The organism is Limnohabitans sp., from assembly GCF_040400975.1.
GTDB lineage: Bacteria > Pseudomonadota > Gammaproteobacteria > Burkholderiales > Burkholderiaceae_C > Limnohabitans_A.
Window position 1 is genome coordinate 1 of sequence record NZ_JBBAPF010000011.1, and the last position, 57,031, is coordinate 57,031.

The 57,031-nt window shown below is 60.4% G+C and carries 50 protein-coding genes and 1 pseudogene (1 of these 51 cut by a window edge); 22 read left to right on the top strand and 29 right to left on the bottom strand.

Annotation, left to right across the window (positions count from 1 at the left end):
• Positions 1 to 109: 109 nt before the first annotated feature.
• The 10 genes from ccmI to ABWQ00_RS08295 all read right to left on the bottom strand — a co-directional run bounded on the left by ccmI (position 110) and on the right by ABWQ00_RS08295 (position 7,883).
• Positions 110 to 1,345, bottom strand: coding sequence for a c-type cytochrome biogenesis protein CcmI (gene ccmI, locus ABWQ00_RS08250; protein WP_353238193.1), 1,236 nt, complete (start codon positions 1,343 to 1,345; stop codon positions 110 to 112).
• Positions 1,345 to 1,869, bottom strand: a complete 525-nt coding sequence (locus ABWQ00_RS08255) for a cytochrome c-type biogenesis protein (protein ID WP_353238194.1) — start codon at positions 1,867 to 1,869, stop codon at positions 1,345 to 1,347. Before ABWQ00_RS08255 ends, ccmI begins: the two co-directional genes overlap by 1 nt.
• Before the next feature lie 32 nt (positions 1,870 to 1,901).
• Positions 1,902 to 2,516 carry a redoxin family protein gene (locus tag ABWQ00_RS08260; protein WP_353238195.1) on the bottom strand — a complete coding sequence of 205 codons (615 nt, stop codon included), beginning with the start codon at positions 2,514 to 2,516 and terminating at the stop codon, positions 1,902 to 1,904.
• A complete protein-coding gene (locus ABWQ00_RS08265) occupies positions 2,513 to 4,525 on the bottom strand; it encodes a heme lyase CcmF/NrfE family subunit (protein ID WP_353238196.1) in 2,013 nt (670 codons plus the stop codon). The genes ABWQ00_RS08260 and ABWQ00_RS08265 overlap by 4 nt, the downstream gene beginning before the upstream one ends.
• Before the next feature lie 27 nt (positions 4,526 to 4,552).
• Entirely contained in the window at positions 4,553 to 4,999 is a 447-nt protein-coding gene (gene ccmE, locus ABWQ00_RS08270; protein WP_353238197.1) for a cytochrome c maturation protein CcmE, read from the bottom strand.
• Positions 4,996 to 5,241: a heme exporter protein CcmD gene (gene ccmD, locus ABWQ00_RS08275; protein WP_353238198.1), complete on the bottom strand. Its 246-nt coding sequence runs from the start codon at positions 5,239 to 5,241 to the stop codon at positions 4,996 to 4,998. The genes ccmE and ccmD overlap by 4 nt, the downstream gene beginning before the upstream one ends.
• Positions 5,238 to 6,098, bottom strand: coding sequence for a heme ABC transporter permease CcmC (ccmC, locus tag ABWQ00_RS08280; protein WP_502908102.1), 861 nt, complete (start codon positions 6,096 to 6,098; stop codon positions 5,238 to 5,240). The genes ccmD and ccmC overlap by 4 nt, the downstream gene beginning before the upstream one ends.
• Positions 6,010 to 6,702, bottom strand: coding sequence for a heme exporter protein CcmB (ccmB, locus tag ABWQ00_RS08285; RefSeq protein WP_353238200.1), 693 nt, complete (start codon positions 6,700 to 6,702; stop codon positions 6,010 to 6,012). The genes ccmC and ccmB overlap by 89 nt, the downstream gene beginning before the upstream one ends.
• Positions 6,699 to 7,364 (bottom strand): cytochrome c biogenesis heme-transporting ATPase CcmA, encoded by a 666-nt coding sequence (gene ccmA, locus ABWQ00_RS08290; protein ID WP_353238201.1) that lies wholly within the window; start codon positions 7,362 to 7,364, stop codon positions 6,699 to 6,701. The genes ccmB and ccmA overlap by 4 nt, the downstream gene beginning before the upstream one ends.
• Positions 7,365 to 7,556: 192 nt before the next feature.
• A complete protein-coding gene (locus tag ABWQ00_RS08295) occupies positions 7,557 to 7,883 on the bottom strand; it encodes a high-potential iron-sulfur protein (protein WP_353238202.1) in 327 nt (108 codons plus the stop codon).
• Positions 7,884 to 8,077: 194 nt separating this feature from the next.
• Between ABWQ00_RS08295 and ABWQ00_RS08300 the strand changes: the two genes are divergently transcribed.
• The 6 genes and pseudogenes from ABWQ00_RS08300 to ABWQ00_RS08325 all read left to right on the top strand — a co-directional run bounded on the left by ABWQ00_RS08300 (position 8,078) and on the right by ABWQ00_RS08325 (position 14,121).
• Positions 8,078 to 8,671, top strand: a complete 594-nt coding sequence (locus tag ABWQ00_RS08300; RefSeq protein ID WP_353238203.1) for an NnrU family protein — start codon at positions 8,078 to 8,080, stop codon at positions 8,669 to 8,671.
• Between the two features lie 127 nt (positions 8,672 to 8,798).
• Positions 8,799 to 9,824: a magnesium chelatase ATPase subunit I gene (gene bchI / locus ABWQ00_RS08305; protein ID WP_353238204.1), complete on the top strand. Its 1,026-nt coding sequence runs from the start codon at positions 8,799 to 8,801 to the stop codon at positions 9,822 to 9,824.
• Positions 9,825 to 9,837: 13 nt separating this feature from the next.
• Positions 9,838 to 11,694, top strand: coding sequence for a magnesium chelatase subunit D (locus ABWQ00_RS08310; protein ID WP_353238205.1), 1,857 nt, complete (start codon positions 9,838 to 9,840; stop codon positions 11,692 to 11,694).
• Between the two features lie 6 nt (positions 11,695 to 11,700).
• Complete coding sequence (gene bchO / locus ABWQ00_RS08315; RefSeq protein WP_353238206.1) at positions 11,701 to 12,597, top strand: alpha/beta fold hydrolase BchO; 897 nt, start codon at positions 11,701 to 11,703, stop codon at positions 12,595 to 12,597.
• Between the two features lie 45 nt (positions 12,598 to 12,642).
• Positions 12,643 to 13,824 (top strand): annotated as a pseudogene (locus ABWQ00_RS08320) (potassium/proton antiporter); the annotation flags it as partial.
• 84 nt (positions 13,825 to 13,908) lie between these two features.
• The gene (locus ABWQ00_RS08325; RefSeq protein WP_353238277.1) at positions 13,909 to 14,121 is read left to right on the top strand and encodes an HlyC/CorC family transporter associated domain-containing protein; all 213 of its coding nucleotides are present in this window, start codon (positions 13,909 to 13,911) and stop codon (positions 14,119 to 14,121) included.
• Between the two features lie 6 nt (positions 14,122 to 14,127).
• On the opposite strand, the gene ABWQ00_RS08330 is transcribed toward ABWQ00_RS08325, so the two are convergent.
• The 7 genes from ABWQ00_RS08330 to ABWQ00_RS08360 form a co-directional block, all read right to left on the bottom strand.
• On the bottom strand, positions 14,128 to 15,042 hold the full coding sequence (locus tag ABWQ00_RS08330; RefSeq protein ID WP_353238207.1) for an alpha/beta fold hydrolase: 915 nt from the start codon (positions 15,040 to 15,042) through the stop codon (positions 14,128 to 14,130).
• 33 nt (positions 15,043 to 15,075) lie between these two features.
• Positions 15,076 to 15,615 carry a TspO/MBR family protein gene (locus ABWQ00_RS08335; protein WP_353238208.1) on the bottom strand — a complete coding sequence of 180 codons (540 nt, stop codon included), beginning with the start codon at positions 15,613 to 15,615 and terminating at the stop codon, positions 15,076 to 15,078.
• 7 nt (positions 15,616 to 15,622) lie between these two features.
• Positions 15,623 to 16,831 (bottom strand): geranylgeranyl diphosphate reductase, encoded by a 1,209-nt coding sequence (locus ABWQ00_RS08340; protein ID WP_353238209.1) that lies wholly within the window; start codon positions 16,829 to 16,831, stop codon positions 15,623 to 15,625.
• On the bottom strand, positions 16,828 to 18,207 hold the full coding sequence (locus ABWQ00_RS08345) for a BCD family MFS transporter (protein ID WP_353238210.1): 1,380 nt from the start codon (positions 18,205 to 18,207) through the stop codon (positions 16,828 to 16,830). Before ABWQ00_RS08345 ends, ABWQ00_RS08340 begins: the two co-directional genes overlap by 4 nt.
• A complete protein-coding gene (chlG, locus tag ABWQ00_RS08350; protein ID WP_353238211.1) occupies positions 18,204 to 19,187 on the bottom strand; it encodes a chlorophyll synthase ChlG in 984 nt (327 codons plus the stop codon). Before chlG ends, ABWQ00_RS08345 begins: the two co-directional genes overlap by 4 nt.
• A 73-nt stretch (positions 19,188 to 19,260) precedes the next feature.
• A complete protein-coding gene (ppsR, locus tag ABWQ00_RS08355) occupies positions 19,261 to 20,649 on the bottom strand; it encodes a transcriptional regulator PpsR (protein WP_353238212.1) in 1,389 nt (462 codons plus the stop codon).
• A 131-nt stretch (positions 20,650 to 20,780) separates the two neighbouring features.
• Positions 20,781 to 21,584: a cobalamin B12-binding domain-containing protein gene (locus tag ABWQ00_RS08360; RefSeq protein WP_353238213.1), complete on the bottom strand. Its 804-nt coding sequence runs from the start codon at positions 21,582 to 21,584 to the stop codon at positions 20,781 to 20,783.
• A gap of 244 nt (positions 21,585 to 21,828) precedes the next feature.
• Here ABWQ00_RS08360 and bchF point away from each other — a divergent pair, with 244 nt between their 5' ends.
• Genes bchF through ABWQ00_RS08435 form a run of 15 tightly spaced genes read left to right on the top strand, consistent with a single transcriptional unit; the run spans position 21,829 to position 39,133 of the window.
• The gene (gene bchF / locus ABWQ00_RS08365) at positions 21,829 to 22,332 is read left to right on the top strand and encodes a 2-vinyl bacteriochlorophyllide hydratase (RefSeq protein WP_353238214.1); all 504 of its coding nucleotides are present in this window, start codon (positions 21,829 to 21,831) and stop codon (positions 22,330 to 22,332) included.
• Positions 22,329 to 23,621, top strand: coding sequence for a ferredoxin:protochlorophyllide reductase (ATP-dependent) subunit N (locus ABWQ00_RS08370; protein WP_353238215.1), 1,293 nt, complete (start codon positions 22,329 to 22,331; stop codon positions 23,619 to 23,621). The genes bchF and ABWQ00_RS08370 overlap by 4 nt, the downstream gene beginning before the upstream one ends.
• 17 nt (positions 23,622 to 23,638) lie before the next feature.
• Positions 23,639 to 25,300 (top strand): ferredoxin:protochlorophyllide reductase (ATP-dependent) subunit B, encoded by a 1,662-nt coding sequence (bchB, locus tag ABWQ00_RS08375; RefSeq protein ID WP_353238216.1) that lies wholly within the window; start codon positions 23,639 to 23,641, stop codon positions 25,298 to 25,300.
• Positions 25,275 to 29,105, top strand: coding sequence for a magnesium chelatase subunit H (locus tag ABWQ00_RS08380; RefSeq protein WP_353238217.1), 3,831 nt, complete (start codon positions 25,275 to 25,277; stop codon positions 29,103 to 29,105). The genes bchB and ABWQ00_RS08380 overlap by 26 nt, the downstream gene beginning before the upstream one ends.
• Positions 29,102 to 30,013 carry a ferredoxin:protochlorophyllide reductase (ATP-dependent) iron-sulfur ATP-binding protein gene (bchL, locus tag ABWQ00_RS08385; RefSeq protein ID WP_019425988.1) on the top strand — a complete coding sequence of 304 codons (912 nt, stop codon included), beginning with the start codon at positions 29,102 to 29,104 and terminating at the stop codon, positions 30,011 to 30,013. Before ABWQ00_RS08380 ends, bchL begins: the two co-directional genes overlap by 4 nt.
• Before the next feature lie 34 nt (positions 30,014 to 30,047).
• A complete protein-coding gene (gene bchM / locus ABWQ00_RS08390) occupies positions 30,048 to 30,755 on the top strand; it encodes a magnesium protoporphyrin IX methyltransferase (RefSeq protein ID WP_353238218.1) in 708 nt (235 codons plus the stop codon).
• A complete protein-coding gene (locus ABWQ00_RS08395; RefSeq protein ID WP_353238219.1) occupies positions 30,752 to 32,209 on the top strand; it encodes a BCD family MFS transporter in 1,458 nt (485 codons plus the stop codon). Before bchM ends, ABWQ00_RS08395 begins: the two co-directional genes overlap by 4 nt.
• A 28-nt stretch (positions 32,210 to 32,237) precedes the next feature.
• Entirely contained in the window at positions 32,238 to 33,002 is a 765-nt protein-coding gene (puhA, locus tag ABWQ00_RS08400; RefSeq protein ID WP_353238220.1) for a photosynthetic reaction center subunit H, read from the top strand.
• Positions 32,999 to 33,655 carry a photosynthetic complex putative assembly protein PuhB gene (gene puhB / locus ABWQ00_RS08405; RefSeq protein WP_353238221.1) on the top strand — a complete coding sequence of 219 codons (657 nt, stop codon included), beginning with the start codon at positions 32,999 to 33,001 and terminating at the stop codon, positions 33,653 to 33,655. Before puhA ends, puhB begins: the two co-directional genes overlap by 4 nt.
• Positions 33,652 to 34,113 (top strand): photosynthetic complex assembly protein PuhC, encoded by a 462-nt coding sequence (gene puhC, locus ABWQ00_RS08410; RefSeq protein WP_353238222.1) that lies wholly within the window; start codon positions 33,652 to 33,654, stop codon positions 34,111 to 34,113. The genes puhB and puhC overlap by 4 nt, the downstream gene beginning before the upstream one ends.
• 30 nt (positions 34,114 to 34,143) lie before the next feature.
• Positions 34,144 to 35,226 (top strand): magnesium-protoporphyrin IX monomethyl ester (oxidative) cyclase, encoded by a 1,083-nt coding sequence (acsF, locus tag ABWQ00_RS08415; protein WP_353238223.1) that lies wholly within the window; start codon positions 34,144 to 34,146, stop codon positions 35,224 to 35,226.
• Positions 35,220 to 36,005, top strand: coding sequence for a putative photosynthetic complex assembly protein PuhE (gene puhE / locus ABWQ00_RS08420; protein ID WP_353238224.1), 786 nt, complete (start codon positions 35,220 to 35,222; stop codon positions 36,003 to 36,005). The genes acsF and puhE overlap by 7 nt, the downstream gene beginning before the upstream one ends.
• Before the next feature lie 7 nt (positions 36,006 to 36,012).
• On the top strand, positions 36,013 to 37,584 hold the full coding sequence (locus ABWQ00_RS08425) for a phytoene desaturase (RefSeq protein WP_353238225.1): 1,572 nt from the start codon (positions 36,013 to 36,015) through the stop codon (positions 37,582 to 37,584).
• Complete coding sequence (locus tag ABWQ00_RS08430; RefSeq protein ID WP_353238226.1) at positions 37,571 to 38,665, top strand: phytoene/squalene synthase family protein; 1,095 nt, start codon at positions 37,571 to 37,573, stop codon at positions 38,663 to 38,665. Before ABWQ00_RS08425 ends, ABWQ00_RS08430 begins: the two co-directional genes overlap by 14 nt.
• Before the next feature lie 24 nt (positions 38,666 to 38,689).
• Positions 38,690 to 39,133, top strand: a complete 444-nt coding sequence (locus ABWQ00_RS08435) for a BLUF domain-containing protein (RefSeq protein ID WP_353238227.1) — start codon at positions 38,690 to 38,692, stop codon at positions 39,131 to 39,133.
• A 24-nt stretch (positions 39,134 to 39,157) separates the two neighbouring features.
• Here ABWQ00_RS08435 and ABWQ00_RS08440 read toward each other — a convergent pair whose 3' ends face one another.
• The 11 genes from ABWQ00_RS08440 to ABWQ00_RS08490 form a co-directional block, all read right to left on the bottom strand.
• Complete coding sequence (locus tag ABWQ00_RS08440) at positions 39,158 to 42,235, bottom strand: type III restriction-modification system endonuclease (RefSeq protein ID WP_353238228.1); 3,078 nt, start codon at positions 42,233 to 42,235, stop codon at positions 39,158 to 39,160.
• Complete coding sequence (gene darG, locus ABWQ00_RS08445) at positions 42,232 to 43,284, bottom strand: type II toxin-antitoxin system antitoxin DNA ADP-ribosyl glycohydrolase DarG (protein ID WP_353238229.1); 1,053 nt, start codon at positions 43,282 to 43,284, stop codon at positions 42,232 to 42,234. The genes ABWQ00_RS08440 and darG overlap by 4 nt, the downstream gene beginning before the upstream one ends.
• A gap of 12 nt (positions 43,285 to 43,296) precedes the next feature.
• Entirely contained in the window at positions 43,297 to 43,950 is a 654-nt protein-coding gene (darT, locus tag ABWQ00_RS08450; protein ID WP_353238230.1) for a type II toxin-antitoxin system toxin DNA ADP-ribosyl transferase DarT, read from the bottom strand.
• 113 nt (positions 43,951 to 44,063) lie between these two features.
• Positions 44,064 to 45,956, bottom strand: a complete 1,893-nt coding sequence (locus tag ABWQ00_RS08455; RefSeq protein ID WP_353238231.1) for a site-specific DNA-methyltransferase — start codon at positions 45,954 to 45,956, stop codon at positions 44,064 to 44,066.
• A gap of 5 nt (positions 45,957 to 45,961) precedes the next feature.
• Positions 45,962 to 47,623 carry an AIPR family protein gene (locus tag ABWQ00_RS08460; protein WP_353238232.1) on the bottom strand — a complete coding sequence of 554 codons (1,662 nt, stop codon included), beginning with the start codon at positions 47,621 to 47,623 and terminating at the stop codon, positions 45,962 to 45,964.
• Positions 47,620 to 48,423, bottom strand: coding sequence for a DUF4391 domain-containing protein (locus ABWQ00_RS08465; RefSeq protein WP_353238233.1), 804 nt, complete (start codon positions 48,421 to 48,423; stop codon positions 47,620 to 47,622). Before ABWQ00_RS08465 ends, ABWQ00_RS08460 begins: the two co-directional genes overlap by 4 nt.
• Positions 48,420 to 51,653: a helicase-related protein gene (locus tag ABWQ00_RS08470; RefSeq protein ID WP_353238234.1), complete on the bottom strand. Its 3,234-nt coding sequence runs from the start codon at positions 51,651 to 51,653 to the stop codon at positions 48,420 to 48,422. Before ABWQ00_RS08470 ends, ABWQ00_RS08465 begins: the two co-directional genes overlap by 4 nt.
• Positions 51,654 to 52,031: 378 nt before the next feature.
• Positions 52,032 to 52,673, bottom strand: a complete 642-nt coding sequence (locus ABWQ00_RS08475) for a flavin reductase family protein (protein ID WP_353238235.1) — start codon at positions 52,671 to 52,673, stop codon at positions 52,032 to 52,034.
• A gap of 116 nt (positions 52,674 to 52,789) precedes the next feature.
• The gene (locus ABWQ00_RS08480; RefSeq protein WP_353238236.1) at positions 52,790 to 53,770 is read right to left on the bottom strand and encodes a Bug family tripartite tricarboxylate transporter substrate binding protein; all 981 of its coding nucleotides are present in this window, start codon (positions 53,768 to 53,770) and stop codon (positions 52,790 to 52,792) included.
• 307 nt (positions 53,771 to 54,077) lie between these two features.
• Positions 54,078 to 55,340 (bottom strand): Zn-dependent hydrolase, encoded by a 1,263-nt coding sequence (locus tag ABWQ00_RS08485; RefSeq protein WP_353238278.1) that lies wholly within the window; start codon positions 55,338 to 55,340, stop codon positions 54,078 to 54,080.
• Between the two features lie 20 nt (positions 55,341 to 55,360).
• Positions 55,361 to 56,167 carry a GntR family transcriptional regulator gene (locus ABWQ00_RS08490; RefSeq protein ID WP_353238237.1) on the bottom strand — a complete coding sequence of 269 codons (807 nt, stop codon included), beginning with the start codon at positions 56,165 to 56,167 and terminating at the stop codon, positions 55,361 to 55,363.
• A 28-nt stretch (positions 56,168 to 56,195) separates the two neighbouring features.
• Here ABWQ00_RS08490 and ABWQ00_RS08495 point away from each other — a divergent pair, with 28 nt between their 5' ends.
• On the top strand, positions 56,196 to 56,705 hold the full coding sequence (locus ABWQ00_RS08495) for an ureidoglycolate lyase (protein WP_353238238.1): 510 nt from the start codon (positions 56,196 to 56,198) through the stop codon (positions 56,703 to 56,705).
• Between the two features lie 30 nt (positions 56,706 to 56,735).
• On the opposite strand, the gene ABWQ00_RS08500 is transcribed toward ABWQ00_RS08495, so the two are convergent.
• Positions 56,736 to 57,031: the 3' end of an amidase gene (locus ABWQ00_RS08500; RefSeq protein WP_353238239.1), read on the bottom strand. The gene runs 907 nt beyond the window's last position; 296 of the gene's 1,203 nt are visible here — the last part of the coding sequence; the start codon falls outside the window, past its right edge — the gene reads right to left on this strand; its stop codon occupies positions 56,736 to 56,738.

Below are 57,031 nucleotides of genomic sequence, written 5' to 3' on the forward strand. Positions count from 1 at the left end.
CGAGCATGTGACGGCGCTGGTCGAAGCGGTGCACAGCCATTCACGCCATTTGCGCCAAGGCTGACAAAGCGGCTGCAGGCAAGCCTTGCAAGTGATCTGCAGCAACTTGTCAACGACCCGAGATCTGAAGCACCACGCCTTGCACGCCCGTCTTCACACCGGACAGTTCGACCTGAAAATCGCCCTCTTGTTTTTGCGCAGATCCCGTTTTGGAGATGCGGGCCACCAGGCGCACTTGGGCCAACGATGACAACAAGGGCGGTGCGCCCATGCCCATGCTGTCGCTCAAGCCAAAATGCACGGGCCAGGCAGCAGGCGTGCCGCGCCAGATGGCCACGGGGCGACGCGAGCCGTCCTCGGCCAAGGCATAGACAAACAAAGTGGCTCCTGCGCCGATTTGGCTTTGAACATCAGAAGAAACACGAACTTCGCCTTGAATGAGAGGCCGCGCATCGACCGAACTGGCTGCAGCCTTCACATCGGGGCCTTGCGCCTGCACCTGGGGTGCGATCTGGGCCAAGGCTTGCTGCAGACCTTGCGCCGCTTCGCTGTCGGCAGGTACCAAAGCCAAGGCACGCTGCCAATAGCCTTGCGCAGCCCCGTAGCGTTTTTCAGACAAGGCCGCACTGCCCGCCAGCACCAAGGCGTTCAGGTGCTGGGGCTGCGTGCGCAACACGTCCTGAATCCATTGCCAAGGCTCTCCGGCATACACACCGCCCCCACTCAAGGCTTTCATTTGTGCGCGCTCAATCCACAGGTCGGGCTCTGGCGCCAAGCTGAGCACCTGAGCCAAGGCTTGCTCGGCCAAGGCGTGTGCGTTTTGGGCGGCATGCAAGCGCGCCAGGGTCAGCCAAGCCTCGGCATCCTTGGGGCTTTTTTGTGTGGTCTGCAGCCACTGCCGGGTCTGCTCGGCCAATTGTTCAGGTGTGGTGGCGCTGATCTTGACCCGTTGACTCAAAGGCACTGTCCACCACGCCTGTGGCGCACCCAATTGCACATAGCTCAGGCCGCTGAGCAAGACCAAGCCCACCACGATCCAACGCCAGGCCACGGGCAGACTCGCGTTCGAGCGGCTGATTTTGGCCTGCGCATCATCGTCCAGCACGTGACGCAATAACTCATCGCGCGCCGATTGGTGTTGCTCCGCATTCAAGCGGCCCTCGCTCAAGGCACGGTCCAAATCGGCCAAATGTTGCTGGTGAATTTGACGGTTCACCTGAGACTGCAGATCGCCGTTCACAACAGGCACCTTTTGCTTCAAGCCCCGCTGCACGACCCAAGCAGCCAAGCCACCCAAGCACAGGAGCACGCACAACAAACCCATCCAAGGCGGCAAAAAGGACATCAGGACTCCAGCATTCGGCGAACGCGTTCGCGCTCGCTGTCGGTCAAAGGCGCTGGCGCAACAGGCGTGCGGCGCATCAGGCGCAGCGCCACCGCCAGCGCCATCAGCAACAAGGCAAAGGGGCCAAACCACAGCAGCCAAGTCACGGGCTTGACTTCGGGCTTGTAGAGCACAAAGTCGCCATAGCGTTTGACCAAAAAACTGCGGATATCGGCGTCGCTTTGGCCTTGCTCGATCAAGTTGCGCACCTCACGGCGCAAGTCCACCGCCAACTCGGCATTCGAGGAGGCCAAAGATTCGTTTTGGCACACCAAGCAGCGCAGCTCGGCCGCAATGTGGTCCCAGCGCGCTTGAATCGGGGCAGACATGGGCGAATCACCCTGCGCCAAAACGGTGGCGCCCACGCCCGGCAAGACCGCTTGAACACTCGGCGCAGTCGAGACCATTGGGGCCAGCGGCGCACTCGGCGCTTGGGCACCCACCGAAGAGACCCACCACAACGCACTGGTCAAAAGACCATGCATGGCGAGTCGCCGAATGGCGAACACCAAGCGCTTCACTGCAAACTCCGCAACAAGGGCAGCAGTTTTTGCTGCAAAACCTCGGGCGTCAAGGCCCCAGCGTGCTTGAAACGCACCACACCTTGGCGGTCTACCAGATATGTTTCGGGCAATCCATAGACACCAAAATCCATGCCTACCCGACCATCCAAATCGAGCAGGTTCACGCCAAAAGCTTGGCCTTGCTTTTGCAACCAGGCTTGGCTGCGGGCTGTGGCTTTTTGATGGGCTTCAGGGCTCAAAGGGTCTTGGCCCGCCAACTCCGAGGCTTGCAGCTCTTTGTAATTGATGCCCACCATTTGCAAGCCCGGCTGACGGGCCAGGGCCATCAAAATCGGGTGCTCTTCTTTGCAACCCGCGCACCAGGTGGCCCACAGATTGACCAACGACACTTGCCCTTGGAATTGCTCGGCACCAAACACCCCAGCCCCGCCCACCAAAGGCAACTTGAAAGCAGGCGCAGGCTGGCCGATGAGTGGCGAGGGGATTTCTTGCGGGTTGCGCGTAAGACCTACTGCCAAAAACACCGCCATGCCCAAAAACAGCGCCAAAGGCACAAACACCCAGCGCGGCATGCGTCGGCTTGTCTCGGGTACGCTCATCGCGCTCATGCGGCGGTCCCCAGCGTGCCCGAGGCCACGACCGCTGCACTCGCACCGGACTTCACAGGTGCCTGCCGGTAGCGCCTGTCAAAAGCGGCCAAGCCCCCGCCCAAAACCATGAACACCGCGCCCAGCCAAATCCACGACACATAAGGCTTGTGGTAAACCCGAAAGCTCCACTGCGGTGGCTCACCCGCCAAGGGCTCGCCCAAAGACACATAGCGGTCACGCCAAAGGTTACGGTCAATCCCCGCTTCGGTCATGGGCATGGCACTCGAGACGTAGCGGCGTTTTTCGGGCAGCAATGTGCCCACCTGCCGCTCACGGCCCGGCTCACCTTCAAACAAGTGCACTTCTGCGCGCAAGGCCAAATAGTTCGGTCCCAAATGGTTGCCCACACCGATCAGTTGGTAGCGCACACCCGCAACACTCACCGAATCGCCCAGACCCAAACGCACGTCGCGCTCCACCTCAAAAGACTTGACGCCCGTGATGCCCAAGACCAGCACCGCCACGCCCAGGTGTGCGACCTGCATGCCCCACCAAGCCAGGCCCGGCGATCCGGGCAGGCGAAGGCGCTGCGCAATTTGCCAAGCGCCCGAGAGCACAATCCAGCCACCCAGCGTGCCGCCCATCACCGTGAGCCAACCGCCGGCGGTGGTCACGGCTTCTGCAGTCTGAGGCGCAGCGCCCCAAGTGGCCCAAGCACTGGCCAACAAAAGCGCCAAGGCCCCTGGCACCAGCACCGAGCGCAGCGCTGCCCAGCGCGCCACATGCCAAGGCACCACCGTGCCCGGCACCATGGCCAGCAAGAGCGGCACCATCAGCGGCACAAACACGCGGTCGAAATAAGGCGGGCCGACCGACAACTTGCCCAGGTTCAATGCGTCGATGATCAAGGGGTACAAAGTGCCCAGCAGCACCGCCGCCATGGCCACCACCAAGAGCACGCTGTTGAGCAGCAAAAACGATTCTCGCGAACCCACGACGGGCTGCGAGGCATTGGCCCACTGCGGCGCGCGCCAGGCAAACAAAGCCAGCGACACACCCACCACCACCACCAAAAACAGCAAGATGAACACGCCCCGCCCAGGGTCGGTGGCAAAAGCGTGCACCGAAGTCAACACGCCCGAGCGCACGAGGAAGGTGCCCAGCAAACTCAGCGAAAAGGCGCCAATGGCCAAGAGCACCGTCCAGGCCTTGAACTGCCCTCGCTTGTCGGTGACCATGAGCGAATGGATCAGCGCCGTGGCCACCATCCAGGGCATCAGCGAGGCGTTTTCCACCGGATCCCAAAACCACCAACCGCCCCAACCCAATTCGTAATAAGCCCACCATGAACCCAAGGCGATGCCCAGGGTCAAAAAGCCCCAGGCCGCTACGGTCCAGGGCCGTGCCCAACGCGCCCACGCGGCATCAAGCCGCCCCGACAACAAGGCCGCCATGGCAAAAGCAAACGCCACCGACAAACCCACATAACCCATGTAGAGCATCGGCGGATGGATGACCAAACCCGGGTCTTGCAGCAAAGGCGTCAAGTCGCGCCCCTCGGCAGGCGCCGGAAACTGCCGGGCAAACGGATTGGACAAAGCCAAGATGAACACCAAAAAGCCCACCGACACCGCGCCCATGACGCCCAGCACTTGCGCCACCATGGTTTGCGGCAAACGCTTGGAAAACATGGCCACAGCCACCGACCACAGCGCCAGCATCAAAACCCACAGCACCAAAGAGCCCTCGTGTCCAGCCCAAATCGCCGAAAGGCGGTATGGCGTAGGGAGCAAGGTGTTGGAGTTGTTGGCCACATACACGACACTGAAATCATGCACATAAAACGCATGCCACAAAGCGCCAAACGACAACACAATCAAGACCAACTGCAACTGTGCCAAAGGCCTAGCCAGCGCTTGCCAGCCTGAGCGGCTCGCCGACAAACTGCCCCACAGCGGCAGCACGGCTTGCGCCAAGGCGACCCAGGCCGCCATGATCAAGGCCATGTGGCCCGCTTCAGCCCACATGCCAGGCTCCTGAAAAAACAGCGCGCATCATTGCGCCACCGCCGCACCCATGCGGGCTTTGGCTGCCTCGTCCAATGCATGCTGGGCTTCGGGCGGCATGTAGTTTTCGTCGTGCTTGGCCAGCACTTCGCTGGCCACGAACAGTCGACTCGCGTCCAAGCGACCTTGTGCTACAACGCCTTTGCCTTCTTTAAAAAGGTCGGGCAGCAAACCCACATAACGCACGGGTACGTCACGCTGCGTGTCGGTCACCACAAAGGCCACCGCCATGCCATCGCGCTGAATGCTGCCTTCCTTGACCAAGCCCCCCACCCGAAAGTGACCGTCTTTGGGCGCTTCACCCGCCGCAACCTGGGTGGGGGTGAAGAAAAAAACCAAGTTGCTTTGGAAAGCATTGAGCACAAAAAACAGCGCACCACACACGAGCAGCATGCCCAGTCCGATGCCAAACAATCGCTTGTGGCGGCTTTTCATGTCGCAGCTCCCGGGTTAAAAGATGTGGATGAGTTGGTCTTCAAGACAAGCCGATCGGGCTCATGGGCTTCTTCTTGCGCAGCATCCATAGCCTCGCACACCGCCTCCAGTGCTTGCCGACGGCCCACGCGTGCAAGCCACACCTCCAGCGCCATCAAAGCCGCACTCACGCCCATGCTGCCCCAGACGTAAACGCCATAGCCACCCATGGCCCAAAATTCGGAAGCGCTTTGCCAAATCATGCGGCACCTCGCAAAACCCGGTGTGCCTGGACCTCGGGCAGCTGCTGGACCCAAGCCGCGTGGCTCTCGCGTTCCAGAATCAAACTGCGCACTCGCCACAAGGCGATGGCAACGGCATAAATCCAAATCGCGAAGCTCATGAGCAACATGCCCGTCAGCATGATGCTGGCCATGCGCGGCGACTGCGTGAACGACACCGACGCACCTTGGTGCAATGTGTTCCACCACTGCACCGAAAAATAAATGATGGGCACGTTGACTGCCCCCACCACCGCCACCAAGGCACCTGCCCGATCCGAGCGGCGCGTGTCCTCAATCGCCGAGGTCAGCGCGATGTAGCCCAAATACAAAAACAGCAAGATCAGCATCGAGGTCAGGCGCGCGTCCCACACCCAATAGGTGCCCCACATCGGCTTGCCCCACAAGGCCCCGGTCCACAGCGACAAAAACGCAAGCATTGCCCCGGTGGGTGCCAGCGCCCGCGTCATCAAGCCCGACAAACGCGTGTTGAACACCAGCCCCAAAACGCTCCAAAAGGCCATGGCCAAGTAAATGATCATGGCCATCCACGACACCGGTACATGGATGTAAATGATGCGGTAGGCCTGCCCCTGCTGCGCGTCGGATGGCGCGACCATGAAGCCCACCCACAAACCTGCCAGCGCCAAGGCACTGGCCAGCAGCGCCAGCCATGGCCACAGGCGTCCCGCCAGTGGATAAAAGTGTTGTGGGGCAGCGTAATGAAAGAGTTTCAAGGGTCGGTCCTTTTCATTCCAACGCCAGGCGCACCGCGGCCGCACAGGCCCAGGGGCTGAGCGCCGCCGTCGCCAGCAACAGTGCCAGCAACACCGAGACATGGGCCTGCGCCCCGAGGCCGCGCAACTGCGCATCGACCGCACCGGTGCCAAACACCAGCACCGGTACATACAGGGGCAAGAGCAAAAGCGACTGCAAGACCCCACCGCCGCGCACCCCCAAAGTGAGGGCTGCACCAATCGCGCCCAGCAAAGACAACACCGGCGTGCCGATCAACAGCGTCAAAGCCAACATGCCCAGAGCTTCTGGACCTAGGCCAAATTGCAAACCCAAGATCGGCGACAACACCACCAAGGGCAAGCCAGCGATCAGCCAATGTGCCAGCAACTTGGCACTGACCAACCAAGACAAGGGCGCAGCCGACAAAGCCAATTGCTCCAGGCTACCGTCTTGGTGATCGGCCTCGAACAAACGGCCCAGGCTCAGCATGCTGGCCAGCAAGGCGGCCACCCACAGTACACCTGGACCGATAAGTCGCAAGGTGTCTGGCTCGGGACCGATCGCCAAAGGAAACAGTGCGGCCACCACCACAAAGAAAAAAACCGCACCAAGCCACTCGGACTTGCGCCGCAAGGCCAGGCGCAGGTCACGGCGCAGCACACCGGCCATGGCTTGCCAAGGGCTGGGGTGAATCTGTGCGCTCATACCGCCCGCGCCACAGCGCCCAGTTGAAACCGCTCACCCGGGCCTTGCAAGCCCACATCGTGGTGGCTAGTCATGACAATGGCGCCGCCTGCGTCCACGTGCGATTGCAGCAAAGTTCGGGCAATGGCTGTGGCTTGGGTGTCCAAACCCACCAAGGGTTCGTCCAGCACCCACAAGCGCGCCGGGCTGGTGCGCAGACGCGCCAAGGCCACCCCTTGCCGCTGACCCTGCGAGAGCACGCGGACGGGTAGATGGGCCCGGCTTTTTAGGCCCTGCGCGGCAAGGGCTTGCACCGCCTGTTCGCGGTTGAGCACCAAGCCACTGACCTGGGCGTCAAGGCACAGGTTTTCGGTCGCGCTCAAATCGGGCTTGAGGCCCAAAGCGTGGCCAATGTAATGCAGCACCGAGCGATCGGGCCGTGCAGACTGAGTTTCTGGCGGTACAACGGAGCCCTGAATGTCGGGGCCAGCCCAACGCACTTGACCCTGCGCCGCTGGTGACAAGCCGCACAAGATGCGCAGCAAACTGGTTTTGCCACACCCATTGCCGCCTTCGATGTGCAGCCAACTGCCCTTGGGCACAACCAAGCTCACGCCCTCGAACAAAGTCCGCTGGGCCTTTTGACAGGCCAGGTCCATCGCTGAGAGCACCCAAGATGCCATGAAAAGGCTTTCTGGTCGGTTGAAACAACAACAAGTGTAACGGCAGATTGACACTTTGTGTGTCCAAAGCCTTGAATGGATTGGGCAAATCAGGGCAAACACTGAGCCCCCAGCCATCTTGGGGCGTAAAAAAACCGCCCAAAGGCGGTTTGAGGAACCCGGCAGGATAATCCAGCCAGGTCACCTAAGACATCAAGCCTTCTTGGCCCAAGCGGAGCACCAGCCTTTGGCAGACACTTGTTTGGCGCCAAACAGAGGGCAACCACCTGCAGCCGCACCGGCCTTGGCTTGGAACAGTGCGCAGTTGGCGCAGTTGTTCCCGGCAGCGTACTTAGGGTTCTTGGCTTTGTCGACCTTGGTTGCGTCGGCTTTGTATGCCAAACCCACGGCTTGGGGATCTTTTTCGTCAAGCATGGCTTGAGCGGATGCTTGGCTCACAGCCAAAGTGGCTGTAGCGGCAGTGGCCACTTGCATCATGAACACGCGGCGGGTGGAAGAGATTTCGGTAAAACGGGTCATGGACTGCTCCTGAAATAGGTAGCCAGAAAATACTGGACAGTTCATTGTGCGCCAGATCAGTCACCTTGTCATTTTTACCTGGATACCCGAGCAAATCACACAGGAAAGCCCGGGATTTTCAATGTCAACCCCCATGGACACAGGCGTGTCAGAATGGTGTTTTCCTGACACGCCTTTTGAAAAAGGGTTTTGACATGCTGCAACTCCTGCTCGGTTTGGTCCTTTTTTTGGGCATCCATTCACTTCAAAGCCTGGCACCCCAGGTCCGCCAAGACGGCATCGCCCGTTGGGGTGCGCTGGGTTACAAAGCGGTCTACGCCGCCATTTCCTTGCTGGGTCTTTATTTGCTGGTGCAAGGCTATGGCCAAGCTCGCCTTGACCCGGTGGTGCTGTGGACGCCCCCTCGCGGCATGCAACACGCCACGATTTTGCTGATGTGGTTGGCCATGGTTTTGCTGGTGGCCACGTATGTGCCTGGCAACCAGATCAAGACCAAACTGCGCCACCCCATGACCTTGTCGGTCAAGGTCTGGGCGCTCGGCCATTTGTTGTCCAACGGCAACTTGGCGGATGTGTTGCTTTTCGGCGGCTTTCTCGTTTGGTCGGTGTTGGTGTTCCGCGCCGCCCGCAAGCGGGACCGCCAAAACCTGCACTCTGCGCCCGAAGGCAAGCTGCTGGGTACATTGCTGGCGGTGTTGGTGGGCACCGGCGTGTGGGCTGCTTTCCTGATGGGTGGCTTGCACCTTTGGCTGGTCGGTGTGATGCCCTTCACCCGGGCTGGTGGCTAAGGGGTCTTGCGAAAGGGTCTGCCCCGCGAAGCATTCACGCAAAAATTCGGCATTAAGTGTAAATTTAACTTGACACTTTGCCGCGTCTTTTGGATGATGGGCCGAGAACAGTTTTGCGGATCGCCCCATGGCATTGACCTTCCCTTTTGCGGCCATCGTTGGTCAAGATGAAATGACCCTCGCCATCCAGGTGGTGGCGGTAGACCCTTCAATCGGCGGTGTGCTGGTGCTGGGCGACCGGGGCACCGGCAAATCCACCGCCGTGCGCGCCCTGGCAGACCTTCTGCCCCCCATTTCGGTCGTCAAAGGCTGTCCTTACCGCTGCGATCCGGCCAAGCCTGCTGGCGCCTGCCCGGTCTGCCAGGCCCGCGATCCCAAAGCCAAAGTCGTGACCGAACGCCAGAGTGTCGCCGTGGTCGACTTGCCTTTGGGCGCGACCGAAGACCGCGTGGTCGGCGCGCTGGACCTGGAAAAAGCCCTGTCACAAGGCGTCAAGTCCTTCGCCCCCGGCCTGCTGGCCCAGGCGCACCGGGGCTTTTTGTACATCGACGAAGTGAACCTGCTGGACGACCATTTGGTGGACCTGTTGATCGACGTGGCCGCCTCGGGCGAAAACCTGGTCGAGCGCGAAGGCCTGAGCGTGCGCCACCCCGCCCGCTTTGTGCTGGTGGGCAGTGGCAACCCCGAAGAAGGCGAACTGCGCCCGCAATTGCTCGACCGCTTCGGCCTGTCGGTACAAGTGCGCACGCCGCAAGACCTGACGCTGCGGGTGAGCATTATCAAACGCCGCGACGCCTTTGACAAAGACCCTGCCGCCTTCAAAGCGCTGTGGCACAAGGACAACCAGAAACTGCAAAAGCGCATCCTCAAAGCGCGTGAACTGCTCGACCAAGTGGATGTGAGCGACGACATGCTGATGCTGTGCACCCGCCTGTGCCAGCAACTGGGCACCGACGGCCTGCGCGCCGAACTCACGCTGCTGCGCGCCACCCGGGCGTATGCCGCGCTGCAAGGCCACAAAGCGGTGAAGGCCGAACACCTGCAAAGCATGGCCCCGCTGGCCCTGCGCCACCGCCTGCGCCGCAACCCGCTGGACGACACCGACTCGGGCGCGCGCGTTCAGCGCAGCTTGCAAGAAGTGCTGGCTGCCTGACCCGGGTGCGCGCATGGCCCGCGAAGCCCCATCACCGTCCACACCTTCGGACCCATTGGAGCGCTGCAACGACGCGCTCACCACACTGCAGTTGCTGCAACTCGACCCCCATGGTTTTGGCGGTGCGTGCCTGCGCGCACCGCACGGCCCGGTGCGCGAGCGCTGGCTGCAAGCCTTAACCGGTCTCGGCCTGGGACTGATCAAAGTGCCCGGCTCGGTGGACAGTGAGCGGCTGCTGGGCGGCATCGACCTGGCCCACACCCTGCAAACCGGGCAGCTGCACCTGCAAGCGGGCTTGCTGCAACAAGCCGACCAAGGCCTGGTGTGCCTGCCCATGGCCGAACGCCTGTCGACCGCCCTGCTCGCGCCTTTGGTGCAAGCGCTGGAACAAGGCCAGGTACCCCCCACCCGTCACAGCGCAGCCCCCTCACCCACCCGCTTTGGCGTGGTGGCACTCGACGAATCCTTGCCCGACGAACCAGGCGTGGGCGCGGCCTTGGCCGAACGCCTGGGCGTTTGGCTGGACCTGAACGAACTCTCGCCCAGCGACATCCACGCGGCATGGAAGGGCGACAGCGGGTCTGATGGCCTGCAGATTCGTCTCAGCCCCGGCGCGTTGGCGCGCGCCCGCTCGCACCTGCCCCAAGTGCAAGCCACCGATGAGCACATGCAAGCGCTTTGCGCCGCCGCTTTGGGCCTGGGCATTGGCTCCTTGCGCGTGCCCAGCTTGGCGCTGCGCGTGGCCTGCGGCCATGCGGCGCTGAACGGTCGCAGCACGCTGGACGCCGACGATCTGGGCTTTGCCGCTCGCTGCGTGCTGGCGCCGCGCGCCACACAGTGGCCGGCAGAGCCGTCTGCCGAAGAAGCAGAACATGCGCCACAGGAAGACGCCACACCGCCGCCAGAGCCGCCAGACAAGGCCGACCAAGCGCCTGACAACGAAGCTGAAACGGACCACACCCCAGACCCCGGCCCTCCACCCGAACCCAGCGCAGAGGATCTGCAAGAGATGATGGTTGCCGCTGCCCTGGCCAGCTTGCCGCCACACATGCTCGACGCGCTGATGACCCGCCAAGGCGCGGCCAACCACAACACCTCAGGCCGCAGCGGCCAAACCCGGGCAGGTTCGCAGCGTGGCCGCCCCCTGCCCCCACGTCCTGGCCGCCCCGGTGGTCAGGCGCGACTGCATGTGCTGGCCACTTTGCGTGCGGCAGCGCCCAAACAGCGTTTGCGGCAAGCGCACAGCACCGGTCGCGTCGCGATCCGCGCCGAAGACTTCCACATCCAGCGCTACCAGCAGCGCGCCTCCAGCTGCCTGATCCTCGCGCTCGACGCTTCGGGCTCGGCCGCGCTGCAGCGCTTGGCCGAGGCCAAAGGCGCGGTCGAGTTGTTGTTGCAGCAGTCTTATGCCCGGCGCGACAGCGTCTGCATCGTGGCCTTTCGAGGTGCGCAGGCGCAGCTGCTGCTGCCCATGACGCGTTCACTGGTGCGCGCCAAACGCGCCATGACCGGCCTGCCCGGTGGCGGCGGCACACCCTTGGCCTTGGCCTTGAAAATGGCGCACGAACAAGCGGCGCAACTGCAACGCCAAGGCGTCACACCCATCTTGGTGGTGCTGAGCGACGGCCGCGCCAACGTGACGCTGCAAGGCTTGGGCGGCCGCGCCCAAGCGCAAACCGATGCGCAAAGCTGGGGCCAGCAGTGGCGCGCCAGTGGCCACCGCGCCTTGTGGATCGACACCTCCATGCACCCCGACGCGCAAGCGCAGCAACTGGCCGCCACCATGGGCGCAAGCTATCTGCCCATGCCGCAGGTGCAGTCGCAGCGCATGGCGCACGCCATCGAGCGGGTGCGCAGCCCGCAGGCCTGAACGGTCATGTTTGACAGCTTCTACCCCAGCATGTCTTGGGCCGAGCACCAAGCCCAGCCCCAGATTTGGCCGCACGCGCAGCACAGCCGACAAGTGCAAGCAGGTGGCATTCAATGGCATGTCCAAACCATGGGCCAAGGCCCCTGCATGCTTCTTTTGCACGGCACCGGCTCGGGCAACTTCAGCTGGCGTGGCCTCATGCCCGCGCTGGCCGAGCACTTCACCGTGGTCGCACCCGATCTGCCCGGCCACGCCTTCACCAGCCGGGGCCCCGAAGGCGCACTGTCGCTGCCCGGCATGGCCGAGGGCTTGCGGGCCTTGATGCTGCAACTGAACCTCACGCCGCAGGTCATCGTGGGCCACTCAGCGGGCGCGGCGATTGCCGCGCACATGGCGCTGCACTTTGACAGCGCAGCGCGCAGCGCGCTGATCGGCCTCAATCCGGCCTGGCTGCCCCTGCCGGGGGTAGCGTCTTGGCTGTTCGGCCCGGCGGCCAAACTGGCAGCGCTCAACCCGCTCTCAGCCTGGGCCACGGCCAAGCTGGCAGCCAAACCGGGTGCGGTGGCCGAGTGGATTGCGCGTACCGGCTCGACGCTTGACGCACAAGGGATTGACCTCTACACCCGCGTGCTCAGCGACTCTGGCCATGTGCATGGTGTGCTGTCAATGATGGCGGCTTGGCGGCTCAAGCCGCTGGCCGCGCGCCTGCACGAAATTCGCAACCCTGTGTTCATGCACATCGGCGACAAAGACCAGACCGTGCCTCCGGCCTTGGCCGATGCGGCCTGCATGCGATTACCGCAAGCACGCTTGCATCTGCAAGCCGGTTCAGGACACTTGGCACACGAACAAGACCCACTGGGCACGGCCCGTTACATCTTGCGTTGCTGCCCTACGGCATAAAACCACGGCCTCGGACGGACGCCCGTCTTGTGGTACGTTCACCCCATGGTTTTGTCGCTTGATTTCCTTTCATTGCCCTTGTTGGCCGGCGCTGCACTGGTGTTCATCAGTGTCTTGGCCGGGGTGTTTTCTGCGCGCATCGGTTTTTCGTTCTTGCTGATTTTCTTGGTGGTCGGCATTCTGGCCGGCGTGGACGGGCCGGGTGGGCTGGTTTTTGACGATTTCCGTTTGAGCTTTTGGGTGGGCAACGTGGCCTTGGCCGTGATCCTGCTCGACGGCGGTTTGCGCACCCAAATGCGCACTTTTCGCACCGGTCTGAAGCCCTCGCTGTTGTTGGCCACGCTGGGTGTAGTGCTGTGCACGGGCATCACGGGCGCCGCGGCTTATTGGCTGCTCGACTTGTCTTGGCCATTGGCCCTTTTGGTCGGGGCCATCGTCGGTTCCACCGACGCGGCAGCCGTTTTCTCCTTGCTCAAGTCATCCGGAGTGCACCTCAATGAACGGGTCTCCGCCACCTTGGAGATCGAGTCCGGCTTGAACGACCCCATGGCCGTTTATCTGACGTTGACTTTCATTGCCATCGCGCTGTCCATGACCAATGCAGAGAGTGTGCCGCTGAGCGTCTCTGAGGTTTTGCTGTCTTTGCTCTAACACTTGGGCTGGGGCGGCATTTTGGGCTTGGTCTGTGGCTGGGCCATGGCGGAATTGGTCAAACGCTTGGGCCGAGGCGAGGACGGAGGCGGCGGCATCCGTGCTCTGTTGATTGTGTCAGGTGGGCTCACGGTGTTCGCGCTCACCACTTGGTTAGGGGGCTCCGGATTTTTGGCGGTGTACCTGATGGGCGTCGTCATTGGCAACCGGGCTCGCAGGCAAGTGCGTGCATCCTTATCGGCCATGGACGGCTACGCTTGGCTGTCCCAAGCGGGCATGTTCTTGTTGCTGGGCTTGCTGGTCACGCCCACCGAAATGATGAAGTCGCTGTGGCCCGCCATCGGGGTGTCGCTGGTGCTGATGTTCGTGGCCCGCCCGCTGTCGGTTTGGTTGTGCTTAAAACCGCTGCACTTTTCCGGACGCGAAATCGCCTTTGTGTCATGGGTGGGTCTGCGCGGTGCGGTGCCGATTGTGTTGGCGGTGTTCCCGGTCATGGCCGGTGTCGAAGGGGCCAGCATCTACTTCAATGTGGCCTTCATCGTGGTCCTCACCTCCTTGGTGCTGCAAGGCTCCACCATCGCCTGGAGTGCACGACGCCTGAACGTGGTCTTGCCCGACCTGGACGACACCGAACACGCCCGCTTGGTCTTCGGTGACTTTGTGCTGGCCGCCAGCACCTCCATGGGCGACCTGTGCATGTTTTATGGGCTGGAACTGCCTTGCGATTCAGACAAAACCATTGGCCAATGGCTGGCTGAGAGCTTGCACCGCCCGCCGGTCGAAGGTGACACAGCCCATCTGGGCAAAGCCGAGGTCAGTGTGCGCGCCACCGAAGGCAACCACATCTTGCAAGTGGGCATCCGGATCACCTGAAGCGGCTCAGCGTAAAAATTCGGTCACCGCTTGTTGTGACACCTCGGCCGCTTCTTCTTGTGGCAAATGCCCCACTTGGGGCCAAGACACCAAACGACTGCCTGCAATGGCTTGTAAAAAATCCTGAGCGTTGCTCACAGGAATCATGGCGTCGGCCTCACCCCACACCAGCAGCGTTGGGGCCTTGATTTGGCGCAACAGCGGCAAGGGCTCTTGCAACACCGTCTGCTTCAATCGGTCCAACATGGCTTGGCGTGCCCCTGGGGCCAAGATCAAATCGTGGTAACGGGTGGTCACCGCGTCGCTCAGGCTGTCTGGCCGGGCATAGGCCGATTGCAAATTCATGCGCAGCAAAGCCTTGGGCAAGACATGGCGCATGAGGCCCAATGTGGCAGGCACATCCATGGGCTTGCCGTAATCAAAACCAAAACTGGCAAAGCCATCGGGCGCCACCAGCACCAGTTTGTCCACACGATCTGGATAACGGGCAGCTAAAGTCCAAGCGATGCGTCCGCCCATTGAATGGCCAACCCAGCTGGCACGTTGCAAGTCCAGACTGTCCATCAAGGCGATCAGCATGTCCAAGCTGCGCGCATCTCGGTAATCGTGTGCAGGATCGGGTGGGCTCAAACCACTGCCCGGCAAATCGATGCGCACCACTCGGTGGGTGGCAGACAGCGCTTTGGCCCACGCATCCCAAGTTTGCAGGCTTGAACCAAAGCCATGCAACAACACCACCGCCGGAGCGTCGGCCGGACCGCTTTGACGCACATGCAGTTGCCACGGACCCACACTGCGCATGTCGGCAGGGACGGCCAAATAACGCGCCTCCAAGGTCGCGCGCGGCACATCGGGCGTCCAAAGCCACAAAGACAAGGCAGTCAAGACAGTCAGGGCCAACACACTGGCAAGCCTTTTCATGGGGCGCGGGCCACGCGCGACAAAGAGTTCATATCAGAGCTTTGTACCAAAAGGGCCATTCAGCATCACGGTTTGCACATTCAGCACCGCCGCAATACTGACCCAAATCCAATACGTGACGAGCAACAAACTGGCCCAGCGCGACAGACGCCACAAGCCCATGACCAAAGCCAGGATCGAGAGCCACAAGAACACCACCTCAAAGAGCGCCCAATCAGGCCGCTGCAACTTGAAGTAGAGCGCACTCCACAGGACGTTCAGCACCGCGTTCACCCCAAACAAGCCCAACACACGGCGGCGCAGGGCCAGCGTGTCGGCCGCTTGCCAAGCCAGCCAAGCGCTGATGGCGCACAAGGTGAAAATGGTGCTCCAGATGACACCAAAAGCGGCGTCAGGAGGCTTCCAAGGGGGGTGGCGTAAAGCGAAGTACCAAGGCCCCAACTCGGTCAGGGCCGCGCCGATGCCCGCTGTGCCGTAGCTGAGCACAAAGGCCAGGAGCAGGGTGCGCAGAGACCCTTTATGGGTGCGCCCCAGGGTTGACATCAGCAAGCCGTGTTCGGGGTGCTGGTTCACTCAGACCTCATGTGCGTGCCAAACCTAACAAATGGGCCATGTCCTTCAAAAAGATGCGCACGTGCGCCATGGGGTCCTTGCGTGCCAATTCTTTGTTCATGTAGGACTCAAACGTCAGGCGCTGCACGTCGCGGTCTTCGCAGATCTTGACGAACTTTTCGCGGCGTTTGTCGTTTTGGTACCAGAAGTACTGCATCACGCCCAAGATCCAGAACACGCGGCCATGTTGCTTCATGAAGCTCTTGCGGCCTTGCTTCAGGCAAGCGCTGTTGCCGGTTTTGAGGGCCTGGTGTGCGGCTTGCGACACACGCCGCGCGCAATCCATCGCGTAATAAATGCCTTCGCCAGAGGACGGGGCCACCACACCCGCGGCGTCGCCGATCACCACCACATCCCGGCCGTTGTCCCATTGGGGCAGCGGTTTGAGCGGAATGGGTGCGCCTTCGCGGCGCAGAGTAGGTGCATGGGTCAGGCCAGCAATCTCGCGCAAGCGCGCCGTGGCACTGCGAAGAGAGTACCCCTTGTCAGCACTGCCCATGCCCACGCTCATGGTCTTGCCGTGCGGAAACACCCAGCCATAAAAGTCGGGCGAGACCTCACCTTGGTAGTACACATCGCAGCGCGCCGCGTCGTAGCCGGGCTGGCCCACAGGCGACTCGATGATCTCGTGGTACGCGAACACGTATTTGGTTTTGTGGGCGTTGGGAATGGCTTGGCGCGCGACTTCTGAGCGCGCACCATCGGCCCCCACCACCATGCGGGTCGACACCTTGACGGGCTGTGCATGCTCGGCTGCAGCGTGCTCTTTGGCCGTGACCGGGGTGTAGTGCACCCACAACTGGCCGCCGTCGTCGTGCTGCAGCTTGTCAAAAATTGCTTGGCAGCGCACGGCCCCCGATTGGGCTGCGCGTTCGCGCAAATACTCGTCGAACTCGTCGCGGTCCACCATGCCCACATAACCGTTGTCGATCGGGATGTCGACCTTGTTGTCGGCTGGTGAGATCATGCGGGCGCAACGCACCTTGGCCACCAGCAGGTGGTCAGGGATGTCAAAGTCCTTGATCAGGCGCGGCGGTATCGCCCCGCCGCAGGGTTTGGTGCGGCCTTGACGGTCCAGCAACAAAACACGCCAACCTTGGCGCACCAGGTCGTGTGCCGCAGTAGCGCCCGAAGGCCCTCCGCCCACCACCACAAAGTCGTAATCGGTTTGGTTCATGAGCTTGACCCACCTTTGAGTAATACGGGACCATCAAAACGCAAGGGCTGACGCTGCGCGGGCCCGGCACGCAGGCGCACAGCCACCGCAGCCGAAACCGCAAACATGAGCGCTTGCAAGCCAAACACAGCCGCATAAGCCGTGCGCTGTTCACCCAACAAGGCATGGGCCAAGTCGCTGGCAGCCGTGCCCAGCAAACCGCCCAAGCCAAAGGCCGCCGCTTGCGCCGCGCCCCACAAACCCATGCGCGTGCCTTCGCGGCCCCTACCGCTGCCGCCCTCGCCCTGACCGGCCAAGCGCATCATGGTGGCGATGGCCGCGATGGAGAACGCGCCGTTGGCCACGCCTAGAAACACCACATTGGCCTTGAGCGGCCAATCGACCGACAGCGCGGAGCTGACCAAGCCCACCGTGGCCAAGGCCGAGAACAAACAGCCGCCGACCATCCAGGCTTGCACCGATCCCAGGCGCCCCGCCACCCAGCGTGAGCCTGCGCCGGCCACCGCCAGCATGCCCACCAGCACCCCCATGTGGTGCCAGCCTGACAACTGCGTGGTCTGGCCCGGCGTGAAGCCATGCACCGCGCCCGCGAAGGGCTCCAAGATCAAATCTTGCGCGCTGTAGGCCAGCATGGACATGAACACAAACACGGTGAAGGTGCGCGCTGAAGGATCGGCCCAGACCTCTTGGAAGGCCTCTTTGAAATTTTGCTTTTGCAGGCGCTCGGTGTTGCCGCTCGGCGCCACAACCAGTGAGGGGTCAAGCTCTTTTTCCAAGCCCCACAAACACAGCGCCGTGATGCATGCAGTGACCACACTCAGCCCAGCCGAAACTTGCAGCAGCACCTGCGGGCTGTAAGGATCGATCAGCTTGCCCACCACACCGGCAGTGACCGCAAAGCCCACGATCATCATCAGCCACACGGTGGTGGCCGCAGGTGCTCGGCGCTCGTCGGGCACGCGCTTGGCCATCAGGGTCAACAGTGACGTGCCGCAGGCACTGACACCGAGGCCAATCAAACTGAAAGACAACCAAGCCAGCAGCGCGCCATAAAGAGGCTGCGTCGCCATCCAGACGGTGGCCCAAGCGGCCATTACGCCACCCACGCCTAGCACCAGCATGCCGCCCAACATCCAGGGCGTGCTGCGCCGTCCCTTGTCGGCACCAAAACCCATGCGCGGGCGCACCATTTGCACCGCGTAATGCCAGGCCACCAAAAAGCCGGGTAACAAAGCGGGCAGCGCCAGTTCGACCACCATGATGCGGTTGAGTGTGGACGTGGTCACCACCACCACCGCGCCCAGACAGGCCTGAATCAGACCCAAACGGATGATTTGGAACCAACCAAACATCGAGGGGTTCAAGGCCGTGCTCATGCGACCCCCACCGTCTGTTGCAACAAACTGAGCTGGCGCAAGCCCCAAGCGCTGACCATCATGCCGCTGACGAAAAGCGGCACACCAAAGGCCGACACATGCAAAGCACGCTCAACCGGCTGGCGCAAAAATTTGAGCATCAAGGGCCCTTGCAATACCGCCAGAGCCAAGACAGCTGACGAGTGCCATGGCAACTGCCAGTGGGCCAGCAGCAAGGCCACGACCACCTGCGGCACCAGCATGAACACGCAAGCCATGCGGGCTGCACCATGTGCACCCAGCTGCACCGGCAGCGAGGCCACACCCATGCGGCGATCGCCCTCAATGGCCTTGAAATCGTTCAGCGTCATGATGCCGTGCGCACCCACGCTGTAAAGCAACGCCAGCGCCACCGAATGCGGGCCAGGCCAAGCCCCGCCCAGCATCACGGCCGTGCCGGTGAGCCACGCGAGGCCTTCGTAACTCAATGCGCAAGCGGAATTACCCCACCAACCGTTGTTTTTCAGACGCACCGGCGGCGCGCTGTAAGCCCAAGACAGCGCAATGGCCAAGGCGCAGGCCGCAAAACCCCAAGGCCCCATGAGCGTGGCCCAGATCAGCGACAGCACCGTCCAAGCAATGGCAATGCCCAGCCCCCAACGACCGGGCATGCGCCCTGAAGGGATGGGGCGGTTGGGTTCGTTGATGGCGTCCACGTGCCGGTCAAACCAGTCGTTCACCGCCTGGCTGCTGGCGCACACCAAGGGGCCCGTCAGCACCAGACCCAAAAGCAACAAAGCCCAGTTGGCGCCAATGTCTTGGCCCGAGGCCACCACGCCGCAGGCAAAGGCCCACATGGGTGGGAACCAGGTGATGGGCTTGAGCAATTCGGCCACCGTGCGCCAAGAGGGCCGGCTGAGCGGCGCCACCCGTGCGGCATGCACTGCGCTTGCAAGAGAAGCCTGAGAAGGGGGCGTGTGGGCCAGTGGCGGGGTGTCCATGCCCCGATTGTGAAGAGAGATTTATAAATGTCAACCAGGATTGACACTCATCGTCAATTTTAATTGACAGTCTTCAGGGGTTGTCGGTTTCGGCTTCGGCCACCATGCCAAAGCGGCGCAACTTGACGTAGAGACTTTGGCGTGACAAACCCAGCATTTCCGCGGCCGAAGCGCGGTTGTTGTGGGTCAATTCCAAAGCCGCTTCAATGCACAAGCGCTCGATGGTGTCCACCGTCTCGCCCACGATGTCCTTGATCGGGCGGCGCCCCACCAATTGCGACAACTCGGAAAAGGGATTGGCTTGGCTTTGCGACACAGAGGCGCCGCCCTGCAAGCGGCGGTCCATGTCACGTACAAAAAAGGCAAACATCGGCTCGGGTCGGGCCAGGCACACCGCCGACACCTCAACCGGCAGCGTCATGCCCGACAGGGTGCGGACTTCAGTCGCAAAATTTCGCACAGGCAACTGTTGACGCAAACTGGTGTGCAACACACCCCAGTCCACAGCACCCCTCAACAACCAGCGCTCCAGGTTTTGGCCCACCACCTGAGACGACGCGGTCAGGCCCAGCAAAGCCATGCCTTCTTCGTTGACACTTTTGATCACGCCCGTGGTGTCTGTCAGCAACCAGCCATCTGGGAAACGCTCCATGGCCTCGCTCAAGGCAGCCGATGAACCTGGATCTTGATGGGCCAGGTCCGTGGCCTCACGTGTGACCAAACGCACCAAAAACTGCGCCCCGCCTTCTTGGCGGAACACGGTGGCCGACACGGTCCAGGCTGTTGGCAAGCCCGCCACGCGGGCCGCGCACATCTCGATGCGGCCCGTGGCCAGCGCCATGCGCAGCAAAGACTGAACTTCACCCTGGCTCTCGCCCTCAAAACATTCACGCACGTCACGACCGACCAATCGTTTGCCCGCATCCTTGAGCAAAGCTTGCGCACCCACATTGGCCTCCAGCACGCGTTGTGTGCTGGCGTCCACCATCAAAACCGCTTCAGAAGAAGTGTCGAACAACACGCGGTAGCGCGCCTCGATGTGGCGCAGACGCAAATAGTCGCGCTCCATCGACTGCTGGGTCTCGACCAGTCGGCGCTGCAATTCGGCCAGACTTTCGAGGTCTCGGCCCATGGCCAGCAACTTGCCGCCGGCCAAGGGCAGCACCACATACTGCAGGGCCACCTCATTGCCTAAGGGAGACATGTGGTTGACATGCCGCCAGCGCATCACCTCTGGGACGCCTTGCGACAGCAACATTTCTTGGACTTTCGCGCGACTCTCGCTGGTGACCGTGTCGATCCAGCGACGACCGATCCAGGTCTGGCAACCCAAAGAAGCCAAGGTGTCACGCCCGGTAGACACGTCTTCGATCACTCCTTGCGGGTCCATGACCAAGGTGACATCAGACACCACACCCAGCAACTGAGAGAAGGTGGATGGGTCCAAAGAGGGAAGCTTCATGTATTAAATCAAACAGGTTTGAACATCAGGAAGTTGACACTTGTATATGTCCGCCGAGTATAGGCCGATGCAGCCCACGGAATCCCGAGGAGATGGGTTTTGAATTCATTAAAAATAATCGATTTGACAATTTATGTGGCCCCTGCGGGTGTCAAAAGCATCCCTTTTGTGATACACGCCACCGTCTCAGGCGCATCCTCAGCGACCACTTGAGCGGGCAGCCCTTTGATCAAGTCGGGCGCCTGGAATGCCATGGGGCCACCCACAAATACTTGCAGGTTCAGGTTGTCTGACGCTTCACGCAGCTGTGGGAGCAAGGTCTGCAGGGTGCCCAAATGCCGGTCGGTGCTGACCGAAATGCCCACCGCATCGAACCAATCGGACACAAACAGTTTTTTGAAATCCGCCACGTCTTGGGGCACGGCCACCGTGACCACCCAGCCGGCGCGTTTGAAAAACTCACTGAGCATGAACAATCCCATGCTGTGCTGAGCCCCTGGCTCGGTCAACAAAAGCAAACTCAGGCCGTTGCGCTGCTGAGGCGTCTCTTGGAGAAACTCCGCACTGAAATCGTGCAGCAGCTGCTGGAGATGAGAGGACGCAATGGTGGTCATGGCGAAATCCAAGCGGTCCGAACACCACCAGTCCCCCAAGAGGCGGGCACAGGGCGTGATGCCTTGTATGTAGATGTCCTCCAGCGACTGGCCTTGGCGCTGCCAACCAAACACCACCTGCCTTGCCGCATCCAAGCCCTGCAAACAGGCTTGCGCGAGGATTTGAATTTGCCCCAAGTCAATGGCCGATTTGCCCGCAAATGAGGTGCCGCCTACCAAGCGTGGGCCCACAGGCGAGCCTTGCCGCAAGGCTTCCGGGAGAGTCATCACCCCTTGCACCAAGGGTGGGGACTGAGAATTTTCGAAATTGAATTTGGCCATGACAAGCACCGATCATCAAAAGGATACACCAGCGGCAGGCTCCGGGGCGTCGGAGTGCTCGTCGCAAGAAGGGGGATGAAGCCATCCTCATGACCCCATCCAACACAGGCTTGAGTGTGGTTTGATTTCAGCGCATTGTATCTAGTGTAAACCCTGATCACTTAAAATATTGTCAATTTATGTTGACACACTGTATATCCAGACTTACATTCAAAGCCAATCTTCCCACATCGCCAAACAGTCCATGTCCGCTTCATCCGACCAGGTTTTGTACACGCCAGCGCAACGCGCCCGGCGAGATGCGACTGCCTGGACACTGGTGCAAGGCATCTTGGCCCCAGTGCAGTTCCTGATCTTCGGCATCAGTTTGTATCTGGTGATCAACAGCCTGCAAACGGGCGAGCACACCGATTGGGCCCTGGCCTCGGTGGTGATCAAGACCTTGGTGCTTTACGCCATCATGGTCACCGGCGCGATCTGGGAAAAAGTGGTCTTCGGCCAATACCTGTTTGCCCCCGCGTTCTATTGGGAAGACGTGGTCAGCATGGGGGTGCTGGCCCTGCACACCGCCTACCTTTGGGTTTGGTGGCAAGGGCTGTGGAGCCCCACCGACCAGCTGCTGCTGGCCCTGGCTGCGTATGGCAGTTACGCCATCAACGCTGCGCAATACATCCGCAAGCTGCGCATGGCGCGGCTACAAAAACCCACCCCTTCTATGCCCGACACGGGCGCACAGGCCAGCACATGAGCACTGTCATCCCGATCCGCGCCGAAACCTCCGCTGCAACCACGGGTTGCACCGACGTCGTGCCTTTGGTCGAACGCGGCCAGCGCGAGGTGTTTTGCGGCCTGACCGGCATCATTTGGCTGCACCGCAAAATTCAAGACGCTTTCTTTTTGGTGGTGGGCTCTCGCACTTGCGCCCACCTGATCCAGTCGGCCGCGGGGGTGATGATTTTTGCAGAGCCCCGCTTTGGCACCGCCATCATCGACGAGCGAGACTTGGCCGGTTTGGCCGATGTGCACGAAGAGCTCGACCGCGTGGTCGGCCAGTTGCTGGCACGCCGCCCTGACATCCGCTTGTTGTTTTTGGTGGGCTCTTGCCCTTCAGAAGTCATCAAGCTCGACTTGTCACGCGCTGCCGAGCGCCAAAACCAGATCCACCACCCCAAGGTGCGCGTGCTCAACTACTCGGGCAGCGGCATTGAAACCACCTTCACCCAGGGCGAAGACGCTTGCCTGGCAGCCATGGTCCCCGGCCTGCCCGCCAGCACCGACACCGCACCCGCCTTGATGGTGGTGGGCACCCTGGCCGATGTGGTCGAAGACCAGATGCGCAGCCTCTTTGATCGCATGGGTCTGCAAGTCAACTTCTTCCCACCGCGCAACAGCCAGGCCATGCCCGTGGTTGGCCCGGGCACCCGCTATTTGCTGGCGCAGCCCTTCTTGGCCGACACCGCCCGCGCCCTGCAATCGCGCGGCGCACAGCACCTGGCCGCACCCTTCCCGCTGGGCGTGGAAGGCACGACCGCTTGGCTGCAAGCGGCCGCGACCGAGTTTGGTGTGGTCCCAGAGGTGTTTGAACAAGCCACCGCCGCACCCCGCCAGCGCGCCGAAAAAGCCATGGCCGTACAGCGCCAGATGCTGCAAGGCCAACGCATCTTTTTCTTTCCCGACTCGCAGCTCGAAATCCCGCTGGCGCGATTTGTCAACCGCGAATTGGGCATGGAACTGGTGGAGGTGGGCACGCCCTATTTGCACCGTCAGCACATGGCCGCCGAACTCGCGCTCATCCCCACAGGCACCCGCATCAGCGAAGGCCAGGACGTGGACCTGCAGCTCGACCGTTGCATCGCCGATGCCCCCGACCTCGTGGTCTGCGGTCTCGGTTTGGCCAACCCGCTGGAGGCCCAAGGCATCACCACCAAGTGGGCCATCGAGTTGGTCTTCACCCCCATTCAAGGCTATGAACAGGCGACCGATTTGGCCGGTCTGTTCAGCCGCCCACTCAAACGTCGCCTGAAGCTGGCGGCCTGAAAGCGCAGGAACACCCCATGCAACTGACGCTCTGGACTTACGAAGGACCGCCCCATGTGGGCGCGATGCGCGTGGCCACCGCCATGACGGATGTGCACTACGTGCTGCACGCCCCCCAAGGCGACACCTACGCCGACCTGCTGTTCACCATGATCGAGCGCCTACCGCGCCGTCCTCCCGTCACTTACACCACCTTCCAGGCGCGTGATCTGGGCGGCGACACGGCCGAACTCTTCAAAGACGCTGCCCGCCAAGCCATGGCGCGCTTCAACCCGGCTGCCATGCTGGTCGGCTCATCTTGCACGGCCGAGCTGATTCAGGACGACCCGGGTGGCTTGGCCCAAGCCCTGCAACTGACAATCCCCGTGGTGGCCTTGGAGCTGCCGTCTTACCAGCGCAAGGAAAACTGGGGCGCGAGCGAAACCTTCTACCAACTGTGCCGCCACCTGGTGCACAAACCTGAAGCCAAATCCGAAACAACCAACAAACCCGCCAAAGCACGCCCCAGCTGCAACATCTTGGGCCCCAGCGCATTGGGTTTTCGCCACCGCGACGACGTCAAGGAAATCACACAGCTGCTGAACCAACTCGGCGTGGACGTGGCCGTGGTCGCGCCCTTGAGCGCCAGCGTGGCCGATATGCAAAAACTGGCCGAAGCCGACTTCAACGTGGTGCTTTACCCTGAGATTGGGCTGGCTGCTGCCCAATGGTTGCAGCGCCAGTTTGACCAGCCTTACACCAAGACCGTGCCCTTGGGCAGCCACGCCACACGCGACTTCATCGCCGAAGTATGTGCATTGACCGGCCTGCCCCAGCCTGCGCAAGACCCCAACAACGCGCACGCCCACTGGTACGCCAAATCGGTCGACTCAACCTACCTGACCGGCAAGCGGGTTTATATCTTTGGCGACGCTACGCACGTGGTGGCTGCCGCCCGCATTGCCAGCCAAGAGATGGGATTTGAGGTGGTGGGCCTGGGCAGCTACAGCCGCGAATTTGCCCGCGAAGTGCGCGATTGCGGCAAACGCTACGGCGTCGAGGCCCTGATCACCGACGACTACCTGGAAGTCGAAACCCAGATCAACGCGCTGCAGCCCGAGCTGATCTTGGGCACGCAAATGGAGCGCCACATCGCCAAGCGCCAGGGCATCCCCTGCGCGGTGATTTCGGCCCCGGTGCATGTGCAGGACTTCCCCGCACGCTACGCGCCACAAATGGGTTTTGAAGGCGCCAACGTGCTGTTCGACACCTGGGTGCACCCACTGATGATGGGCCTGGAAGAACACCTGATCGGCATGTTCCGCGAAGACTTCGAGTTCCACGCCGGAGCGGCACCCTCGCATTTGGGCAGCACGCGTCCAGCGGCTGAAAACCTGGCCCCAGCTGTGCCTGCGCATGTGGCTGCAGCAGTTGTTTCAGAAACGGCAGCCGCGCTGGCAAAGGCACCCGCCCGCACCGACACCCTGACCACCGACAGCGTTCATAAGGTCGCTGTCCCCGCCCAAGCCGCTTCGAACCAGGCCACCTGGAGCCCCGAAGCCGAAAAGGAGCTGGGCAAGATCCCGTTCTTTGTGCGGGGCAAAGCGCGCCGCAATACCGAGCGATTTGCCCAAGACCAGGGCGTGGCGACCATCACCGTGGAGACGCTCTACGATGCCAAAGCCCATTACAGCCGGTAAACAGGCTTCTTCAACAACACCGCGCATGAGCGTGGTGCTGCTGACCATGGACAGCCACTTGGCCAGCGCCGCCGAGAGCGCTGCCGAGCGCCTGGCCCGCGATGTGCCCGGCTTGCACCTGCAAACCCACAGCGCCTCGGCCTGGCGCGACAGCGAACAGGCTTTGGCCGCTTGCCTTTCCGCCGTGGCGCAAGCCGATCTGGTCATCGTCACCATGCTTTTCATGGAAGACCATTTCCTGCCGGTGCTGGACGCCCTGCAGGCGCGCCGCGAGCACTGCGACGCCATGGTCTGCATCATGTCGGCGCCGCAAGTCACCCAACTCACCCGCATGGGCAAGCTGGTCATGGGCCGCGAATCGAGTGGCCTGATGGCCTTGCTCAAAAAACTGCGCCCCAGCGCGAAAAACAAAGACACCGGTGCCGAGACCGGCGCACCCGCAAGCGCCGGGGCCAAGCAAATGGCCATGCTGCGCCGCCTGCCCAAGCTGCTGCGCTTCATCCCCGGCACCGCGCAAGACCTGCGCCTGTTCTTTTTGACCATGCGCTACTGGTTGGCCGGCTCTGAGCACAACATCGAGCACCTGGTCAAAACCCTCGTGCACCGCTACGCCCAAGGCCCACGCGAGCCGATGCGCGCTTTGGCCCAACCGGAAGACCCGATCGAATACCCCGAGGTGGGCCTGTACCACCCGCAGATGAAAAACCGCATCAGCGAACAGCTGAGCGATTTGCCCGGCCATGGCCGCAAAGACCAGCCCGCCGTGGGCCTGTTGCTGTTGCGCTCGTATTTGTTGGCCGGCAACACCGCGCATTACGACGCGGTCATCGCCTCGCTGCAAGCGCGCGGCCTGCGCGTCATCCCCGCCTTTGCCAGCGGCCTCGACGCCCGCCCGGCCATGGACCGCTTTTTCAAGCAAGGCACAGGCACCAAGATCCAATCCTTGGTGTCGCTCACTGGCTTTTCGCTGGTCGGTGGCCCGGCCTACAACGACGCCAGCGCCGCCGAAGTGGCCCTGAGCGAACTCGATGTGCCCTACATCGCCGCGCACCCGCTTGAATTCCAGTCGATCGAGCAATGGGGTGACTCCAACCGTGGCCTGCTGCCGGTGGAAAACACCATCATGGTGGCCATCCCCGAACTCGACGGCTCGATCTTGCCCATGGTCTACGGCGGCCGCCCCGGCCCCGCCGGTCAAACCTGCCACGGCTGCGACAAGCGCTGCACCTTCCCCAGCGGCCCCCGCAGCCAAGACATGTTCACCTGCAGCGAGCGCACCGAGATGCTCACCGCCCGCGTGGAACGCCTGGTGCGCCTGCGCGACAAACCGCGCGCCGACCGCAAGCTGGCCATCGTGTTGTTCAACTTCCCACCCAACGCGGGCAGCGTGGGCACAGCAGCTTACCTGTCGGTGTTCCAGTCGCTGTTCAACACCTTGCAGCGCTTGTCGCTCGAGGGCTACCAAGTCACATTGCCCGACAGCGTGGACGAGCTGCGCAACCGCCTGCTACACGGCAACGCCAGCCAGTACGGCACGCAGGCCAATGTGCTACACAGCATCGACACCGGCTACCATGTCAAAAACGAGCGCTGGCTCAATGAGATCGAAGCGCAATGGGGCCCTGCCCCCGGCAAACATTTGACCAACGGCCAGTCCATCTTTGTCTTAGGTGCAGACTTTGGCCAAGTGGTGGTCACGGTGCAACCGGGTTTTGGCTACGAAGGCGACCCGATGCGCCTGCTGTTTGAAACCGGTTGCGCCCCCACCCACGCCTTCAGCGCCTTCTACCGCTACCTGCGCGAGGACTACGCGGCCGACGCGGTGTTGCACTTTGGCACGCACGGCGCACTCGAATTCATGCCCGGCAAACAAACCGGCCTGTCGGCCCAGTGCTGGCCAGACCGCCTGATCGGCGCGCTGCCCAATGTTTACCTCTACGCCGCCAACAACCCGTCCGAAGGTGCATTGGCCAAACGCCGAGGCGCGGCCACGCTGGTGAGCTACCTCACGCCCTCGCTCACGCATTCGGGCCTGTACAAAGAACTGGTCAGCCTGCAGCAATCGATAGAGCGCTGGCAGCAAATGGGCCCCGATCAAGCCCAAGACCGCGAAAGCCTCACGGCGCTGATTCGCGAGCAAGCTCAAAGCATCGACCTGACCGTACCCACCTCACAGACCGATGACCCCACCGCCTGGATCGAGCAGCTGCAAAACCAGTTACTCGAACTCGAATACGCCCTGATCCCCGAAGGCTTGCACGTCATGGGCCAAGCCCCCACCCGCGAGCAGCGTTTGGGCACCCTCAAAGTCATGGCCGACGCCATGGGCTTGAGCGCCGCCCAAAATGCCACTTTGATGGAAGCCTTGGTCGACGGCGCCAGCGAAGCGCAACTGAACGCACAGTTCAGCACCGAACTGCCCGCTGGCGACAAAGCCCAGGCCGAGACGCTGCGCCAGCTGGTGCGCAGCAACCAATTGCTGGGCGAAGACCACGAGATGCAAGGTCTGATGCGCGCCCTCGACGGCCGCTACCTGCAACCCGCCCCCGGCGGCGACCTGATCCGCAACGCCAACGTGCTGCCCACCGGGCGCAACCTGCACGGCCTCGACCCCTTCCGCATGCCGTCTGCCTTTGCCGTGCGCGATGGCATGCGCCAAGCCGACAAACTCTTGGCCCGTTACCAGCAAGACCACCAGGCGCTGCCCGAGACCGTGGCCATGGTGCTGTGGGGCACCGACAACCTCAAGACCGAAGGCAGCCCGATGGCGCAAGCCCTGGCCTTGATGGGCGCTGCGCCACGCTTTGACAGCTACGGCCGCTTGGCTGGCGCGCAGCTGATTCCTTTGGCCGAACTGGGCCGCCCCCGCATCGACGTGGTCATCACCTTGTCGGGCATCTTCCGCGACCTGCTGCCCATGCAAATCCGCTTGCTGGCCGAAGCCGCATTTTTGGCAGCCAGCGCCGACGAACCGGTGGAACAAAACTTTGTGCGCCAACATGCCCTGGCCTACTTGGCTGAGCACGAAGGCAGCAACATGGAATGCGCCGCGCTGCGCGTGTTTGGCAACACCGAAGGCGCGTATGGCGCGAACGTGAACCACCTGATCGACAGCAGCTGCTGGGAAAACGAAAACGAACTGGGCGACGCCTTCACCCAGCGCAAAGGCTTTGCCTATGGGCGTGAGGGCCGGCCGGTGCGCAACACCGCCGTACTGCAAAGCGCGCTGGCGAGCGTCTCGCTCACTTACCAAAACCTCGACTCGGTGGAGTTGGGCGTGACCAGCATCGACACCTACTTCGACACCTTGGGCGGCATCAGCCGCGCCGTCCTGCAGGCCAAGCACCAACGTGACGGCAACGCCGCCGAAGCCCCGCCTGTCTTCATTGGCGACCAGACCCAAGGTGATGGCGTGGTGCGCAGCTTGACCGAACAAGTGGCCTTGGAAACCCGCAGCCGCATGCTCAACCCCAAGTGGCACGAAAGCATGCTGCAACACGGCTACGAGGGCGTGCGTCAGATCGAGGCGCACCTGACCAACACCATGGGCTGGTCGGCCACCACAGGGCAAGTGCAGCCCTGGGTTTACCAGCAACTGGCCCAGACCTTTGTGCTGGACCCTGCCATGCGCGAGCGCATGGCCCAGCTCAACCCCACCGCATCGGCCAAAGTGGCCAACCGCCTGCTGGAGGCCACCCGCCGCCAGTATTGGCAACCCGACGCCGAGACCATGTCAGCTTTGCTGCGTGCCGGCGAAGAACTTGAAGACCGCCTTGAAGGCATACAGGAAGGACTCCCAGCATGATCGAAACCACCAGCATCCCCGTGAACAGCATCCAGAGGGTACGCGGCGCAGATGGCGAAGGCAGTGTGCAGTTCCAGATGGACCCCACCGTCAAGATCGGCACCGCCAAGGTGTTTGCGGTCTACGGCAAAGGCGGCATTGGCAAGAGCACGACCTCTTCCAACTTGTCGGTCGCTTTCAGCAAACTGGGCAAGCGCGTGCTGCAAATCGGCTGCGACCCCAAGCACGACTCCACCTTCACCCTGACCAAAAAGCTCATGCCCACCGTGATCGACGCGCTCGAAACGGTGGACTTTCACGCCGAAGAACTGCGCCTCGATGACTTTGTCTTCAAGGGCTACAACGGCGTGATGTGTGTGGAAGCCGGTGGCCCGCCCGCGGGCACCGGTTGTGGCGGCTATGTGGTCGGCCAGACCGTGAAACTGCTCAAAGAGCACCACCTGCTGGAAGACACCGACGTGGTGATTTTTGACGTGCTGGGCGACGTGGTGTGCGGCGGTTTTGCCGCGCCCCTGCAACACGCCGACCGGGCGCTGATCGTGACCGCCAACGACTTTGACTCCATCTTTGCGATGAACCGCATCGTGCAAGCGATTGGTGCCAAAGCCAAGAACTACAACGTGCGTTTGGGCGGCGTGATCGCCAACCGCAGCGACGCCACCGACCAGATCGACAAGTACAACGCGGTCACCGGTCTCAAAACCATGGCGCACTTCCCCATGCTCGACGAGATCCGCAAGAGCCGTTTGCAAAAGTGCACCCTGTTCGAGCTGGAGCCGACACCCGCTGTCAAAGCCGTGCAAGACGAGTACCTGCGTCTGGCCGCTGCGCTTTGGCTCGGCGCCGATGCGCTGCCGTCGATTCCCATGAAAGACCGCGATATTTTTGACCTGCTGGGTTTCGACTGATCTGCGCCCAAAGACAAGCCCTGAAAGCCCCGCCATGAACAGCACCGCCTACGAACAACGCCGCAGCCAGATCGAGCACTACTTTGACCGCACCGCGGCCGATGCTTGGGCGCGATTGACCTCGAACGAGCCGGTGGGCCGCATCCGCGCCACCGTGCGCGCCGGGCGCGACACCATGCGAGAGACCCTGCTGTCGTGGTTGCCGCAAGACCTGCGCGGCAAGCGCGTGTTGGACGCCGGTTGCGGCACCGGCGCACTGGCCTTGCAAGCGGCGCTGCGCGGTGCCGAGGTCGTGGCGATTGATTTATCGCCCACCCTGGTCAAGCTGGCTGCCGAACGCATGGCGGCCGAGCACCCCTCCCTGCCCGGCTCGGTCGAATTCATGTCGGGCGACATGCTCAGCCCCGACTTGGGCCACTTTGACCATGTGGTCTGCATGGACTCGCTCATCCACTACGACAGCGACCAAATTGCCGAGGCTTTGGCCGGTTTAGCGCAGCGCACCCGCGGCTCCATGGTCTTCACCTTTGCGCCGCGCACCCCGCTCTTGGCCTTGATGCACAGCGCAGGCCGCCTGTTTCCACGCAGCGACCGCTCACCGTCTTTGTCACCCGTGGCGCACGTCGACTTGCTGCAACGCATGCAAAACCATGTGGATTTGCAGGGCTGGCAAGGCGCACGCATGCAGCGCGTGGCCAGCGGTTTTTACACCTCACAAGCCTGGGAGTGGACCCGCGCATGAAACTGCACATCCCGGTCCCACGCTGGCTGACCGCTTACGGCACGCGCTTCATGCCGTTTGCCGATGCGGCCTCGCCCGAGCTGCCGATGGCGCGCCTCTTGCGCCTGTCGCTGTTCCAGGTCGTGATCGGCATGGTGACGGCACTGCTGGTGGGCACACTCAACCGGGTCATGATCGTGGAGCTGCAGGTGCCCGCTTGGTGGGTGGCTTTGGCTGTGGCCATTCCCATGGTTTTTGCGCCGCTGCGCACCCTGATCGGTTACCGCAGCGACACGCACCCCTCGGCGCTGGGCTTGCGCCGCATTCCGTATTTGTGGACCGGCACTTTGCTGCTGTTTGGTGGCCTGTCCATCATGCCTTTTGCCTTGCTGCTCTTGTCGGAGCCCGAGGCCGCCAACCTGTGGGTGGGGCAACTGGGTGCCTGCCTGGCTTTTGTGTTGGTGGGCACCGGCATTCAGGTCACACAAACTGCGGGCATGGCGCTGGCGCACGATTTGGCCAACGACGACAAGCGCCCCCGCGTGGTGGCCTTGCTCTACAGCATGCTGCTGGTGGGCATGATCGCCAGCAGCGCAGTGTTTGGCTGGTTGCTCGCCGACTTCAGCCCCCAAAAACTCATTCAGCTGGTGCAAGGCTGCGCCGTCATGGTGGCGGTGATGAATCTGGCCTCGCTTTGGAAACAGGAGGCTCGGGGTGCCAAGCGCGGTCGCCGCGAAGCCGGGGGCTTTGCCAGCAGCTGGCATGAGCTCATGGCTCAGCCGCAGATGCGCCGCTTTTTGTGGACCTTGGCTCTGGGTACCTTTGCCTTCAACATGCAGGACATCGTGCTCGAGCCCTACGCCGCCGAGATCCTGAAACTCGACGTGGGCGCCACCAGCGCCCTCACGGCTTTGAGTGCCGGTGGCGCTTTGCTGGCTTTCCTTTTTTCTGCCCGCTGGCTGTCGGGTGGCATGCACGCCTGCCGCTTGGCCAGCTTGGGTGTGCTGCTGGGCTTGCCCGCGTTTGCCATGGTGATTTTTTCAGGTCCGCTCGAAGCCGCCTGGATGTTCCGCATCGGCGTGGGCCTGATCGGATTCAGCGGCGGTTTGTTTTCGGTCGGCATGCTGGTCACCGCTATGGGCATGGCCCAAGACGGCAGTGCGCTGGGCAAACTGGGCGGTCTGGTGATCGGCACTTGGGGCGCTGTGCAAGCCACCAGCGCGGGCGCGGCCATGGCACTGGGTGGGGCGTTGCGCGACAGCGTGTCGGTGCTGGCCATGTCAGGCGCTTTGGGCGAGGTGCTGGTCACCCCCATCACCGCTTACAGCTTCGTCTACCACCTGGAAATGTATCTGTTGTTTGTCGTGCTGGTGGCCTTGGGCCCCATGCTGCGCGCCAGCCGTTTGGCGTCTCGCGCAGAGGCCCAAAAAGCCAGCAGTCCCCAACCCTTTGGCCTAGCGCAACTGCCGGGTTGATGCATTGATTTTTTGAAGGAGAACAGCCATGGAAACAGGCGCTATCACACAGTACATCGATGTGGCCCAAATCGTGTTGTACATGTTCTGGGCATTTTTTGCCGGGCTGATTTACTACCTCTTGCGTGAAAACCACCGCGAGGGCTACCCCATGGATTCGGGCCGCGAAAACGGCCCCAAGATCGAAGGCTGGCCGCCCGTGCCCGAGCCCAAGACCTTCAAAACGCAAGACGGCCACACTTACTTGTCGCCTGACTTGGCACGACCCGATGGTGAGTACAGTGCGCAGCCCACACACGGTTGGAACGGCGCGCCGCTGGAACCCGTGGGTGACCCACTGCTGGCAGGCGTAGGCCCAGGCGCCTGGGCCATGCGCGCCGACGTCCCCGACGCGGACCCGCACGGTCACCCGAAAATCGTACCTTTGCGCGTCGCTGCTGACCACTCGGTGGCCAAACAAGACGTAGACCCGCGTGGTTTGCCTGTTTGGGGCGCTGACAAGGAGGTGGCGGGTACCGTGGTGGATCTGTGGGTGGACCGCATGGAGATGATGTTCCGCTTCGCCGAAGTGCAACTGGCTGGCTCCGACAAGCGCGTGCTGCTGCCCATGACTTTTGCGCGCATCAAGAAAGATGGCACCCATGTGCAAGCCATCTTGGCACACCAATTCGTGAATGTGCCGCAAACCAAATCGAACGAGCAGATCACCTTGCTCGAAGAAGAAAAAATCACCGCCTACTACGGCGCGGGCACCTTGTACGCGACGCCTGAGCGCCAGGAACCCATCATATGAAAGCCACCCACGAACACGAGTGGGAAGCCGCACCCGGCCTGCCCAGCGCCCTGCCCAAAGGCGAGCGCGTGGTCTGGCAGGGCGCGCCCGATTGGAAGCGTTTGGCCATTCACGCCTTTCATGTTCGCAAAGTCGCGCTGTACTTTGCGCTGATGTTGGCGGTGCAGGTCATCAACCTGACGGCCACAGAAGGCCCGATGGATTGGAAACCCTTGGTGGTGGCTGGCAGTCTGTATGCCTTGGCTTTGGCCTTGCTTTTGGGTACAGCCTGGTTTTCAGCACGCAGCACGCTCTACACCCTGACCAACAAGCGCGTGGTCATGCGGATTGGCATCGTGCTCACGCTGACCTTCAATCTGCCCTTCAAACGCATTGCGGGTGCTTCATTGAAAACCCAAGCGACGGGCACGGGCGACATCGCCTTGGCCTTGCACCCCGAAGACCGCATCGGCTGGGCCCACCTGTGGCCGCACCAACGCGCTTGGTACGTGACACAACCCCAACCCACCCTGCGCTGCGTCCCCAACAGCGTTCAAGTGGGCGAGCAACTCTTGGCCCTGTGGCGGGCCGAACGTGCAGGTCAAAGCCTGCACTTGGGTGATGCGCCTGTGGGCGAAACCGCCCACGCACCCAACCAGGGCATGTTGGCATGAACACCTTGCCCAAGCATGGCTGGCAGGCTCACAGCCTGAACCGACCCATGGCCTGGATCGGCGTGATGCTGCTGTCCATGCTGGTGGCCGTGGGCCTGGCCCGCTGGTCTGGCCTGGACCCGCGCACGCCCGACGCCGCCGTGCAGTGGCAGCGCGACCTGCAATTTCGCGACCTGCCCAGCGGTGACATCGCCGTACTCGACGTCCGCACGGGCCAGCAGGTGGCCCAGTTCTCAGGTGAACAAGGCTTTTTGCGCAGCACCCTTCGGGCCTTGGCACGCGAACGCCAGCGTGAAAACCTGGGCAAAGAAGCCCCCTTTTTATTGATCGGCCGCACCGATGGCCGCATGACGCTGCAAGACCCCAGCACCGGCCAGCGCATTGACCTCGAATCGTTTGGCCCCAGCAATGCCGCCGTGTTTGCCAGCCTGCGACTGGCTGGCTACAAAGTCCCCTGAAATTTGAAACATCCCGCACCGGAGAAGCCCATGACCGCCAATGCCGTCCACACCATCGAAACCGCTGAAGATGCCAACAAAAAGGCCGTGCACGACGACATGATCAGCCCGCGCTTTTACACCACCGACTTTGCGGCCATGGACCGCATCAACATCGAGCCGGTGCGCGCCGAGTGGGACAGGATGATGGCCGAGTACGAAGGCGACAACAACCATGATCACTTCCAGCGCGACGAAGCCTTTGCCAGCGAAGTGGCCTCGGGCATGGCCAGCCTGTCCCCCGAAATGCGCCAGGAGTTCATGGATTTTTTGGTGAGCTCGCTCACGTCTGAATTTTCCGGCTGCGTGCTTTACAACGAGATCCGCAAGAACGTCAGCAACCCCGATATCAAGCAGCTCATGACCTATCTGGCGCGTGACGAATCGCGGCACGCGGGCTTCATCAACCTCTCGCTGCGCGACTTCAACTTGGGCATCGATCTGGGCAACTTGAAGCGCACCAAGAAGTACACCTTCTTCAAGCCCAAATACATTTACTACGCGACCTATTTGTCCGAAAAGATCGGCTACGCGCGCTACATCACCATCTTCCGCCAGCTCGAAAAGCACCCCGAAAAACGCTTTCACCCCATCTTCCGCTGGTTTGAGCTGTGGTGCAACGACGAGTTCCGCCATGGTGAATCGTTTGCCCTGATCATGCGGGCCAACCCCAAGTTGCTCAGCGGCGGCAACAAGCTGTGGATTCGCTTTTTCTTGCTGGCCGTTTACGCCACCATGTACGTGCGCGACCACACCCGCCCCATGTTGCACGAAGCCATGGGGCTCGATTCGAGCGAGTACGACTACCAGGTGTTCCGCATCACCACCGAAATCACCAAGCAGGTGTTCCCTCTGGCGCTGGATACCGATCACCCCGACTTCCGCCGAGGCCTAGAGCGCCTGTTCGCTCTGTCGCAAGCCATCGAAAAAGCCAAGGCGCGTGGCGGTGTGGTCGGCAAGCTGCAACAAGGGGTGTGCGCCGTCAAGGCAGCGGCCACTTTTGCCCGCCTGTACTTCATGCCGGTGATTGAACAAGACCTGTCGCCCCAGGTGCGCATGGAACCGGCATGGTGACTGAAGTCGTTTGGGCTTGCATTTTCACGGCCCTGTGCTGGTGGCTCGGCACGGGCGTGATTTTGTGGCTCGACCGGCTGCCTGCGCGCAGCTTCCGTTTCAGCCTGGCGGGTTGGACGGTGCTTTTGGCTTTGAGTTTTTGGGGTGTGGCCCACAGCATGCAAGAGGTCAGCGTGTTCAACGCCTACCTCGCCTTTGGCAGCGTGATTGTCATGTGGGGCTGGCACGAGTTGGCCTTCCTCACCGGCTGGATCACCGGCCCGCGCAAAACCCCACTGGATACAGGCGTCACAGGGTGGGCGCGCTTTGTGCAATCGGTGCAAGTCATGCTTTACCACGAGCTGGCCTTGCTGGCGAATTTTGCCGTTCTGTGGTGGATGCAAGAGGGCCAGGCCAGCCATGTGGCCATTTGCACCTTTGCACTGCTGTGGTGCATGCGCCTGTCGGCCAAACTGAATTTGTTTTTTGGTGTGCCGCAAAACGGCGCGCAATACCTGCCTGAGCACTTGGCCTACTTGGCCAGTTATTTCCGCACCACCAGCGGCATGTCGCTGTGGTTTGTGCTGTCCATGAGCGTGGCCATGGGCACCTGGTTTTGGCTGGTCTGGCTGGCGCAACAAGGCGCGGTGGCCATCACCACCGGTTGGGTCATGCTGGCCACCCTGCTCGGGCTGGCCATTGTGGAACACCTCATCATGATTTTTCCTTGGCCACTGGAGCGGCTGTGGGGTTGGGCCATGGGCCAGACCACCAAACCGGCTTTGACCACACCACCTTGAAGGCCCCATGAACACCACCACCCACACCTACCGCACCGAGGGTTTTGGCATTCCGGTCACACCCAAGCGCTCGGACCCAATGACACAGACTCCAGCCCATACACGCCCCGTCGCCGTGGTGATTGGCAGCGGCTTTGGTGGGCTGGCCGCAGCGATTCGCCTGAGCGTGAAAGGTTACGAGGTCAAGGTCTTTGAAAAACTCGATGCCCCGGGGGGCCGCGCCTATGTGCACCACCAAGATGGCTTCACCTTTGATGCAGGCCCGACCATCATCACCGCGCCCTTTTTGCTCGAAGAGTTGTGGGCGCTGTGCGGTAAAAGTTTTGCGGGCGACGTGAAGCTGGTGGCCATGGACCCGTTTTACCGCGTGCGTTTTGCCGATGGCACCTGGTTTGACTACAACGGCGACCCCGAGCACATGCGCGCCGAAGTGGCGCGCTTTGAACCGGATGACCTGCCTGGTTACGAACGCTTTTTAGAAGAAGCCGAACGCTGCAAAACCTTGGGCTTTGAAGGCATGGGTGACATGGCTTTTGACAAGGTCAGCGACCTGATGGCCGCCATCCCCGACTTCTTGCGCATGGGCGCCTGGCGCAGTCTGTACAGCCTGGTGGCCAAACACATGCGCAACGACAAGCTGCGCATCGTGATGAGCTTTCACCCGTTGTTGATTGGCGGCAACCCCTTTGCAGTGACTTGCGCTTATGCGCTGATCAACTCGCTGGAGCGCACCTGGGGCGTGCATTCGGCCATGGGCGGCACCGGGGCCATCGTGAAAGGCTTGGTCGGCTTGCTGCAAGAACGCGGCGTGCCGCTGCGCTGCAACGCACCCGTCACACAAATCCGCATCGAAAACGGCCGTGCCTGCGGCATCGAATTGCAAAGTGGCGAGTTCGTGCCCGCCGACATCGTGGTCAGCAACGGCGACACCGCCTGGACCTACAAAAACCTGGTGGCGCCCGAGCATCGTCGCGTGTGGACCGACCGCAAAATCGCCAACGGCAAGTACTCCATGGGCCTGTTCGTCTGGTACTTCGGCACCTCCAAACAATACAAAGACGTGCCGCACCACATGATGGTGCTGGGCCCGCGCTACAAAGGCCTGCTGCAAGACATCTTCAACAAGCACAAACTGGCCGAGGACTTCAGCCTGTATTTGCACCGCCCCACCGCCACCGACCCCTCGCTGGCGCCTGAGGGTTGTGACACCTTTTATGTGCTCTCGCCCGTGCCGCACCTGGACAGCGGCACCGACTGGCCCGCCTTTGCCGAGACCTACCGCGCGGCCATTGCCGAGAGCCTGGAAGCCAGCGTGTTGCCCGGTCTTCGCGATTGCATCGTGACCAGCAAGGTCAGCACACCGCAGGATTTTCAGGACAACTTGTGGTCCTACAAAGGCGCAGGGTTTGGCCTGGAGCCTCTGCTGCTGCAAAGCGCTTGGTTTCGTCCGCACAACCGCAGTGAAGACGTGTCCGGTCTGTTTGTGGTCGGCGCCAGCACCCATCCTGGCGCAGGTGTGCCGGGTGTATTGATGTCTGCCAAAGCCTTGGAAACGGTGGTCCCCCATGTCAACGCCTGAACGCAGCGCCAACGCCGTGAGTTTGCAAGAACTCGATTTCGACTCACAAGACCTGCAGGCCTGCGTGGCCATGATGCAGGGTGGCTCCAAAACCTTTTTTGCGGCCAGCCGCCTGCTGCCGCCCCGCGTGCGCACGGCGGCCATCGCGCTCTATGCCTTTTGCCGTGTGGCCGACGACCTGGTGGACGAAGCCGCTGCGGGCGACACCCCGCTCGATGTGTTGCAGGAACGCCTGGACGCCATCTATGCCGGCACCCCGCACGACCATGTGGAAGACCACGCGCTGAGCTTGGTGGTGCAGCAGTACAAACTGCCACGCCATTTGCTGGACGCGCTGATCGAAGGCTTTGCCTGGGACGCCGGGGGCCGCAGCTACGACAGCATCGAAGACCTGCACGCCTATGGGGCCCGCGTGGCAGGCAGTGTGGGCGCGATGATGAGCTGGATCATGGGTCCACAAAGCATGGACACCCTGGCCCGCGCCTGCGAGTTGGGTGTCGCCATGCAGCTCACCAACATCGCGCGCGACGTGGGGCACGACGCCAGCATCGGCCGCCTGTACCTGCCACGCCGCTGGCTGATCGAGGCCGGTGTTCAGCCCGAAGCCTGGATGGCCGAGCCCAGCTTCACCCCTGCCATCGCCAGTGTGGTGGCGCGTTTGCTCGATGAAGCCGACCGCCTGTACAAGCAAGCGCATTCGGGCATTGCCGCCCTGCCGCCCGACTGCCGCGCCGCCATTTGTGCGGCCAGCATGATCTACGCCGAAATCGGCCACCAGCTGCGCCGTGAAGGCCTGGACTCGGTGAACAAACGCACGGTGGTCAGCACCACGCGCAAGCTCATGCTGTTGGCCAGCGCCTGGACCCAGGTGCACTGGATCCGCGTGAGCGACCACAACCCAGAGCCGCTGGCAGCCATCGTGGGCCTGGTGCAAGGTTGCCGCGACGCCACCCAGCAAACTGGCAGCCAAGCGTATTTTCCGAACCGGGCCATGCCCCAACGCGTGGCCTGGATGCTCAACTTGTTTGAGCGCCGCGAGACCGAGCGGCTGGATCGCAACGCCTTGCGTCAAAACTCATGAGCCCCACACCATGAGCACAAGACCATGAGGGTGCCCAGCCACAGCATCAATGTGCGCCTGCTGTACGTGAGCCGCGCCGTCGGCCCACAAACCACCACGATGACCACCACCATCCTGGCGCAAGCACAAGCCAACAACCCCGCGCAAGGCATCACGGGCGTGCTGTGCCAAGGTCAAGGCTTTTTCTTTCAGGTCATCGAGGGCGAACGCAGCCGCGTGAATGCCTTGTACCGCCGCATCAGCGCCGACAAACGCCACCAGGACGTAGAGATCCTGCACTACGAAGAAATCCACGAACGCCGCTTTGGCCAATGGTCCATGGCGCTGGTGCACCTGTCGGTGGACGACCCCATGGTGAAACTGCACCACCCCGACTTTGACCCCTACTCCGCATCAGGCCCGCAGGTCATGCAGCAGGTGCTGGACTTGTTGGAATCGGGGCAGCCGATTCGGATGCCTGCGTCTTGAGCAAACCAAAAACTCCGACTTAGATCAGAACCCGCTTTGCAGCATTTCACCAACGTTGGTGAACTTGCCATAAGTCACAGGTTTGTCATCCACAGACAACTCCAGGAAGTGGGCAGCACCACACTTGATCTGCCCACCCTCTTTGTTGCGCAAGTCTTCTTCAAACAAGCTGCTTTTGGTTTCCACCACAAAGTAAAGACGTTCCGCATTACCCTGCTCCACCAGCACCGCCCAGTCGGGGTTGTAGGTGCCCAAAGGCGTGGGGACCTTAAACCAGCCGGGCAGCTTGGCATAGACCTTGACCGATTCATTCAGCTCTAAAGCCTCTGCAAAATCGCGTTCTGTTCCTGAGTCATACACAACATGCTCATACACCGACTTTTTGGTGTCGCGAACCAGGTTTTTCAGGTAACCGGTCAGCTCGGTGGTTTCCAACAGCTCTTGAGCGTAGAACGCGTCCTCGCCCAATCGCTGGTAGCGGATACCGTCCACCAGGGCCAGTCGCTTGCAGCGGTTGATGGCGTCAGAAGCCACCTCAATGAACTGCTGCGGGTTGCGCTTGAAATCATTGAGCCGCGTGCTCTCAGTCAAAATCCGAACAATCGTTTTCCGGGTCAGTTGGGTTCGGTCCTGCAGCTCGGTGATCACGTCTGGCAAAACGATGTCGTTTTCCATCAATGCCACTGGTTCCGAAATCGACAACAGGGTCGCATCCACACCCGCTTTGTTGATGGCCATGCCCGCCTTTTCCCACTGCAAGCGGGTCTTGGCGATGGGTGGCGCATCGTTCAGCGCCAAGATGCAGGCTTCCACCAACTTGGCGTTGTCAAAATTCACGCGGTAAGTCGTCTTGTGCTTGATGCGGTCCCACAGCGCCTTGAATTCGGGACTGAGCAACACCGACTTGCGAACAGCAATCGTCTCACGGTCATCGGCGTTTTTGACCTCCAGCTTGCCGGAGAGCTTTTTGAGCACGTTTGCAATCTGCCCACGCTGCGCCTCAAACTCGGGTGGCAATACCAAAGTGTCGTCTTTCAGCGCGGTCTTGAGCTTGTCTTGCACCTTGCCTTTGTCGTTGATGTAGCCCTGTGCTTTCAGGTGTTGGTGCAAGGTTTTGGACGCGTCAAAACCCAGCGCAGCAATGTGGCCGTCGGATTGGCGCACTTGCAGGCCTGCAAATTCGTAGTCTTGAACAACACCAAACTGGTAGCCTGTGTCTTTTTCAATGTCTCGTTGCAGGTTTTCGGCAAATTGCTCATAGCTTTCGGTCGCGATCACCGTCAGCGTGTTGATTTCAAAGCCATGCAAGCGCTGACCGCTTTGGTTGACGCACAAGCGCAAGCCACGCCCAATCGTTTGGCGACGCCAGCGCTCAGTCTCTCGGGTCGAGAAATTGCAAATCTGGAACACATTGGGATTGTCCCAACCTTCCTTCAACGCCGAATGGCTGAAGATGAATTTCAGCGGTGACGAAAAGCTAAGCAGCTTTTCTTTGTCCCGCATGATCAGGTTGTAGGTGTCATCGTCAGCTGCTGTGGTGCCACTGGTGTCCTTGAGCATTTCCACCGTTTTGCCGCCCACCTTCTTCTTGTCGATGGAGAAATAACCGTTGTGCACTTCGTCGGCTGCAGCTGACAAATCCACCTCGGCAAACAGGCTTTGGTAATCGGGGTGGCGTGCCCAACGCTTGTATTCCTCTTCAAACATCAGGGCGTATTCGCCCTTGACAGGATTGCCTTGGTCGTCGTACTGGCGGTACTTGGCCACCTCGTCAATGAAAAACAAGCTCAACACCTTCACCTGCAAAGGGCGCAGGCGCATTTCTTTGTCCAGGTGTTCTTTGATGGTGCGGCGAATCATCTCGCGCTGCACCGCTGTGGCATCCACATCACCATGCGCTTCGCCCACGCGCAAATAAATTTCTTGGCCGGGCACCTTCAGTTCCAAAAACTGGTCGCCCTTGGCGGTGCGAATTTCGCCCACGCGCATATCGGCATAAACAGCCCTCCCCGTCTCTTGTTCCAGGTCGAAGCTATCCTGCACCGTCAAGGCCTCGCGGCGCACGGCACCCGCCGTGTTTTCACGGTCCACTTCGATGCTGGCCGTGATCACGCCACGTTTATTACTGACCGACAGCAACTTCACATACGGCTTGTTGCTGCCGCCTTGCACCTTGGCTGCAGCCACCTCAATTTGCTTGACCAGCTTTTGGTCATAGGCATCCACCGCATCCAATCGATAGACCATGTTCAGCTTGTCCACATGCGTGGCCGAATAGCGCAGCGTGCACAGTGGGTTCATGTGGGCCAGGGCCTTTTTGCCTTTGCCGTCCATGCCCCCGTCCACACTTTGTGGCTCGTCCACGATCAAGATTGGGCGTGTGCCGCGAATCAGGTCAATCGGCCGCTCACCGCCAGTTTTTTCGCTGGCGCGGTACATCTTGTTTTTGGACTTCTCACGGCGCTTGGCCTCGTCTGACTCTTCAGCCAAAGCGGCCTCTTCGTCACCAAACTTGTTGATCGCACCCACCGTGATGACCATGATCTGAATGTTTGGGCTGGTCGCAAAGTTACGCACCTGGCCGAGCTTGTCCGAGTCGTACTGAAAAAACTCATAGCCAGTAGCCAGTGGATACAAGCCTTCAAAGTGTTCACGCGTGATTTGCAGCGTTTTGTTCACGCCCTCTTTGATGGCCACCGACGGCACCACGACCACAAACTTGGTAAAGCCGTAGCGCTCGTTCAGCTCAAACGCGGTGCGCAAATACACATAGGTTTTACCAGTGCCGGTCTCCATCTCCACCGTGAAGTCCAGCGGCGCTTTGGCCTTGAGCGGCTCTGACGGCGGCAAGCCATTGCGCAGCTGCACGTTTTGCAGGTTCTCGTTCAGTTCTTCGTCCACCACCAACTGCAAAGCATTACCAATGCCCCCGCTTTCGGTGAACTGCTTGCCCTCAAAACTGTGTTGTGCCCCTGCTGCTGTCAGGGCGGGTGCGGTGACGGTGAACACCGAACGGCACACCTCTTGCCCTCGAAACAAATCGCAAACCGCATCGATGGCAGCGGCTTGGTACGGCAGGTCTGATTCAAAGTGGAGCTTCATGCTGCAACCGGCTCAATCCAGCCTTGGGCAGCCAGCACATCCAGCGCAATACCGATCTGGCGCTTTGAAAAATGTTTTTTTCGCTCATTCCAAGCATGTGTTTTGGTCACCACATCGTTAACGGTATGGATACCGTTTTCATACTTTGCCACCCAATGCACGGTCGCCAGCAACTCCAGGCCAAAGGGCGTTTCAAAGCCTTCCACTAAAGCGCCTACACGGTCAAAACGTGTACGCGTATCCGCATTGGCTGCCAAAAACTCACTGGCATCCTCGACGGCACCAGGCACAACCGTCAAAGGCTTATCGGGTGCATCACCGCCATCGGCATAACCCGCCACAAAATGGCCTTCGATCGTGCGCAATACATGCCGTAAATTTTCGGCATATGGCCCGTAAGGCGCTTTGACGTATTTCAAACGCAAAGACTCGCCAGCCTCTTGCATGAAGTACATCAGCTTGTGCACCTCCAACAGGGTGATGGCGGGGTCCAACAAGCCACTGGCGTAACGGTTCATGAGTTCAACCAATGCTGCGCGTCCTGGTGTCATGGTCGGCACATTGGTGCTGCGATTGATCGCTTGTGTTTGCGCGGCGTCCATGGGCTCATAAATGCGAACCTGGACCCCGTCTAAAGCCGACAGGACTGCCTCGATTTTGGGCCGCACTTGCGCCCAATCGAGCCCCCCCAAGCCGCTGCCCAGCGGCGGAACAGCTACGGAGCGGATGCCACGGCTGCGAAGTTCTGCAACCAAGGCATCCAAGCCTGAATCAATGTCCTCTATGCGGCTCTTGCCACGCCAGTGCCGCTTGGTCGGAAAGTTGATGATGTAACGCGGCGAAGTCAATTGCCCCGTGTCATACACAAACATGCGCCCTGGCTGCACTTCTTCCCGCAAGCAAGCCTGCTCATAAGCCTTGAAGTTTTCAGGCCAAGCATTCTTGAATTGCAATGCAATGCCACGCCCCATCACGCCCACACAGTTAACCGTGTTAACGATGGCCTCAGAGTCGTCTTTCAAAATGTCGCCACGGGTCAGTTCAATCATGTTGACGATCTTTCAGTAATACCAATCGGGTTGAATCTGCACAGCGGGCCTGTGCCCTTGCACTGGCAACGCATGGGCCACTTGGCCATGCACCGCCACAGACTGCACCCCAATTTTTTCGACCAAATGCCAAGGGAAGCTTTGTTCCACAAGGAACTCCGCTTGCTTGCCTTCTTTGCACTTTTGCCATTGCCGAGACGCCACAGCGTCCCAATCCACTTCGCCCAGCTGTGCCCAATGGGCCCTGTCTTCAAAATACCGTGCACCCGCATTGGACAGGGTAAACGCCCAACGTCGGCCTTGCGAGCTGGCCCAATCGACCACGGCACGCAGGTCAGCTTCCAAATGGATTATCGCCCCTTGACCACCCTGATAAGCCAAGTCTGTGCTCCCCTTGTGGATCAAATAAAGCATGACCGACCGGGGACAAAAGTAGAACGGCACACACTGCCCCACAAAGAGCTGGGGGTGACTGTTCAGACGAAGCTCCGTCAACCGGCGCTGCTTGATGTGATTCATGCCAATCACAGTCCCCGGCAAAGGCGATTGCATCAAAAAAGCATCCGAAAGCAGCCCTCCACTGGTCACAATCGAGGGCAGGCGGTCCACATGGCAGATGTGATAAATCTTAGGATGATCTGGCATAGACATGCTTAAAGCCTCCATCACAAAAGTGCAGCAAGCATCTCCGCCAATGTTCCCGAAGTGACTTTCGGGAACATGCCACAAGGACTGACGCCCAAAGAGTGAATTGAACTTGCACTGGCATAGCGAGCAATTTACAAGCTCCGCACTTGCGCCACACCATGCTGCGCCAAGATGGCCGCCAAGTTGCTTTTGGCCACGTCGTTTTCAAATGCGCTGTCGCGGAACACGGCGGTGGTGTCGCCAGCGGTTTGCTGCTCGGTGCGCCATGCGGCCATGCCCAAAGCCAGCGCTTCGGCGTCTTGTGCGGTGATGCTGTCGTCCAAACACGCCATCAACACGCCGCCGCCAATGCTGTGCACGGTTTTGCCCGCGATGCTGCGCTGCTCCATGGGCACGCACAAATCCAAACCCAGCTTGAGCAACAGCTCGTACAACACATCTTCGTTGCTGCGGCCATCGTTGAGGTGGCTCATGTGGTCCACCAAGTCTTGGGCCAAATTGCCGCTGGGTTGCCAGGCGCGGATGTTGGAAGTGTCGAGCTTGAACACTCGAAAGCCGGTGTCACCGGAGAACATGGGGTTGTCGGCTTTGACTTTGGCACCGGCTCGGCGGAGACGCTCCTTGGTTACATCGGCAATCGTTGCATATTGATTACTTTCTGTGGCTTCTGGAAGTTGAACCAATATAAATCGCCGACCACCGTCACCTGAGGCATTGGCGGAGTACACGGCATGTGCCGTTGTTCCACTCCCGCCAAAGAAATCGAGGACGAGCTCATCAGCTGCGCCTGTGGTTGCCACCTGCAAAATCCGCTCAATGAGACGTGTCGGTTTAGGCGTGTCGAAGGGCACCTCTTCCGGAAAAAGTTCCTTGATTTCTTTTTTCCCCTCTTGGTTATGCCCAACGTCTTCGTACTTCCAAATGGTCTGGCATGCGACGCCTTGCTTAACTTCGGTTAAGAATCGTTTGATAGACGGTGCGCTATTTCCAGAGCTGCCAAACCAAACCCTTTTGTCGGCAACCATTTCATCCATTCTTGGTTTTGTGTAAACCCAGCAACGGCCATTGGGAGGCATAAATTTTTGACCCGAAGGAGCAATGAACTCATAAAACTGCGCAGCTGTGCCGTGACCGGCTTGAGCGGTGGCATCTGCTGGCTTCCAATCTCCACGAGGATCATTGTCCAGATTCCGATACCTTGCGTTCATCTCATCTGAACGGTCAAGTAGGTTGGGTTTCCAAACTTCCTTGTTTGACGCATAGACCAAAATAAAGTCATGCGATTCAGAGAACCACTGCACCGCATTTTGTGGGCTGTATCTTTTTTCCCAAATGATGGAGTTGACGAAATTCGCCTCCCCCAAAACTTCATCACAGACTTTTCGCAAGTTGCTGACTTCGCCATCGTCAATGCTGATGAAGATCACACCATCGTCACGTAATAAATTTTTGGCTAACTTCAAACGTGCATACATCATGTTCAACCAGTCGGTGTGAAACCGGCCACTGGCTTCGGTGTTGCTGCTGATCTTGGCCCCGCCTTCCACCTGCCCGGTCAACTCCAAATAGTTTTTGATGTTGTCCTGAAAGTTATCGGGGTACACAAAGTCTTTGCCCGTGTTGTAGGGCGGGTCGATGTAAATCAGCTTGACCTTGCCTGCGTAGCTCTTTTGCATGAGCTTGAGCACTTCCAGGTTGTCGCCCTCGATCATCAGGTTTTGCGTGCTGTCCCAATCCACACTCTCGTCCGGGCAAGGGCGCAAGGTGCCGGTACTGGGCGTGAGGGCCAGCTGGCGGGCACGGCGTTTGCCATGCCAGTTCAGGCCATACTTTTCGTCCGCATCGGTGGCGGTGGCATCGCCCACCAAAGCCTTGAGCACGTCCACGTTGATGACCGTCTCGGGCTTACCGCCCTTGAGTGTTTCGGTGACCAGTTCAGGGAACAAGGCACGCAACTTGGCGACGTTGTCGGCCAAGAGGTCAGCACTTTGCGCTTCGGGGGATTGGGCTTCGATTTTCTTCACGGTATTCAATTCAGGAATTCAAGCAAATCGCCACGGCGAAAGGTGGCAGAGAGTTGTTGCAAGGACACTTCACGCTCGCCATACAGCTGGGTCAAGGCGTTTTGCACCAGGTCAGACGCCTGCTGGTACAGCGCTTGCTGGTGGTTTTGCAAGTAGGCGGTCAATACGGCGCAGTTGCGGTGGCTCACCTGGGCCAAAGGCGTGTTGTTTTGTGCCAGCAAGGCATCTCCCATGAGCATGGCCATGTAGTGCGAGGCGTAGGGCACGTAGGCGGGAGCGTTTTGTATGTCCAATTTTTTACGTTCGTTTTCAACGATCCGGAAGATCAAAACGGCCAGCACTGCTTGTGCAGCTTGCAAGCCTTGAAAGATGATGGGATAGAGCTTGCCAAAGTGTTCTTTGCGCCGGAACTTGGCTTGTTGGGGCTGCCTGCGCCATATGGCCAGTGTCGCCTCAGCCACGGTGCTGGCCGTGAGTGTGTTGCTGCCGGCAGGCGTGTCTTCGCGTTGGCGCTTGTAGCTGTAACCCAGGTCTTGTATGCCAATTTCGAGTTGCTTTTGGATCTCGTCGTTGGACCGAAGATCGCGCAAGTCCACCGGGTTCTGGCTGTTGGTCGCGAAGGTCATGGCGCGCACAAAGTCTTGGTCGTCGTCAGCCAGTTCGTACAGACGCAGCAGCACGTAGGTGTCCCCAAAGTCAGCCAGCAAGTCCGGCTGGTTCAGGGTTTGCTGGATGGTTTTGCAGGTCTGACCGCCGTTGATGATTTGCATGCCCTCAATGCGCAGTTGGTAGCTTTCACCTTGCAAGGCGTTGTGCCGAAACTTGCGGCAAATCATGGTGATGCCGTTGTTGTAGAAATAAAAGTCTGAGCGCTTGTCGGGCGATACCAATGTGTCGTGGATAGCGGAGTTGACCCGATTGGCGTGCAAACCCAGGTATCGGCGAATGTTGCGCTCCAACAGCAGGTCGTCGTGCCGATTGAAGAGTTCGGCCACTTCGGTGACGGGGATTTTTCCGATCAGGACACGGCGGTAATTGAACTCTTCGATCACGGCCTTGCCGTCCAGGCGCAGACTGTCGTCCACACTTTTGCGCCGCTGGAGTACGCCCACGATGCTGTCGTGGTTGAAGTGCGACCAAGTGACCTGCTCAGGGGGGAAACCTGTTTGGTCAATGCGCAGTTGCGCATCTTGGCTCCAGCGGGCACCGTTGTTACACAAAACGATGCGCACGGTGGGGATGTAGCCATCACGTATGAGTGAGCGGATTTCTTCTACGCGCGGGCGGAGTTTGTCATTCAAAGCCAATTGCCGTGCCGGGTCGAACAGGCCTGCAACCGTGTGAATGGCTTTTTGCACCCCGTTTTCCGGGAAGTTGGACTCACCTGACAGGTCTTTGTGTTTGTATTTGCCTTGGAAAAGGGTGACTGTGAATTCACCGTCCTCTTCGTCACCCAAGTGCAGCCCGTCCACGCCCTCGTCTTGCCCGCCTTCTGTGATCAATTCGGCCGCGTCTTGCAACGGCATGTCGAGCATGGTGGCCATGCTCAACAATACAAAGGCCATGGAACGCTGCTTGGTTTCGTCCTGGCCTGCTGGCAACAAGTCGGGATAGTCGTTCAGGATGCCCGTCAGGCGCTGATCCACGATGCTTGCGTTGATATTCATGACAATTTCTCCAATTGCAAAAAGGCATTATTTTTCAGTACAAACTCAGCATTCAATCGTTGAGCTTTGCAGCTGTTGATCATTCCATTGATTTCCACAAGGCGACCCATCTGCTTTTCTTTGCTGGCTTGGGCGCGCAATTGACTGATTTTGACATCCAGCGCCTGGCACTGCCGCAGCGCTTCTCGCCGCTGTGCCGCCACTTCAGACGATGGGCTGGGCACAAACTGCCCCATGATGGCCACAGCTTGCCAGGCGCTGAGGGTGTCCATCCAGCTTTGCACCAGTGCATGCAGGTGCGTACGGGTTTGCTGCTGTAGCGGCAGTGCGGCCATGAACCCATTGTGCGCTGCGCTGGCCGACTCATGGGTCAACAAGGTTGCCATCAGCACGTCACCATCCAACACGGTTTTGTCGGCCTCTTGCTGCGCCCAGCGAATGTGCGCCATGGACATGGCCAAGGTGTCACCCGCATCCAGGATCAACAACACGGGATAAGGCACGGCGCGGTGCAGCAGCTCAGCCACGCGTTGCATTTGGCTGGTTGTGGCTTGGCGCAAGCTGATGGAGATCACGGCCAGCTCCAAATAGCTGCGCTGTGCGTCTTCAAAAGTGGGCACGCCTGCATTGCTGGGTTTGATGGCGGCCAACCATTGGACCTCTTGCACTTGGTCTTGAATCAGCTTGCGGTCGCTGGCGGTGATGGCGCTGTGTTCGGTCAGCAGCTTTTTGGGCACACGCTGCTGCACCCATGCAGAAGGCGGCAAGCTCAAGGCCGCAAACAAGTCATTGGCGTTCATGTTGGGGTGCTTGCTTGCGTGCCGGGCAAGACCACCAAATAGGCCAGCACCTCAAAGTCGTTCACACCCGCAAACTCGCCCTTCATGGCATGGGTGCCACCGGGCGTGAACAGGCTGGCCACAGCGCGTTCGGCAGACTTTCCCGCCACCGAAGCCACGGCAGCCGCCAACAACTGCTGGGCTTGGCGCATGTCTTCGCCTTGGCGCGTGGTTTTGTCCCAGGCCGCGCAGGCTTGGGCGTCGGGCAGTTCGCGGCCCAAGCTCAGGCGTTTGAGCCAGTCCAACATGCGCTTGGCTTGGGTGTAAGGCAGCACGACTTCACCGTCTTGCCCCACATGCACCAGGTAGTGCGGCGACAAAGGGTAACTGGGGTCAATGCCTTTTTGGGCGCTTGCGCCTTCGGCACGCAAGCAAAACAAAATGCCTGGGGCAATGTCGGCGTCGTGGTTGGTCACCACGGCAAAGCAGCCCAAGGGCAGGCTTTGCAGCTGGCCAGGGTGGGCTTTGCCAAATTCGGCCAGGTCGATGCGGAAGTCGGTCAACGTCAAGTCAGTGATGGCCACGCCACTGGACAAGTCTTCGAGGTCGATGACGGTTTCTTGCAGCTTGAGCAACTGATTGCGGCGATATTCGAGATCGTTCATCGGGTTGCCCGATTGCTGCTCGATGATGTTTTCCTCGCCCGTGGCTGATATGTCGAGCAGCACCATGCGGCCGCTGACGCGTTGCTCCAGGTTGATGTATTCGTCCAACGCCATGTTGGGCCAGAAATTGACCAGCTGAATGCGGCTGTTGATGGAGCCAATGCGATCAATACGGCCAAAGCGCTGGATGATGCGAACGGGGTTCCAGTGGATGTCGTAGTTGATCAGCCAGTCGCAGTCTTGCAGGTTTTGGCCTTCGCTGATGCAGTCGGTGGCGATGAGCAAGTCCAACTCGCCATCGGTGGCCAGCTCAGCAGGCCGCTCTTTGGACCGGGGCGAAAACGCTGTGAGGATGCTTGTGAGGTCGCGTTTGAGCTGGGGCAGCGTGGTCTGGTTGCGGCCCGCGCCCGTGACCAACGCAGTTTGCAGCCGAAAGTCGGTCTGTGCCCAATGGGCCAGTTGGTCGTACAGGTATTTGGCGGTGTCGGCAAAGGCCGTGAAGATGATGATTTTTCGGTTGCCGGGGTTGATGGGGTCGCGGCATTTGCCAGCGATCATCTCGCGCAATTTGTTGAGTTTGTCGTCCCGCGCCGCGCCCACTTGCTCGGCCGCAGCGCTGAGGATGGCCAAGCGGTTACGGTCTTCGGTCAGGTCGCTTTTCCAGCGCAACAGATCCATGTCACCAAGCAAAATTTTGACTTTGCGGCCAACCAGCAGGGCTTCAAAGCTGGGGTCTTCCATGTCCACATCGGCAATGTCCAACTCTTCAAACGACTCGCTCTGGGCTTCGATTTTGGCCAGGGTGGCTTCCACGTCTTGCAGCTGGCGGCGAACGGTGAGCGAAAAAGAAGACACCGAGCTTTCCATGCGCTTGAGTACGTTGACGCGCAAGAGGTGGATCAGGCTTTCTTCGCGGTCCGCCTGGCGGAACATGCTTTCGCCACCACGGATTTGCGTACTGTATTTGGCGTCGTAAGCTGCTTGCTTGTGCGGCAGCAGATAGCGCATAGGCGCATAGGCGGCCAAATTCAGGCGGCGGATTTCGAGGTTGATTTCACGAATGGATCGGAACTCGCCTGCGCTGTCCACATCGGCCTTGATGTTGATGGGGGCCAAGCGGTCTGGGAAACGGCCAGTCTCGCTGGTGCCGTAGTACTTTTCGATATGGCGGCGCGAACGGGCAATGGTCAGGTGATCCAACAGCGCAAAGTAATCAAAACCAAGCATGTCCACCAGTTGGCCGGGTGTTTTTTCTTCGGGCGGTAGGTCTAACCAGCGGTTGAATGATTTTTGAGCGCGGCGTGTGGTGCTTTCGATGCTGGAAATGCCGTGCTCAAACAGTGCAGTGTCATCACCTTCGGTGATGAAGGCGATCTGGTTTTTCAGGTCGTTGAGCCGGTTGTTGACCGGCGTGGCCGAAAGCATGAGCACGCGGGTTTTGACGCCTTCGCGAATGATCTTGCGCATGAGCCGGTCGTAGCGCGTTTCGCGGCCTTTATTGGCGGCTTTGTTGCGAAAGTTGTGTGACTCGTCGATGACCACCAGGTCGTAGTTGCCCCAGTTGACGTTGCTCAGGTCAATGTCGCCCGACAAGCCGGAATCCCGAGACAAATCGGTGTGGTTCAGCACGTCATAGTTCAGCCGGTCAGGGGCCAGCACATTGCGGCGGTCATTGGCTTTGTAGAGGGTCCAGTTGTCGCGCAAGCGCTTGGGGCACAACACCAGCACGCGGTCGTTGCGCAGCTCGTGGTACTTGATGATGGCCAGGGCTTCAAAGGTTTTACCCAGACCCACGCTGTCGGCAATGATGCAGCCGCCAAAGCGTTCGAGTTTGTCGATGGCACCCACCACACCATCGCGTTGAAATTTGTAGAGCTTGTTCCAGACGATGGTGTTGCGTATGCCCGTGGCCGATTTGACGATGCGTTCTTCGTCCAGGCCTTCGCCTTGGCTGGCAAACAGGTTTTGCAAGATCAGGTTGTATACGCTGGTGGCGTCGCGTGAAGTGCTGATGGTTTTGACAGCATCCAAAAAAGCGGTTTTTGCCTCGGGCTGGTCTTTCAAGCTGGCCCACTGCATATCAAACCATTGGCTGAGCATTTGGGCTTCTGCCGGCGTTTCAGATGCCTGGATAAGGCTGAGCGGGTTGCCAGGGGTAATGCCTAAGCCTTCGCTGCTGAAGGCAAACGACCCCAGCGCGGCTTGCAAGGCCTGGCCCTGAGCGTCGCGCATGACCACGGTGCCCTGTGGGATGGGGCCTAAAGAATGCCGAATGTCTGCTTTGTTTTGCACCCAATGGGCCAGTTGCCGCGCTAGCCAGGGAGCCTGAAGCTTGTTGCGCGCGGCTCGATCAGAAGCGGAGCCCAACAGGCCTAATGGAAGGCCGTCAATACCGGTTTTGGGATTGCCCGTGTCAGGCGGAATGACGAATCGTGCTTGGGACAACCGGGGTAAATCATTCAGCACTTCCGAAAACGCGAAAAGTGAGAAAGATGGCGATGCCATGTCCAACTGGTAATTGGCCTGCAATGAAGGCCGCAAGAAGTCCAGAACTCGGTCGGTTCCGGCATTACTGACAAATTTCATATGAGACCAAGAATGAGGACACTGCAACAAGATGACCCGCGTTGAATTCTCCGATGATAGGTTATTTGATTACTAAAGAATCGATCATTCACGGCAGTGTTCAGGACGAAACAACATTAGCCAAAGTCGGAAAGATTATCTTTTTTGAATTCTTTCGCACACCTGAACCGGGCATCAAATGAATGTGTATGCAAGTGTTGGATGGACCTGATCCGTTTTGTGCAGCGTTTACACCTTGGGCTAGACTTGATCATGGCCCTTGGGGTGAAAAAAATATTTTTGTCTTGCGCCCCGTTTACCGTTTGCGTGTGTTTATCGCGTCTGTAAGTCGCCACGCATACCTGAAGTTACCAGCAGCAAATACCTAAGCAACCAAACTTACATCTGATCAATGGCCGTATTCACCAACGGCGCTTCGCCCGGCTTGTCCGACAATGAAAACCGGTCTTCGGTGCGGGTGTAAAAACTCGCGCCAAATCGGGCCACCGGCTTGTAATCGCGCAGGTTGACGCGCCAGGCTTCGGTGTCGATCAGGCCCTCGCGGGCGGCCAGCCACTGGATGCGGCCAATGAAGACGTAGCGGCTGGGGGTTTCGAGCTTTTCGTGCAGCACGCACTCAAACGCAATGGGCGCTTCCTGGATGCGCGGGGGGGCCACGGTGTGCGAGGGCACGGGCGTCAGGCCCACGGCGGTCAGCTCGCTCACGTCCGAAGGCATGGACTCGCCACAGTGGTGCATTTTTTGCGCCATGGGTTCGTCGGACATGTGCACCACAAACTGGCCGTTGTGCAGGATATTGGCGGCCGTGTCTTTGAGGCGGCCGTCTTGCAGGCGGTTGATGCTGATCATCAGGATGGGCGGGTCTTCGCCGATCATGTTGAACATCGAAAACGGCGCGGCATTGATCACCCCGTTGGCCCCGAGCGTGGTCACCAGGGCGATGGGCCGGGGCACGATCAGGCTGGCCATGAGCTTGTAGCGCTGGTAGCTGCTGATCTGGTCAAAGTCGACTTCGGTCATGAAGGGGTTCCACGGGGTGGGGGTTGAGGGAAATGACAACGAAAAAACGGCAGCACCCAGTCTAGCCCTCACTGGATGCCGCCGCCGGTGGGTGGCGTGAAAACCTTGGCTGACGCTCAGGCGATCACTTCGACCTTGGCACGTTTGGCCACCGCGCTCCAGGTGGTGATTTGTGACTGGATGAGCTTGACGAAATCGTCGCCCACCACAGGGGTCTTGCGGGCCAGGGTTTGCACCTCTTCGAGCCGTGCCACCACATCGGGTTTGGCCAAGATTTCAGGGATGAGCGCGGTCAGGCGCTGCGCAATCGGGGCGGGCAAATTCTTGGGCGCAGACAGGCCCAGCCACTGAGAGCCGGTGAGCGAGCCATAGCCCAACTCGGCAAAGGTGGGGATGTTGGGGAAGGCCGCCATGCGTGTGGGTGTGGACACGGCCAAGGCGCGCAATGAACCGGCCTTGAGCTGGTTGACGTTGGTGGTGACGGGGTCAAACACGCTGTCGATCTGGCCGCCCAGCAGGTCTTGCATGGCCGGGGCACTGCCTTGGTAGGGCACATGGTCATGCTCACTGGCCTGGCCTTCGATTTTGAGCAACTCGCCATACAGGTGGTTGGCCGAGCCGATGCCCGAGGTGCCAAAGCGTGTCGGTTTGGTTTTGGCGGCGTTCACATACTGCGCCAGCGTTTGGTAAGGCGACTGGGCCCGCACCAGCAGCAGCATGGGCGCTTCGACCAGCATGCCCATGTGGGTGAAATCGTTGACTGGATCAAAGGGCATGGTGCGACGCGTGGCGGTGGCATAAATGTGCACCGAGGCGTGGCTGACCAGCAGGGTGTAGCCATCGGCGGCTTGGCGCGACGCGTATTCGGTGCCGATCAAACCGCCAGCGCCTGCGCGGTTGTCCACCACCACGGTTTGCGACAAGGCGCTCGAGAGGTGCGGCGCCATCATGCGCGCCACGGTGTCCACCAGGCCACCGGGCGGGTATTGGCAGATCAAGCGGATGGGGCCTTTGCTGGGCCAGGCAGAAGACTGGGCGTGGACCCACGGGGCGGCCAATGTGGCGGCACCCGCTGCCAATAAATCACGACGTTTCATGGGAATTCCTTGAGTGGAGAGGTTCGAATACAAACAAAGGGCACGGCGTGCCTTTTTTGTTCCGAGTCTCACTAGCAGGAGATGTGCCCGTTTCTTTAAAATGCCCGGCCAAGCAGGCGCACGGCCTGCTGGTGATGGCGGCGGTCGTGCTATGCGGCGCTGTTGTGCTCTGAGGGGCTGTTCGCCACGAGGGCGTTGTGCCCACAAAGATGGGCTCTGCTTTTGTCCAATCCTGTTTTGGTGCGCAACAGGCACCCTTTTGGACGGGACCCATGCACGCCCCCAGTGCAGGCCAGGTGGGGGGGGCTTAAGAGAACACGACCTTGGCTTGGCCCAGCATGGCGTGCAGCAACACGTTGCAGCCCGCTTCGATGTGCTCGGGCTTGGCGTCTTCGATTTCGTTGTGGCTGATGCCGTCTTTGCAGGGAATAAAAATCATGCCGCTTGGGGCCAGACGGGCAGTGTAGATGGCATCGTGCCCGGCACCCGAGACCACCGGCATTTGGCTGTAACCCAGCTGCTTCGCAGCGGCAGACACCGCCTCCACACACGCCGGATGGAAAGGTTGCGCCGGGAAACTCGACACCAGCGTCAGCTCGATGCGCAGGCCTGTGCTGCCCTGCAAACTTTGAGCCAAGGCTTTGATTTCATCGGCCATGGCCTCCACCCCGGCGTCGGTGTTGTTGCGCAGGTCGATGCTGAACTTGACCCGCCCCGGAATCACGTTGCGGCTGTTGGGGTGCACATGCACCATGCCCACCGTGCCTCTGGCGTGCGGTGCGTACTTGTGGGCCGTGCTGACGACAGCTTGCATCAAGTGCGTGGCCACTTGCAGGGCATCTTGGCGCAGGGCCATGGGGGTGGGGCCCGCATGGGCCTCCATGCCTGTGACGATGCAGTCAAACCATCGAATGCCCAAAGAACCGCTGACCACGCCAATGGTCACGCCCGCGTCTTCGAGCACTGGGCCTTGCTCGATGTGGGTCTCGAAGTACGCCCCGATGGGGTGCTGCCCCGGCACCTCGGTGCCGACATAGCCAATCCGCTGCAACTCTTCCAACACGGTTTTGCCTTCTTGGTCTTGGGCTTGGTAGGCGTGCTCCAGCGAAAACGCGCCTGCAAAAACGCCCGAGCCCATCATCACCGGCACAAAGCGGGAGCCCTCCTCGTTGGTCCAAAAGGCCACCTCGATGGGGGCCTCGGTTTCAATGCCGTGGTCGTTCAGGCAGCGCACCACCTCCAGTCCAGCCAGCACGCCGTAGTTGCCGTCGAACTTGCCCCCTGTGGGTTGGGTGTCGATGTGGCTGCCGGTCATGATGGGCGGCAAGTCGGGCTGCCGCCCTGCTCTTCGCATGAAGACGTTACCGATTTGATCGACCGTGACCGTCATGCCCGCTTCGCGTGCCCAAGACGTGACCAGGTCACGGCCTTGGCGGTCCAGTTCGGTCAAGGCCAGGCGACAGACACCGCCTTTTTCGGTGCCACCGATTTGGGCCAGCGTCATCAGCGATTGCCACAAACGGTTGGCGTCGATGCGCAAGGAAGACAAATGTTCGGGATTGAAATTCATGTTTCGATCTTCAGAGGTGTTCATTCGGGGCTGTCCCGGTAGGCTTGAAAGACATCGCGCAATTGCCTTCGAGGGGCGGTGGGTGCCGTCAGGGACTGCTCCAATTCGTTGAGGTGTTTGCGCATTTCAGCGCCTGCCGATGCAGGATTTTTTTGCAGGGCCGCAATCAAGTCGACATGGCGGTGGGCCACACACACTTGCCCCCCCTGGCGTTTGAAGCGGGACATCAGCAAAGAGGTGGTGGGCAGCAAGCCATTGAGCCAACGGGTCAAAACCGGGTTGCCGTGCATGTGCGCCATGGCTTGGTGAAATTCACCCGAAAGACGAATGGCCAACGCATGCTCGCCTTGGCGATCGGCCTCGGTTTCCATGGTGGCCAAATGCTGCAAGGTCTGCAATTGCTCCGCGCTCAGTCGCCCAGCCAGTTGCCTGGCCACTTCGCACTCCACCACCCTGCGGGCATCAAAAACACTGCCCGCATCTTCCAGGCTGGGGATGGGCACGCGTGCACCGCGGTTGTGCAGCAGTTCGATGACTTGCTCTTGCGCGAGGCGTTGCAGGGCCTGGCGCACCAAGGTGCGAGAGACATTGAACTGCTCGGCCAGTTCTTGCTCTCGCAAGCGCTCGCCCGGGGACAGTCGGCGCTCCAAAACGGCCTGATAAATCGCCTCATAGACCCGATCAGCACCTGTGCTTGGGACCACTGCACGCGCCTGAGCAGCGCTGGACAGCACAGGAGCAGCCTCCAAGCCTGTCAAGGTCTGGTCAAGCTTGTCAGGCTTGGTTTTTCGTGGCGGCCGCACGCCCATTCGACGTTCATCTGTCATGATGGCTTCCTGATAACCGAGTCATTTCATGAACACTGAACAACCTATTGGCACCCTGGCTTGTCAGCCCCTGAGCGCACCAGATTTCTCGCCCTACGGCGAGGTGTTGAATTTGTTTGCACCGGCCCAACAGGCCATCAACCAAGGCACCAGCGGGCGACTCAATTTGCCCGCTGGCCTGGACTTGGCGGGCGATCAGGGCCAAGCGGTGTTGGCGGTGTTCCATGCGCTGGCGCAAAACCCTGAGGGCCCTTGCCACATGTTGGAACGACACCAACGCGGCAGCCAGACCTTTGTGCCTTTGACAGGTGCGCGCTGTCGTTTGCTGGTGGCCTTGGGTCAAGACCTGCCCGACCTGCGCACACTGCGGTGCTTTGAGGTCACGGGTCAGCAAGGCTTCACCCTGCACAAAGGCACTTGGCATCACCCCCTGATGGCCTTGGACAACGGCGCCTACTTGGTGCTGGAGCGTCAAGGTTCGACCGAAGATTGCGAGATTCATTCGCTGCCTGTGAGCGTGCGCCTGAGTCCTCTTTGAAGCCGCTCGCATGGGATGACCCTGCGGGTTTCAGGACCAGGCACGGTGGATGTGTTCTGCCAATCGGACCAGACTGCGGTCTGAACCCTCTGGCCCCACCAAAGAGATTCCCAAGGGCGCGCCCTGATGGCTGGCCAGAGGCAAGCTCACCTGCGGCAAGCCGGCCATGCCCGACACACACAGCAAGCTGGTGGCCCGGTTTCGGTAGTCTTCCAGTTCGGCATCGGTCTGACGGATCCAGGGGGCCACATCGGGCATGGTGGGCATCAAGAGCACGCCGTCGGTGCCCAAGATGTGTTGCATGTGCGTGCGCCAGTTTTCGCGAA

What these genes read in the sequence shown, in the direction of transcription:
- ABWQ00_RS08265 (WP_353238196.1), bottom strand. Translation starts at nt 4,525, where the DNA reads ATGTGGGCTGAAGCGGGCCACATGGCCTTGATCATGGCGGCCTGGGTC.
- ABWQ00_RS08310 (WP_353238205.1), top strand. Translation starts at nt 9,838, where the DNA reads ATGGCCCGCGAAGCCCCATCACCGTCCACACCTTCGGACCCATTGGAG.
- puhE (WP_353238224.1), top strand. Translation starts at nt 35,220, where the DNA reads ATGGTGACTGAAGTCGTTTGGGCTTGCATTTTCACGGCCCTGTGCTGG.
- bchM (WP_353238218.1), top strand. Translation starts at nt 30,048, where the DNA reads ATGAACAGCACCGCCTACGAACAACGCCGCAGCCAGATCGAGCACTAC.
- ABWQ00_RS08330 (WP_353238207.1), bottom strand. Translation starts at nt 15,042, where the DNA reads ATGAAAAGGCTTGCCAGTGTGTTGGCCCTGACTGTCTTGACTGCCTTG.
- ABWQ00_RS08460 (WP_353238232.1), bottom strand. Translation starts at nt 47,623, where the DNA reads ATGAATATCAACGCAAGCATCGTGGATCAGCGCCTGACGGGCATCCTG.
- ABWQ00_RS08470 (WP_353238234.1), bottom strand. Translation starts at nt 51,653, where the DNA reads ATGAAATTTGTCAGTAATGCCGGAACCGACCGAGTTCTGGACTTCTTG.
- ccmA (WP_353238201.1), bottom strand. Translation starts at nt 7,364, where the DNA reads ATGGCATCTTGGGTGCTCTCAGCGATGGACCTGGCCTGTCAAAAGGCC.
- ABWQ00_RS08295 (WP_353238202.1), bottom strand. Translation starts at nt 7,883, where the DNA reads ATGACCCGTTTTACCGAAATCTCTTCCACCCGCCGCGTGTTCATGATG.
- ABWQ00_RS08440 (WP_353238228.1), bottom strand. Translation starts at nt 42,235, where the DNA reads ATGAAGCTCCACTTTGAATCAGACCTGCCGTACCAAGCCGCTGCCATC.
- ccmI (WP_353238193.1), bottom strand. Translation starts at nt 1,345, where the DNA reads ATGTCCTTTTTGCCGCCTTGGATGGGTTTGTTGTGCGTGCTCCTGTGC.
- bchB (WP_353238216.1), top strand. Translation starts at nt 23,639, where the DNA reads ATGCAACTGACGCTCTGGACTTACGAAGGACCGCCCCATGTGGGCGCG.
- darG (WP_353238229.1), bottom strand. Translation starts at nt 43,284, where the DNA reads ATGATTGAACTGACCCGTGGCGACATTTTGAAAGACGACTCTGAGGCC.
- ABWQ00_RS08495 (WP_353238238.1), top strand. Translation starts at nt 56,196, where the DNA reads ATGAACACTGAACAACCTATTGGCACCCTGGCTTGTCAGCCCCTGAGC.
- ABWQ00_RS08260 (WP_353238195.1), bottom strand. Translation starts at nt 2,516, where the DNA reads ATGAGCGCGATGAGCGTACCCGAGACAAGCCGACGCATGCCGCGCTGG.
- ccmD (WP_353238198.1), bottom strand. Translation starts at nt 5,241, where the DNA reads ATGATTTGGCAAAGCGCTTCCGAATTTTGGGCCATGGGTGGCTATGGC.
- ABWQ00_RS08475 (WP_353238235.1), bottom strand. Translation starts at nt 52,673, where the DNA reads ATGACCGAAGTCGACTTTGACCAGATCAGCAGCTACCAGCGCTACAAG.
- ppsR (WP_353238212.1), bottom strand. Translation starts at nt 20,649, where the DNA reads ATGAAGCTTCCCTCTTTGGACCCATCCACCTTCTCTCAGTTGCTGGGT.
- bchI (WP_353238204.1), top strand. Translation starts at nt 8,799, where the DNA reads ATGGCATTGACCTTCCCTTTTGCGGCCATCGTTGGTCAAGATGAAATG.
- ABWQ00_RS08425 (WP_353238225.1), top strand. Translation starts at nt 36,013, where the DNA reads ATGAACACCACCACCCACACCTACCGCACCGAGGGTTTTGGCATTCCG.
- ABWQ00_RS08300 (WP_353238203.1), top strand. Translation starts at nt 8,078, where the DNA reads ATGCTGCAACTCCTGCTCGGTTTGGTCCTTTTTTTGGGCATCCATTCA.
- ABWQ00_RS08340 (WP_353238209.1), bottom strand. Translation starts at nt 16,831, where the DNA reads ATGAACCAAACCGATTACGACTTTGTGGTGGTGGGCGGAGGGCCTTCG.
- ABWQ00_RS08465 (WP_353238233.1), bottom strand. Translation starts at nt 48,423, where the DNA reads ATGAACGCCAATGACTTGTTTGCGGCCTTGAGCTTGCCGCCTTCTGCA.
- ABWQ00_RS08485 (WP_353238278.1), bottom strand. Translation starts at nt 55,340, where the DNA reads ATGAATTTCAATCCCGAACATTTGTCTTCCTTGCGCATCGACGCCAAC.
- ABWQ00_RS08480 (WP_353238236.1), bottom strand. Translation starts at nt 53,770, where the DNA reads ATGAAACGTCGTGATTTATTGGCAGCGGGTGCCGCCACATTGGCCGCC.
- ABWQ00_RS08430 (WP_353238226.1), top strand. Translation starts at nt 37,571, where the DNA reads ATGTCAACGCCTGAACGCAGCGCCAACGCCGTGAGTTTGCAAGAACTC.
- ABWQ00_RS08490 (WP_353238237.1), bottom strand. Translation starts at nt 56,167, where the DNA reads ATGACAGATGAACGTCGAATGGGCGTGCGGCCGCCACGAAAAACCAAG.
- ABWQ00_RS08255 (WP_353238194.1), bottom strand. Translation starts at nt 1,869, where the DNA reads ATGCATGGTCTTTTGACCAGTGCGTTGTGGTGGGTCTCTTCGGTGGGT.
- ccmE (WP_353238197.1), bottom strand. Translation starts at nt 4,999, where the DNA reads ATGAAAAGCCGCCACAAGCGATTGTTTGGCATCGGACTGGGCATGCTG.
- bchO (WP_353238206.1), top strand. Translation starts at nt 11,701, where the DNA reads ATGTTTGACAGCTTCTACCCCAGCATGTCTTGGGCCGAGCACCAAGCC.
- ABWQ00_RS08345 (WP_353238210.1), bottom strand. Translation starts at nt 18,207, where the DNA reads ATGAGCACGGCCTTGAACCCCTCGATGTTTGGTTGGTTCCAAATCATC.
- ABWQ00_RS08360 (WP_353238213.1), bottom strand. Translation starts at nt 21,584, where the DNA reads ATGGCCAAATTCAATTTCGAAAATTCTCAGTCCCCACCCTTGGTGCAA.
- darT (WP_353238230.1), bottom strand. Translation starts at nt 43,950, where the DNA reads ATGGAGGCTTTAAGCATGTCTATGCCAGATCATCCTAAGATTTATCAC.
- chlG (WP_353238211.1), bottom strand. Translation starts at nt 19,187, where the DNA reads ATGGACACCCCGCCACTGGCCCACACGCCCCCTTCTCAGGCTTCTCTT.
- ccmB (WP_353238200.1), bottom strand. Translation starts at nt 6,702, where the DNA reads ATGAGCGCACAGATTCACCCCAGCCCTTGGCAAGCCATGGCCGGTGTG.
- puhB (WP_353238221.1), top strand. Translation starts at nt 32,999, where the DNA reads ATGAAAGCCACCCACGAACACGAGTGGGAAGCCGCACCCGGCCTGCCC.
- ABWQ00_RS08435 (WP_353238227.1), top strand. Translation starts at nt 38,690, where the DNA reads ATGAGGGTGCCCAGCCACAGCATCAATGTGCGCCTGCTGTACGTGAGC.
- acsF (WP_353238223.1), top strand. Translation starts at nt 34,144, where the DNA reads ATGACCGCCAATGCCGTCCACACCATCGAAACCGCTGAAGATGCCAAC.
- bchL (WP_019425988.1), top strand. Translation starts at nt 29,102, where the DNA reads ATGATCGAAACCACCAGCATCCCCGTGAACAGCATCCAGAGGGTACGC.
- ccmC (WP_502908102.1), bottom strand. Translation starts at nt 6,098, where the DNA reads ATGTCTCGGTGTTGCTGGCACTGTTGCTGGCGACGGCGGCGCTCAGCC.
- ABWQ00_RS08370 (WP_353238215.1), top strand. Translation starts at nt 22,329, where the DNA reads ATGAGCACTGTCATCCCGATCCGCGCCGAAACCTCCGCTGCAACCACG.
- puhC (WP_353238222.1), top strand. Translation starts at nt 33,652, where the DNA reads ATGAACACCTTGCCCAAGCATGGCTGGCAGGCTCACAGCCTGAACCGA.
- puhA (WP_353238220.1), top strand. Translation starts at nt 32,238, where the DNA reads ATGGAAACAGGCGCTATCACACAGTACATCGATGTGGCCCAAATCGTG.
- bchF (WP_353238214.1), top strand. Translation starts at nt 21,829, where the DNA reads ATGTCCGCTTCATCCGACCAGGTTTTGTACACGCCAGCGCAACGCGCC.
- ABWQ00_RS08395 (WP_353238219.1), top strand. Translation starts at nt 30,752, where the DNA reads ATGAAACTGCACATCCCGGTCCCACGCTGGCTGACCGCTTACGGCACG.
- ABWQ00_RS08380 (WP_353238217.1), top strand. Translation starts at nt 25,275, where the DNA reads ATGCCAAAGCCCATTACAGCCGGTAAACAGGCTTCTTCAACAACACCG.